49 protein-coding genes and 7 pseudogenes (1 of these 56 running past the window's edge) are annotated in these 55,695 nt (G+C 69.2%); 28 read left to right on the top strand and 28 right to left on the bottom strand.

Features of this window, described 5'->3' with window-relative positions:
* Positions 1-28 carry the 3' portion of a hypothetical protein gene (locus tag AB0I81_RS51565; RefSeq protein WP_360674887.1) on the top strand. 608 nt of this gene lie to the left of the window's left edge, so the window shows 28 of its 636 coding nt (coding positions 609-636); its start codon lies off the left edge, out of view; its stop codon occupies positions 26-28.
* A 249-nt stretch (positions 29-277) separates the two neighbouring features.
* Here the strand turns inward: AB0I81_RS51565 and AB0I81_RS51560 are convergent, their stop codons facing one another.
* On the bottom strand, positions 278-808 hold the full coding sequence (locus tag AB0I81_RS51560) for a helix-turn-helix domain-containing protein (protein WP_360674884.1): 531 nt from the start codon (positions 806-808) through the stop codon (positions 278-280).
* A 56-nt stretch (positions 809-864) separates the two neighbouring features.
* Between AB0I81_RS51560 and AB0I81_RS51555 the strand changes: the two genes are divergently transcribed.
* Positions 865-1,215, top strand: coding sequence for a VOC family protein (locus tag AB0I81_RS51555; RefSeq protein ID WP_360674881.1), 351 nt, complete (start codon positions 865-867; stop codon positions 1,213-1,215).
* Between the two features lie 265 nt (positions 1,216-1,480).
* Here AB0I81_RS51555 and AB0I81_RS51550 read toward each other — a convergent pair whose 3' ends face one another.
* The 3 genes from AB0I81_RS51550 to AB0I81_RS51540 all read right to left on the bottom strand — a co-directional run bounded on the left by AB0I81_RS51550 (position 1,481) and on the right by AB0I81_RS51540 (position 3,220).
* Complete coding sequence (locus AB0I81_RS51550) at positions 1,481-1,738, bottom strand: hypothetical protein (protein ID WP_360674878.1); 258 nt, start codon at positions 1,736-1,738, stop codon at positions 1,481-1,483.
* 304 nt (positions 1,739-2,042) lie between these two features.
* Positions 2,043-2,411, bottom strand: a complete 369-nt coding sequence (locus tag AB0I81_RS51545; protein ID WP_360674875.1) for a VOC family protein — start codon at positions 2,409-2,411, stop codon at positions 2,043-2,045.
* Between the two features lie 35 nt (positions 2,412-2,446).
* On the bottom strand, positions 2,447-3,220 hold the full coding sequence (locus AB0I81_RS51540) for an oxidoreductase (RefSeq protein WP_360674872.1): 774 nt from the start codon (positions 3,218-3,220) through the stop codon (positions 2,447-2,449).
* Positions 3,221-3,302: 82 nt separating this feature from the next.
* Between AB0I81_RS51540 and AB0I81_RS51535 the strand changes: the two genes are divergently transcribed.
* A complete protein-coding gene (locus AB0I81_RS51535; protein ID WP_360674869.1) occupies positions 3,303-3,875 on the top strand; it encodes a TetR/AcrR family transcriptional regulator in 573 nt (190 codons plus the stop codon).
* A 181-nt stretch (positions 3,876-4,056) separates the two neighbouring features.
* Here the strand turns inward: AB0I81_RS51535 and AB0I81_RS51530 are convergent, their stop codons facing one another.
* Both AB0I81_RS51530 and AB0I81_RS51525 read right to left on the bottom strand, forming a co-directional pair.
* Positions 4,057-5,418, bottom strand: coding sequence for a hypothetical protein (locus AB0I81_RS51530; protein WP_360674866.1), 1,362 nt, complete (start codon positions 5,416-5,418; stop codon positions 4,057-4,059).
* Between the two features lie 78 nt (positions 5,419-5,496).
* Positions 5,497-6,465, bottom strand: a complete 969-nt coding sequence (locus AB0I81_RS51525; RefSeq protein WP_360674863.1) for a WYL domain-containing protein — start codon at positions 6,463-6,465, stop codon at positions 5,497-5,499.
* A 63-nt stretch (positions 6,466-6,528) separates the two neighbouring features.
* Between AB0I81_RS51525 and AB0I81_RS51520 the strand changes: the two genes are divergently transcribed.
* The gene (locus AB0I81_RS51520) at positions 6,529-7,647 is read left to right on the top strand and encodes an epoxide hydrolase family protein (protein ID WP_360674860.1); all 1,119 of its coding nucleotides are present in this window, start codon (positions 6,529-6,531) and stop codon (positions 7,645-7,647) included.
* A 406-nt stretch (positions 7,648-8,053) separates the two neighbouring features.
* Here AB0I81_RS51520 and AB0I81_RS51515 read toward each other — a convergent pair whose 3' ends face one another.
* On the bottom strand, positions 8,054-8,461 hold the full coding sequence (locus tag AB0I81_RS51515; RefSeq protein ID WP_360674857.1) for an AraC family transcriptional regulator: 408 nt from the start codon (positions 8,459-8,461) through the stop codon (positions 8,054-8,056).
* A gap of 112 nt (positions 8,462-8,573) precedes the next feature.
* Between AB0I81_RS51515 and AB0I81_RS51510 the strand changes: the two genes are divergently transcribed.
* Positions 8,574-8,861, top strand: coding sequence for a hypothetical protein (locus AB0I81_RS51510; RefSeq protein ID WP_360674854.1), 288 nt, complete (start codon positions 8,574-8,576; stop codon positions 8,859-8,861).
* Positions 8,862-8,875: 14 nt separating this feature from the next.
* On the opposite strand, the gene AB0I81_RS51505 is transcribed toward AB0I81_RS51510, so the two are convergent.
* From AB0I81_RS51505 to AB0I81_RS51490, 4 genes and pseudogenes are all read right to left on the bottom strand, one after another.
* On the bottom strand, positions 8,876-9,529 hold the full coding sequence (locus AB0I81_RS51505) for a methyltransferase domain-containing protein (RefSeq protein WP_360674851.1): 654 nt from the start codon (positions 9,527-9,529) through the stop codon (positions 8,876-8,878).
* Between the two features lie 124 nt (positions 9,530-9,653).
* Positions 9,654-9,707, bottom strand: a pseudogene (locus AB0I81_RS51500) (hypothetical protein); the annotation flags it as partial.
* A complete protein-coding gene (locus AB0I81_RS51495; RefSeq protein WP_360674848.1) occupies positions 9,682-9,837 on the bottom strand; it encodes a hypothetical protein in 156 nt (51 codons plus the stop codon). The gene AB0I81_RS51495 and the pseudogene AB0I81_RS51500, both read right to left, overlap by 26 nt.
* A gap of 64 nt (positions 9,838-9,901) precedes the next feature.
* On the bottom strand, positions 9,902-10,342 hold the full coding sequence (locus AB0I81_RS51490; protein WP_360674845.1) for a hypothetical protein: 441 nt from the start codon (positions 10,340-10,342) through the stop codon (positions 9,902-9,904).
* A gap of 243 nt (positions 10,343-10,585) precedes the next feature.
* Between AB0I81_RS51490 and AB0I81_RS51485 the strand changes: the two genes are divergently transcribed.
* Positions 10,586-11,275 (top strand): TetR/AcrR family transcriptional regulator, encoded by a 690-nt coding sequence (locus AB0I81_RS51485; protein WP_360674842.1) that lies wholly within the window; start codon positions 10,586-10,588, stop codon positions 11,273-11,275.
* 360 nt (positions 11,276-11,635) lie between these two features.
* On the opposite strand, the gene AB0I81_RS51480 is transcribed toward AB0I81_RS51485, so the two are convergent.
* Together AB0I81_RS51480 and AB0I81_RS51475 are read right to left on the bottom strand one after the other, a co-directional pair.
* Positions 11,636-12,004: a hypothetical protein gene (locus AB0I81_RS51480; RefSeq protein ID WP_360674839.1), complete on the bottom strand. Its 369-nt coding sequence runs from the start codon at positions 12,002-12,004 to the stop codon at positions 11,636-11,638.
* Positions 12,005-12,080: 76 nt separating this feature from the next.
* Positions 12,081-12,296 (bottom strand): hypothetical protein, encoded by a 216-nt coding sequence (locus AB0I81_RS51475; protein ID WP_360674836.1) that lies wholly within the window; start codon positions 12,294-12,296, stop codon positions 12,081-12,083.
* A gap of 507 nt (positions 12,297-12,803) precedes the next feature.
* Here AB0I81_RS51475 and AB0I81_RS51470 point away from each other — a divergent pair.
* Positions 12,804-12,965, top strand: coding sequence for a hypothetical protein (locus tag AB0I81_RS51470; RefSeq protein WP_360674833.1), 162 nt, complete (start codon positions 12,804-12,806; stop codon positions 12,963-12,965).
* A gap of 223 nt (positions 12,966-13,188) precedes the next feature.
* Here the strand turns inward: AB0I81_RS51470 and AB0I81_RS51465 are convergent, their stop codons facing one another.
* The 3 genes from AB0I81_RS51465 to AB0I81_RS51455 all read right to left on the bottom strand — a co-directional run bounded on the left by AB0I81_RS51465 (position 13,189) and on the right by AB0I81_RS51455 (position 21,328).
* Positions 13,189-19,446: an RHS repeat-associated core domain-containing protein gene (locus tag AB0I81_RS51465; RefSeq protein WP_360674830.1), complete on the bottom strand. Its 6,258-nt coding sequence runs from the start codon at positions 19,444-19,446 to the stop codon at positions 13,189-13,191.
* 141 nt (positions 19,447-19,587) lie between these two features.
* Positions 19,588-19,848 carry a hypothetical protein gene (locus AB0I81_RS51460; protein ID WP_360674827.1) on the bottom strand — a complete coding sequence of 87 codons (261 nt, stop codon included), beginning with the start codon at positions 19,846-19,848 and terminating at the stop codon, positions 19,588-19,590.
* A gap of 232 nt (positions 19,849-20,080) precedes the next feature.
* The gene (locus AB0I81_RS51455) at positions 20,081-21,328 is read right to left on the bottom strand and encodes a serine hydrolase domain-containing protein (RefSeq protein ID WP_360675005.1); all 1,248 of its coding nucleotides are present in this window, start codon (positions 21,326-21,328) and stop codon (positions 20,081-20,083) included.
* Positions 21,329-21,493: 165 nt separating this feature from the next.
* On the opposite strand from AB0I81_RS51455, the gene AB0I81_RS51450 reads away from it, so the two are divergent.
* From AB0I81_RS51450 to AB0I81_RS51425, 6 genes and pseudogenes are all read left to right on the top strand, one after another.
* A complete protein-coding gene (locus tag AB0I81_RS51450) occupies positions 21,494-21,778 on the top strand; it encodes a hypothetical protein (protein ID WP_360674824.1) in 285 nt (94 codons plus the stop codon).
* Positions 21,778-22,272, top strand: a complete 495-nt coding sequence (locus AB0I81_RS51445; RefSeq protein WP_360674821.1) for a hypothetical protein — start codon at positions 21,778-21,780, stop codon at positions 22,270-22,272. The genes AB0I81_RS51450 and AB0I81_RS51445 overlap by 1 nt, the downstream gene beginning before the upstream one ends.
* Before the next feature lie 183 nt (positions 22,273-22,455).
* Positions 22,456-22,929, top strand: a pseudogene (locus tag AB0I81_RS51440) (Tn3 family transposase); the annotation flags it as partial.
* Positions 22,930-23,395: 466 nt separating this feature from the next.
* Positions 23,396-23,482, top strand: a pseudogene (locus AB0I81_RS51435) (IS5/IS1182 family transposase); the annotation flags it as partial.
* A gap of 416 nt (positions 23,483-23,898) precedes the next feature.
* A complete protein-coding gene (locus AB0I81_RS51430; RefSeq protein ID WP_360674818.1) occupies positions 23,899-24,339 on the top strand; it encodes a nuclear transport factor 2 family protein in 441 nt (146 codons plus the stop codon).
* Between the two features lie 175 nt (positions 24,340-24,514).
* Positions 24,515-24,775: pseudogene (locus AB0I81_RS51425) on the top strand (transposase); the annotation flags it as partial.
* Positions 24,776-24,992: 217 nt separating this feature from the next.
* Here AB0I81_RS51425 and AB0I81_RS51420 read toward each other — a convergent pair.
* On the bottom strand, positions 24,993-27,041 hold the full coding sequence (locus AB0I81_RS51420; RefSeq protein WP_360674815.1) for a recombinase family protein: 2,049 nt from the start codon (positions 27,039-27,041) through the stop codon (positions 24,993-24,995).
* Positions 27,042-27,238: 197 nt separating this feature from the next.
* On the opposite strand from AB0I81_RS51420, the pseudogene AB0I81_RS51415 reads away from it, so the two are divergent.
* A pseudogene (locus AB0I81_RS51415) lies at positions 27,239-30,358 on the top strand (Tn3 family transposase); the annotation flags it as partial.
* Positions 30,359-30,611: 253 nt separating this feature from the next.
* On the opposite strand, the gene AB0I81_RS51410 reads toward AB0I81_RS51415, so the two are convergent.
* The 4 genes and pseudogenes from AB0I81_RS51410 to AB0I81_RS51395 form a co-directional block, all read right to left on the bottom strand.
* Positions 30,612-31,361, bottom strand: coding sequence for an SDR family oxidoreductase (locus AB0I81_RS51410; RefSeq protein WP_360674812.1), 750 nt, complete (start codon positions 31,359-31,361; stop codon positions 30,612-30,614).
* Between the two features lie 17 nt (positions 31,362-31,378).
* Positions 31,379-31,896, bottom strand: a pseudogene (locus AB0I81_RS51405) (NAD(P)H-dependent oxidoreductase).
* Positions 31,897-31,954: 58 nt separating this feature from the next.
* A complete protein-coding gene (locus tag AB0I81_RS51400; protein ID WP_360674809.1) occupies positions 31,955-32,587 on the bottom strand; it encodes a DsbA family protein in 633 nt (210 codons plus the stop codon).
* Positions 32,588-32,599: 12 nt separating this feature from the next.
* Entirely contained in the window at positions 32,600-34,093 is a 1,494-nt protein-coding gene (locus AB0I81_RS51395; protein WP_360674806.1) for an MDR family MFS transporter, read from the bottom strand.
* A gap of 86 nt (positions 34,094-34,179) precedes the next feature.
* On the opposite strand from AB0I81_RS51395, the gene AB0I81_RS51390 reads away from it, so the two are divergent.
* The 7 genes from AB0I81_RS51390 to AB0I81_RS51360 all read left to right on the top strand — a co-directional run bounded on the left by AB0I81_RS51390 (position 34,180) and on the right by AB0I81_RS51360 (position 40,495).
* Complete coding sequence (locus tag AB0I81_RS51390; protein ID WP_360674803.1) at positions 34,180-34,923, top strand: TetR/AcrR family transcriptional regulator; 744 nt, start codon at positions 34,180-34,182, stop codon at positions 34,921-34,923.
* A gap of 404 nt (positions 34,924-35,327) precedes the next feature.
* The gene (locus AB0I81_RS51385; RefSeq protein WP_360674800.1) at positions 35,328-36,263 is read left to right on the top strand and encodes a site-specific integrase; all 936 of its coding nucleotides are present in this window, start codon (positions 35,328-35,330) and stop codon (positions 36,261-36,263) included.
* A gap of 32 nt (positions 36,264-36,295) precedes the next feature.
* Positions 36,296-36,778 carry a hypothetical protein gene (locus AB0I81_RS51380; RefSeq protein ID WP_360674797.1) on the top strand — a complete coding sequence of 161 codons (483 nt, stop codon included), beginning with the start codon at positions 36,296-36,298 and terminating at the stop codon, positions 36,776-36,778.
* Positions 36,779-36,790: 12 nt separating this feature from the next.
* Positions 36,791-37,246 (top strand): hypothetical protein, encoded by a 456-nt coding sequence (locus AB0I81_RS51375; RefSeq protein ID WP_360674794.1) that lies wholly within the window; start codon positions 36,791-36,793, stop codon positions 37,244-37,246.
* 287 nt (positions 37,247-37,533) lie between these two features.
* Positions 37,534-38,658 carry a site-specific integrase gene (locus AB0I81_RS51370; protein WP_360674791.1) on the top strand — a complete coding sequence of 375 codons (1,125 nt, stop codon included), beginning with the start codon at positions 37,534-37,536 and terminating at the stop codon, positions 38,656-38,658.
* Positions 38,655-38,990 carry a helix-turn-helix transcriptional regulator gene (locus AB0I81_RS51365; RefSeq protein ID WP_360674788.1) on the top strand — a complete coding sequence of 112 codons (336 nt, stop codon included), beginning with the start codon at positions 38,655-38,657 and terminating at the stop codon, positions 38,988-38,990. Before AB0I81_RS51370 ends, AB0I81_RS51365 begins: the two co-directional genes overlap by 4 nt.
* Positions 38,987-40,495 carry a hypothetical protein gene (locus tag AB0I81_RS51360; RefSeq protein WP_360674785.1) on the top strand — a complete coding sequence of 503 codons (1,509 nt, stop codon included), beginning with the start codon at positions 38,987-38,989 and terminating at the stop codon, positions 40,493-40,495. Before AB0I81_RS51365 ends, AB0I81_RS51360 begins: the two co-directional genes overlap by 4 nt.
* A 71-nt stretch (positions 40,496-40,566) precedes the next feature.
* Here AB0I81_RS51360 and AB0I81_RS51355 read toward each other — a convergent pair whose 3' ends face one another.
* On the bottom strand, positions 40,567-41,310 hold the full coding sequence (locus AB0I81_RS51355; RefSeq protein ID WP_360674782.1) for a DUF6461 domain-containing protein: 744 nt from the start codon (positions 41,308-41,310) through the stop codon (positions 40,567-40,569).
* A 606-nt stretch (positions 41,311-41,916) separates the two neighbouring features.
* On the opposite strand from AB0I81_RS51355, the gene AB0I81_RS51350 reads away from it, so the two are divergent.
* On the top strand, positions 41,917-42,084 hold the full coding sequence (locus AB0I81_RS51350; RefSeq protein ID WP_360675013.1) for a hypothetical protein: 168 nt from the start codon (positions 41,917-41,919) through the stop codon (positions 42,082-42,084).
* A gap of 303 nt (positions 42,085-42,387) precedes the next feature.
* Here AB0I81_RS51350 and AB0I81_RS51345 read toward each other — a convergent pair whose 3' ends face one another.
* Positions 42,388-43,608, bottom strand: coding sequence for a hypothetical protein (locus AB0I81_RS51345; RefSeq protein WP_360674779.1), 1,221 nt, complete (start codon positions 43,606-43,608; stop codon positions 42,388-42,390).
* A 76-nt stretch (positions 43,609-43,684) separates the two neighbouring features.
* Between AB0I81_RS51345 and AB0I81_RS51340 the strand changes: the two genes are divergently transcribed.
* From AB0I81_RS51340 to AB0I81_RS51330, 3 genes are all read left to right on the top strand, one after another.
* On the top strand, positions 43,685-44,728 hold the full coding sequence (locus AB0I81_RS51340; RefSeq protein ID WP_360674776.1) for a tyrosine-type recombinase/integrase: 1,044 nt from the start codon (positions 43,685-43,687) through the stop codon (positions 44,726-44,728).
* Between the two features lie 121 nt (positions 44,729-44,849).
* Positions 44,850-45,383 carry a helix-turn-helix domain-containing protein gene (locus tag AB0I81_RS51335; RefSeq protein WP_360674773.1) on the top strand — a complete coding sequence of 178 codons (534 nt, stop codon included), beginning with the start codon at positions 44,850-44,852 and terminating at the stop codon, positions 45,381-45,383.
* On the top strand, positions 45,380-46,624 hold the full coding sequence (locus AB0I81_RS51330; RefSeq protein WP_360674770.1) for a retropepsin-like aspartic protease: 1,245 nt from the start codon (positions 45,380-45,382) through the stop codon (positions 46,622-46,624). The genes AB0I81_RS51335 and AB0I81_RS51330 overlap by 4 nt, the downstream gene beginning before the upstream one ends.
* On the opposite strand, the pseudogene AB0I81_RS51325 reads toward AB0I81_RS51330, so the two are convergent.
* The 3 genes and pseudogenes from AB0I81_RS51325 to AB0I81_RS51315 form a co-directional block, all read right to left on the bottom strand.
* A pseudogene (locus AB0I81_RS51325) lies at positions 46,546-46,815 on the bottom strand (helix-turn-helix transcriptional regulator); the annotation flags it as partial. The gene AB0I81_RS51330 and the pseudogene AB0I81_RS51325 sit on opposite strands and share 79 nt — an antisense overlap.
* Before the next feature lie 63 nt (positions 46,816-46,878).
* The gene (locus AB0I81_RS51320) at positions 46,879-48,225 is read right to left on the bottom strand and encodes an MFS transporter (protein WP_360674767.1); all 1,347 of its coding nucleotides are present in this window, start codon (positions 48,223-48,225) and stop codon (positions 46,879-46,881) included.
* A 238-nt stretch (positions 48,226-48,463) separates the two neighbouring features.
* Positions 48,464-48,859, bottom strand: coding sequence for a MerR family transcriptional regulator (locus AB0I81_RS51315; protein ID WP_360674764.1), 396 nt, complete (start codon positions 48,857-48,859; stop codon positions 48,464-48,466).
* A 495-nt stretch (positions 48,860-49,354) separates the two neighbouring features.
* Between AB0I81_RS51315 and AB0I81_RS51310 the strand changes: the two genes are divergently transcribed.
* Together AB0I81_RS51310 and AB0I81_RS51305 are read left to right on the top strand one after the other, a co-directional pair.
* Positions 49,355-50,821, top strand: coding sequence for a SulP family inorganic anion transporter (locus tag AB0I81_RS51310; protein WP_360675003.1), 1,467 nt, complete (start codon positions 49,355-49,357; stop codon positions 50,819-50,821).
* 41 nt (positions 50,822-50,862) lie between these two features.
* A complete protein-coding gene (locus AB0I81_RS51305; RefSeq protein WP_360674762.1) occupies positions 50,863-51,567 on the top strand; it encodes a GNAT family N-acetyltransferase in 705 nt (234 codons plus the stop codon).
* A gap of 47 nt (positions 51,568-51,614) precedes the next feature.
* Here the strand turns inward: AB0I81_RS51305 and AB0I81_RS51300 are convergent, their stop codons facing one another.
* Positions 51,615-52,787: an NAD(P)/FAD-dependent oxidoreductase gene (locus tag AB0I81_RS51300; RefSeq protein ID WP_360674759.1), complete on the bottom strand. Its 1,173-nt coding sequence runs from the start codon at positions 52,785-52,787 to the stop codon at positions 51,615-51,617.
* Positions 52,788-52,840: 53 nt separating this feature from the next.
* Between AB0I81_RS51300 and AB0I81_RS51295 the strand changes: the two genes are divergently transcribed.
* Positions 52,841-53,533, top strand: coding sequence for a TetR/AcrR family transcriptional regulator C-terminal domain-containing protein (locus AB0I81_RS51295; protein WP_360674756.1), 693 nt, complete (start codon positions 52,841-52,843; stop codon positions 53,531-53,533).
* A 407-nt stretch (positions 53,534-53,940) separates the two neighbouring features.
* Here AB0I81_RS51295 and AB0I81_RS51290 read toward each other — a convergent pair whose 3' ends face one another.
* Positions 53,941-54,846 (bottom strand): NADP-dependent oxidoreductase, encoded by a 906-nt coding sequence (locus AB0I81_RS51290; RefSeq protein WP_360674753.1) that lies wholly within the window; start codon positions 54,844-54,846, stop codon positions 53,941-53,943.
* Between the last annotated feature and the right edge of the window lie 849 nt (positions 54,847-55,695).

The raw sequence follows: 55,695 nt of genomic DNA, 5'->3' as shown, positions 1-55,695 counted from the left end.
CGCCGACTTGCGGCAGCTGTTTCCGTAAGGCGACCACTGGGACGGGCGGCTTCGCCGTACAGGACTGATCAGACTGGCTCCAGCCGTAGTGGAATGTTTCCCGGCCCCATGCGTCAGGGCGCGGGGCGCTTTTGCGGCTCACGCCATTTAAGTGGTGTGTTGCCCTCACGCGTGGCTGCTGGCCGCGGACGCAGATGAGACGCGGTCGGCCCATCATGGCTGATCGATTGCGAGGTGCATGCTCGTTTCGGGCGGGTCGGAGATGATGGGCGGGGCCTCATGCGTTGTCGCGTGTGTGCAGTCTGAGGGCTGCGAGGGCGGCGCGGGCTTGCTCGGGCTGCGTACCCTCGGCGATCACCGTCAGTGCCGCACGCCAGGCTGCCGCGAGCACGCGGCCGAGCGCCGGCGCCGGCGGGGCGGTGCTGTGGCTGAGCAGGTCGGCCAGCCGGTCCTGTCCTGCGTCCGGGGGAGGGTCCGCCAGGATGCGGAGAAAGTTCTCGCCGACGGCGAAGTCCAGCCCGACCAGCATCGCGGACGTCACGGCCGCCGAGCGGTCCGATGTCGTTCCTGCGGCCGCCATCGCGCCTTCCATCCGATCCAGCAGGCGTCGTTCGACGTCGTGCCGCACGAAGGCGTACAGCCCGAGCTTGCTGCCGAAGTGGTGGTAGATCGCGCCCGTGGTGACCTCCGCCGCGGCCGCCAGTTCGGTGACCGTGACCTCGTCGAACGGGCGCGCCCCGAACTCTTTGACCGCGGCGAGCACGAGTCTGCCCTTGGGGGAGGTGGAAACCGGGATCCATTCGCGCATCCGAACATAATGCCGTTATGCTGTGGGAAAATCCAGTTACGATCAGGAGGAAGCGCATGAAGCTCGAGTTCCTGTTCATCCCCACTGCTGATTTGAAGGCATCCCTCGCCCTCTACCGCGACAGCCTCGGCTTCTCCGAGCAGTGGCGCGAAGGCGACACGACCGTCGCGCTGGCCCTGCCGGGCACCGAGACGCAGATCATGCTCGACACCCATGACCCCGGCGCCCCGGTCGCGCCCGTGTTCGTCGTCGACAGCGTCGAGGCCTTCCACGCCGGCCGCCCGCAGACGCTCGCCGTGGTCGAAGCGCCTGCGGAGATCCCCGGTGGCTTCCAGGCCACCTACAAGGACCCGGGCGGGGCGACCATTCTCGTCATGGACCAGTCCACAGAGCAGGACGCCCCGTAGAAGAGATCGGGCGGCCGGCCCGTCACCACGCCGGGCCGGCTGACCGAGCCGGAATCCAGCAACCGGCGGATAGGGGTGCATCCCTCGGACGCGCCGGTCCCCGGCAGGGCATCCTGGCCAACTCGACCGGTCCGCAACCAGCCGGGGTTGTAGGTACCCCGGGTGTCCCTTCCCAGGGGCTGGGGGTTTCGGGGCTCTGGTCTTGCTTCCGCGATGTCGCGGGCGACAGCTTGTGCGCCGCGAGTTACATGACCGGTGCTCTAGATCATTCTGACAACGTCGCGAGACCTATCATGCCGCCAGTGGTATAGGTCCTGGTCGTCGAAGGTCCAGGAGGAAGCAGCAGCGACGCCGCCCGGCTGACCGCCTGGCCGTGGACGTGCACGCTGACGTGGCACGGCCGGTCCGCCGGGATCTCGAACGACACCGTCCCCCAGTAGACGATGTATTGCCGGCCGTCAATCGAGACGATCGGTGGAACGTTCGCCGTGATCAGCCCGCCCGTACTCAAATGCATCGTCAAGATGCGTTTCTGCCCGACGTGGTAGTCAACGTATGGGACAGCGTGCGGCGGCCCAGCGGGTGCTCCGCCAAATGATTGCGCCATGTGAGGTTCTCCCACTGCTCATGCGTGATCTCTTATGTTCCAGGCCCACTTCCGTAACAGCAAATTTGCCGGCTCCGTCGAGGATGATCTCGGCCGCGCCGGCCGCCGCCGCACCACCTTAAGGGCCGCGTACCGGCCGATGGTGTCCTGATCCGGCGTGACCGCTGATGTCCCGAACCTCGTCGAGCGGTCCAGTCGTCGGCGATGCTCGGTTTCGGGGTCAGGTCGGGCGGAGGCAGAAGGGGTGTCCGGCCGGGCTGGCGTACACCCGGGAGCCCGGCTGAGTGGAGGCGGCGACGTCGTCAGTCGGTCGTAGCCGTCGGCCGCCGGCGTCGAGCACCCGCTGGTCAGCGGTCGCCGCGTCGTCCGTGGCGAGGTCGAAGTGCATCTGCTGGGAGGCGCCGTCGGGCCACTGCGGCGGCACGTGCCCCGGAGCGTGCTGGATCACGATCACGGGGAAGCCGTCGATCTGCAGAAAGTGGTGCGTCGCCGTCCTCGTGATCGAGCCGCCGAGCAGCCGGTGCCAGAACGAGCTCTCGCTCTCCAGGTCGGCGGCGTTCACGATCAGTGACGTCAGGCTGAAGGTCATGGTGTTTCTCCTCGAATCGTGTACGGGGGTGCGGCTCAGACCACGGGGATGATGCCGCCGTCGACCCGGAACTGAGCACCGGTGAGCCATTTGGCGCGGCCGGAAGCGAGGAACGCGATCATTTCTGCGACGTCCTCGGGTTCGCCGGGGCGCCCCATCGGCACCTTCAGGTGGTCCACGATCTGCTGCTTGACATCGTCGATGCCCACGCCCTGGCTGTCGGCCATCTGCTGAAGATGGCCGACCGCTCCCTCGGTGACGACGAAGCCCGGCAGAACGCACACCACGCGTACGCCGTGCCCGCCCACCGCCGTCGCCAACTCGCGGCTGTAGGCGTTGAGCGCCGCCTTCGATGCCGCGTACGACGCCTCGGCAGGCTGGGGGAGGTGGCTGGCGATGGAGGAGACGTGCACCACGACGCCGGAGCCACGCTCGATCATCCCGGGAACCAGGGCCCGGTCGAGCCGGGCCGCGCTGAGCAGGTTCATCTCCAGGTCGGCGAGCCAGGACGCGTCCGACCGCTGCAGGGTCGGCATCGGTCCGGTTGCGGCTCCGGCGTTGTTGACCAGGACGTCGATGCCTCCGACGCGGTCCACTACGCGTCGGCCGAGTTCGGCTGCCCCCTGCTCGGTTCGCAGGTCGGCGGGAATGAAGGTGGCGGGCAGGTCTTCCGGGGGCGCGGTTCGTGAGGCCGTCAGCACGGTGGCGCCGGCTGCGGCGAAGCGGCGGGCCGTCGCCTCCCCGAGCCCTCGGCTACCGCCGGTCACCAGCACTCGCAGGCCGGCGAGCCCTTCGTGCTCGATCGTCATGAGCGTACTTCCTTCAGTAAGGTGAACCCGACTCCGGAAACTGTACACGTAACCGGAATCGGACTCACCTTATGGAGGACCATTGCCGTCATCACGTCCGCTGCGCGCCGATGCCCGCCGCAACCGCGAAGCGCTCCTCGCCGCGGCGCGTGAGGCGTTCCTCGCCGACGACGACGCCCATGTGGAGGAGATCGCCCGCCGAGCCGGTGTCGCCGTCGGCACGTTGTACCGCCACTTCGAAACGCGCGAGGCGCTCGTCGCGGAGGTGTACCGCCAGGAAGTCGCCGAGCTCTGCGCGACCCCCGCCCGGCTGCTCGCGCAACACGCCCCGGACGAAGCCCTGCGCACCTTCCTGCTGCTGCTCGTGGAGCACGCGGCGGTGGGCAGAGGGATGGGCGAGGCGCTGGAAAGCATCATGGCAACCGATTCGCCGGTCTTCGACGACGCGCGCGACGAGATGGCCCGCGCCCTCGACGAACTCCTCGCCGCAGGCGTTGCGGCCGGCCTCGTCCGCAGTGGCATCAACGGACGCATCGTCCTGCGCGCACTCGGCGGCATCTGCGGGATGCGCGCCAAAGGCTGGAAGGACGATGCGCTACGCATCGCCGCGATCCTGTATGACGGGTTGCGCTACGGCGCAGCGAACCACGGCTAGATCGACCACAACACACCCGGGCAAAGCCATCAGATCGCCAGAGGTTCAAAACGTTTCGTTAGATGAACGCCTGGAAGCGGCCCGTCGTCATGACCGCGATCGGCCGCTGCGCGCCGACGGGTGAATCAACGATCACGCTGTTCCGCCCTGCGTGCGGCGAGCCCCGATGAGGGTGCTGACCTCAGGGGATGCGCCGTACGGTGTCGGTGACCTTGCCGTCCTTCATCTCGGCGGAGAGCTTGAACGAGCGGGACTTCACCTCGGCGGAGAACCAGCGGACGCCGCCTGGATCGCCCGCCGCACCGAGCGGGAGTTCCGCCGAGGTGCCGTCCGAGTAGCTGATGCGCACCTTGCGTACTCCGGTCCCCGCGAAGCCGATGAGCACGTTGTCGCTGGGCAGGTCGAGCTTCAGCACGTCATGCGTGATCGTCAGCGGAGCCCGGCCGTACTCCGGATTCCAGCCGGAGGTCCCGCCGCCGCCATCCACGATCTTGGCTCGGCGCGAGAGCACACGGAACGCGGAGGTGAAGGTTCCGTCCTGCAGTCCGGCGCTCATGGCCCAGGCCCGTTCGGCGTTCCTGCCGTGCGTGACGACGCGCAATGGACGGTTCTCATCGTCGACGGGCGGGAACAGCAGGTCGGGAGGGTACTCCAGGATCTGGTTGCGCGCCCGCTCGACGGCTTCGGGGCCGGCCGGGCGCAGATCTCGTACGAATGCGTCCACCACCTCGTCGGTCAGCCCCAGCGCGGACACCTTGATGATCATGCCGTTCTCCCGCCAGAGCCGGACCTTGGGCGTCATGAGGGCCATATCCTTGTGCACCCAGTCCAGGCTGAGCGATCCGCCGGACAGCAGGTCGCCACCCGCCAGGCCGGTGGTGCCGCGGATCGCCCGAGGCTCTCCTTTGACCGTGGCACCGGCGAGAACCGCCATGCCGGCGTCGCCGGGCAGCTGGCTGACGGAGACTCTGGCGCGCGCCTGCCGGTTGGTCCAGACCTGCTCCGTTCCGCCGAGTTCCGCCTGCCAGCTGCTCATCGGCAGCGAACCGTTCTTGACGAGGTCCAGCCCCTGCGGCAGATGTGCGGCATCGATCCGGGGCCGCCGCAGATCCTCTGCCACGCCGTTGGCCGCCCTGATCAGCTCGGCCTCCGACACCTTGTGGCCCAGCACCGCGAACGACTCGAAGTCCTGGCTTGTCTTGGCCGGCCAGCTGATCCAGCGGTGCTGTCCCGATCCGCCCATGGTCGCCTCGTGCTTGTCCAGCTTGATGGGCTTTCCCGTGTACGGTGGCTCCCAGTCGTACGGCTGCTCCCAGTCCTCCGACTCCGTCACCAGGACGGCCAGCGTCCTGGCACCGAGTGCGTCACCTTCCGCGTACGCCGTGATCGGATTCTGCCCGGCCTCTGATGTGGCGATCTGCTCCAGATGGAGATCTCCTGGCCGCTCAGGCAGAAGCAGCGCCGCAGAGGCCGCCACGTCGCCGCCGCACCCGGCGCCCAGGACGATGAGGGCAGCCGCCAGGAACACGCGAAAGGATCTCATGGAGGCTTTGACGCGATTTTCCATGTGCGAGTTCCCCGTGCCGCGAAGGAGCCCCTGACCACCGCGCCTCTTGCCCGGTCATGGCGACGGGTGTGCCGGCGCTGCCGCGTCCGTGAGACGGACGGCGAGGGCGCGCATGCGTTCGGCCAGCTCTGGTGGATCGTGCGCCGTGAACGGTGCCCCAATCAGCGCCACCCACAGGGCCAACTCGTCGAGCGAGTTGGAGCCGCAGACCAGCGTGCACGTCCGCTCATCGATGGGCTCGATCGTGCCGTTCGTGGGGGAGATTCGTTCGGCCACAGTCGCCGCGGAGGCGTGGACGGTGAAGCGGCCCTGATAGCGATAGGGGGCGCTGGAGATCGTGTGTGACGCGTATCCGGCGAGGTCGTCGGCAGGTGGCTCGCGGGGAACGAAGCGCGGGCCGTTGGGCGTGCGCAGGCTGAGCCGGTCGAGGCGGAACGTCCGCCAGTCCGCGCGTTCGGTGTCGTAGGCGATCAGGTACCAGCGCCGGCCGGTGGCCACCAGGCGGTACGGCTCCGCCTGGCGCCTGCTGTGGACGCCGTCATGAGTGCGGTAGTCGAATCGCAGGGTTTCGTGGTCACGGCAGGCGGCGGCGATGGCCGTCAACGTATCGGGGTCGACGGCGGGACCGCCGGCGATCATCGGGACCGTCATCGACTGCAGCGCGTGGACGCGGTGCCGCAGCCGGGACGGCAGTACCTGCTCCAGTTTGGCGAGTGCCCGCACCGAGCTCTCCTCGATCCCGGTCACGGTCCCGCCCGCGGCGGTGCGCAGCCCTACGGCGACTGCCACCGCTTCCTCCTCATCCAGCAGCAACGGCGGCAGGTCGGATCCGGAGCCCAGCCGGTATCCGGACGCCCCCGCGACGGCGTGCACGCTGTAGCCGAGTTCGCGCAAGCGGTCCACATCCCGGCGGATCGTACGGGAGCTCACGCCGAGCCGGCCCGCCAGTTCCGTGCCCGACCACTGGCGATGGGTCTGTAGCAGCGTCAGCAACCTGAGCAGGCGAGCCGCGGTTTCCATCATGTCTGCCATTGTCCCGCGCACCTAGGACTCATCCTGTCCTAGGCGTCTCATAGCGTTTGAGCCATGAGCAACGACTTCGAGATTCGCCCATTCCGCATCGAGATTCCCCAGGTCGAACTGGACGACCTGCACGACCGGATCAGCCGTACCCGCTGGCCGAGCGAGATCGGCGGCGAGGGGTGGAGCCGCGGGGTTCCGGTGGGGTATCTCAAGGAACTGGCCGCCTACTGGGCCGACGGCTACGACTGGCGGGCATGGGAGGCAAGACTGAACGCCCACCCGCAGTTCACCACCGAGATCGACGGGCAGAACATCCACTTTCTGCACGTCCGCTCCGACAGCCCCGACGCCCTGCCGCTGATCCTCACCCACGGCTGGCCCGGCTCGATCGTGGAATTCCTCGACCTCATCGAGCCGCTGTCCCCCGACTTCCACCTGGTGATCCCATCGATCCCGGGCTTCGGCTTCTCCGGCCCGACGTACGAAGCCGGCTGGACGACCCAGCGGATCGCAGTGGCCTGGGCGGAGCTCATGCGCAGGCTCGGCTACGACCGATACGGTGCGCAGGGCGGCGACTTCGGCGGGGGCATCTCCCGTGCGCTGGCCTTGGCCGCTCCGGAGAACGTCGTCGCCGTGCACGTCAACGGCGGCACAACCTACCCCAGCGCCGAAGAGGACGACCCCACGCTCACTGAGCGCGAGCGGGCCAGGGTGCGGCGGATGCACGAGTTCATGAACGAAGCGGGCGGCTACATCGCCATCCAGTCCACCAGACCGCAGACCCTGGCCTACGGTCTGACCGACTCACCCGTCGGTCAGCTCGCCTGGATCATCGACAAGATCAGGGACATGACCGACCTGGCCAAAGAGCTCCCGGACGAGGCCATCGACCGGGATCTGCTGCTCACCGATGTGACGATCTACTGGCTGACCGGCACGGCGGGCTCCTCCGCCGCGCTCTACTACGAGGACGGACAGGCATGGGGTGAACAGGAGACCTGCGCCGCGCCGATGGCCGTGGCACTGTTCACCGTTCAGGACATCGCGCTGCGCCGGGACGAAGAGAAGGTCAACAACGTCGTGCGCTGGTCCGAATTCGACCGCGGCGGCCACTTCGCCGCGATGGAGGCCCCCGATCTGCTGCTCGGAGACATCCGGGACTTCTTCGCCACCTACAGGTGATCCACCGGCCGGCTCGACCTGGGAACCGATCGTTGTCCAGGGTCGTCGGATCCGCGATGACATCCACGAAGCCGTCATGACCCTCGCCGCCGCGATCATCTGCCGGCGGCGCCTCGTCCGATGAGTTCCATGGTCAGGACCTCTTAGGGGCGACGCGCGGCCACGGGGTTCGACAGTCTGCCGATGCCGCGTGGACCTCCGAACACACCCAGATCGGCGCATCCGGCCGCTGACGCCTGGAATTGGTCCGCTCTCGGTCAAGGGCGGCAGGGACCCGATGCCGGGCCCGGCCGCCCCCGGGCGGTCGTGAGTATCGCCAGGCCGTGCCCCTTGCCATGGGCGGTGGGTGACACCAGGACCATGCCGGGGCGTATCGAGCCATGCGTCGTCCTGGGCGGAAGATTGATCATTCTGGCAGGTCGGTCGCCGGTGAGCGGGCCAGGTCGCTGGGCGGTACTCCGCGTACCCGCTTGAAGGCGTTGCTGAAGGCGAAACCGTCGGCGTACCCGACCTTGCGCGCCACCGACGCCACCGTCGCCCCCGGCCTGCGGAGCAGGTCGGCGGCCAGAGTCATCCGCCACTCGGTGAGGTAGACCAAGGGCGGCTGCCCGACCAGGTCGGCGAAGCGGCGCGCGAAGGTCGCCCTCGACATCCCCGCCTCCGCCCCCAGCGACGCGACGGTCCATGAGTGGGCGGGGCGGTCGTGCATCAGGCGCAGGGCGCGCCCGATGCGCGGGTCGGCGAGCGCGCGGTAACCGGGCGCAGGCCGGATCGGCTCGGGCCGGTGGGACAGCGGTCGGGCCACGGTCTCCATCCGCCGATGCGACTACGAGGTTCTGGCCGACCTGCATCCCTCTGGAGACCGCTATCTGACCACGCCGATCGAGGACGACAAGCTCACCGTGCGGCGGTTCCCGGATGGGGCGGTGCAGGCCGTCCGCCGCGGCGAGGAGGTCTTCGACGGCGACGCCGGATTCGACCTGGCAGGGGGATTCCTGGATACCGAGCGGGTCATCGCCAAAGAATTCGAGGGCCAGACCTTCCTGTTCACGGCCGACATCCTGGATATGGTCGATGTCATCGACTACCCCTCCGATGCGGTCACCGACGAACCGCTCCCAGACGGCAGAGGAGTGTGGAGCACCTTTGACTTCCGCACTGGTCGATTGCAGGTCTGGAAAGATCCATTCGCGCCGGGGCCGCTCACCATCTGATTCCAGCACCGCGGTCATGTCGGCATCTCGGTTGGATTGTCGGCGATCACGCAGGCGACGGGCGGGTCGAGTTCAAGAGTCTCGACCCGGAGGTGGGTGAAGCCGGCCTGGGCGAGCAGGTCCTGGAGTTCTTGGGTGGCTCGGGCCGTGGTGTCCCGGGTGGCGCCGGGGCAGCGCGGCTGGCTGACGATCGCGATGCGTCCTGCGGGGCGAAGCAGGCGGCGCAGGTCGCGAAGCCGTTGCACCGGGTCGGGCCAGAACCCCACGGAGTTGACGGCGAGGATGACATCGAGGGGATCGCCGAAGCTCGGCAACTGCTCCACGGAGGCGCACGTGAGGTGCACACGGCCGGCGCGGACGGCGGCGGCGCTGCGACGGGCGGCCTGCCGGACCATGGCCTGAGAGTGATCGACGCCGAAGACATGGCCCCGGGTGGCGCGGGCGGCGAACTCGGCGATCGCGATGCCGGGACCGAACCCGACTTCGAGCACCCGGTCGGTGGGCTGTACGTCCAGCAACGACACCGCCCAAACGTTGCGCTGCCGGTTGGAGGGCCGATGAGCGAACATCCGGCCCACCGCCCACCCGACGATGCCCTGGGGATGGTGCGCCTGGCGCACCAAATATCTGATCGCGCGTTGCCTGAGAGATGTACGCGTTGACTGCATGATCGAAGCCAACGGGTTCAAGTACGCTTGAAGTCAAGTGGGGCAGTCGACGATCGGTGAACTGGCGATCCGTACTGCTTACGGAGTTGAAGCTCTCCAGCACGTTCAGGCCCTCGCCAATCTCCCTTCTGAGCTCCTCGGCCGCGAGGTAGTCACAGATGAAGGTCGTCCTGACCACACGGCTGGCGCATCGACCCATTGCCCGCCAGCCTGGAGGTGCTGCCGCTGATGTCCTCGCCCAGCACCTGCCCCTCGTGTCCGAGGTCGTGCCAGACCGCGACCTGCCAGTGCAGCCCCGGGTGCCTCAATTCCGTACCCGCCGCCTCGCCGGCATGCTCGCCCGCGAGGGCCTTTTGGGCGCCGGAGGTTGTGTCAGCCGGCCGAGTTGGCGGGCTGTCCGCTTGTCTTTTCGCGGGTGCGGGTTCGCCAGCTTGACCAGCCGCGGCACAGCACGTACGCCACCAAAGTCGTCACGGTGACGGTGAGGTCGATGAAGGCGGTGCTCGGCGCGTCGGGCATGTCCCACATCGCGAAGGAGTACAGGGTGATGGCGCCCTTCTGGAAGAGCAGGAGCTCCCACAGGCCCCATTGGCTGCGCGGCGCGACGGCGAGTATCGCCCACAGCCCTGCGAAGACGAGATAGGCGAAGGTCCGCCAGGCCTCGGTGATGACGCGATCGTCGGCGACGCTGTTCATGATGAAGAACCCGTTCACGAACGGAACGAGGGTCGCGACCGCGTTGAGGGCCATCAGCCCGCGCCCGATCCGGTCTGCCCAGGGGGCGGGGTGGCTGATGGCGGGGGAGAAGGTCATGGAGATTCCTTGAGTGAGGGGGTGTCGCCTTTGGGCGAGTGCCACGGGTAAGTCAGGACCGGACGACAGTCACGCTGGGGTGGGGCCCGAGTTCCGAGATCTGCCGGTTGACCACCGTGTCGCCGTCGCGGATCTGGGCTCGCCGGTGGACGGCGAGCTCATGCGCAACGAACAGTCGCTCTTGTTACGATCCTTAACGGTAGCGTCTGATCGTAGCGTTCGCAATGGAACTACACTCTGGACATGTCCAGCGCCAGCACCGATCACCCGACTCGCCGCGAACGGCTCCGGCAGCAGACCATCGACGAGATCAAGCAACGGGCCTTCGAACTCGTTGACGCCGACGGAGCGCACGAGTTGTCGATCGCGTCGGTCGGCAAGGCCATGGGTATGAGTCCACCGGCGCTCTACCGCTATTTCCCCTCTCGTGAGGCACTGCTGGAAGCGCTCGTCGTCGATGCCTACGCCGATCTCGGATCCACCGTCGCGTCGGCCGCGCAGAAAGGGTCGGACCAGGAGGCCCCGGCCCGGGTCGCCCTCATCGCCCAAGCCTGGCGGCGCTGGGCCCTGACCCACCCCCGCCGCTACGGGATGCTCTTCTCCGACCGCTCGCCTGCCGCGCAGGACCCCCCTGAAGGTGTCGTCGCGGTCAACCAGGGCATGCTTCCTCTGCTCGCCGCCCTGCGGGAGATCGCGCCACCCTCCTCCGGGACGGGCGGCCCGTTCGAGGAGTCGTTGCTGCGGTGGGGGAAGGCGATCGGCGCCCCCGCGGACATCATGCCGAGGGCGCTGCGACTCGGTGTGCTCTGCTGGTCGCGGGTTCACGGGCTGGTCTCACTTGAGATCGCCGGGGCCTTCGACAGCATGGGGCTGGACGGCGAACTCCTGCTGGCGGCGGAGATCGAGACCGTGGTCGGCCAGGCCGGCGCTTGAGCCCGTGAGGTGGGTCCGGGCGGCATTGAGGAAGAGGGTTGTCATCGTCTGTACGAGCGGCGAGGGCGACCTGGCTCGGCGTCACCCCCGCCAACGGGACACACGTCGGAAGGGAGGGCCTCCGCACGAAGGACGACCCGTTCGAGCGGAACGCGCTGTCGGCTCCACGGATGGTCAGAGCCAGGGACTCGCGTCGATGCGGCAGGCGATCAGGCCCGTGCGGGGCTCCCGACACGCTGGACCGGCGCTTGGCGGTGGCCCGCTCAGCAGGGCGCGCAGCCGGTGGAGGAGGCTTCCTCGGTGCGGACGCGCCAGCCGTCCCCAGCGCCGGCGCATCACTGATCGCGCTTGTGGCGCTGCTCAGCCCATCCGGGTGGCCGGCTCGAGCCGTTCGTGCCCGGTCGGTGGGGTGACGTCCGGGCAGTCGAAGGCGACCTCGTGGTCGTGCCTGTGAAGGGGGAACAGGCCCTTGGCGGAATAGTCATCGCAGCCGCGGAGTCCGCGGCGTGATCGACACCTCGATCGTGCGGGCGCCGGGGCCCCCGCGTCCTGCTGGACGAGCACGCCGGGCTCGACCTGCACCAGCTGCGCCACGATGTGCCGGCCGCGCCGTTCAGCGGAGTTGCGGGCAGCGATGTCGTGCGCTGTTCGGGCGTGAGATCTTGCGGTGGCCACGAGCGGCGAGTACGCGTCACCGGCGGGGCGCGCGTCGAGCGGGCGAGTGATCACCGAACCCCTGCCGCAGGAGCAACCGTCCACGCGCAGGCGGTCGCGGCATAGGTTCGTGCGAGCGCAGCTCAGCCCGCTACAGGCACTTGTGCACCCCGTCCCATCGCCATGCCTTTCCCCAGTTGTACTTCTTGGTCTTGCCACGTGGAACCTCAATGCAGTGACTGTCGGGGATCACGGCGATTTCGACCACGTAGCCCACCCGGCGGGAGCACGTGTTCTTGATGTACACGGTCTGGGTAACCCACCCGGAGTTGTGCCAGATGTCCACGCAGGCCGGAAGGGAACCCATGGACGCGCTTACGTTCGTGGTGGCGTTCGCCGGGCTGGCCGGCATAGCGCCAGACCCCACGAGAGCGGCAGCGGCGAGCGCGACGATACTGCGTTTTGTGAGCATTGATGTCTCCTGTCATCGAGCTGGGCCGAGTGGTGACAGACCGACGCCCGACCTTCTGTGAACAGAAGATCATTTCGACAGGAAGCTGCGTTTCGGACTGTTCTGCGCATCTCGGTGTCGAACGGGCGTCGGTCGGCGCACCCCCATGCTCGGACCGGCCGAGCACCGCCGCCACCCTTCTGAGCTGCGCATCAATGGCGCAACAACCGCAATAATTCCACGGGAGGTGGTGGGTATGGTCACAAACGGCGCGGGAGAAAGGGTCAGCCTCTTAACGGAATTCCGGACAGGTCGCGCAATTCTGGCCGACCTGCGCCAGTTGCTGTGCGGAGGCACGCGCCTCCGCGCTGCTCACCGAAGTGCTCGCGGCCTACCGGAAGGGGGCGAACCTACGAGGCGAGTTTGTCCACCTTGGACGAGCTGAGCCAGTTGCACCTCCAGCGCGGGAACGCCGCCGACGCGCTGGAGGTGGCGAGGCGGGTACACGAGATGGCGATCGAGGTCCACGACAGGAAGGCCACGGCACAGACCGCACGTGGCTGCGGTCCATCGTTCGTCGGTTGAACATCGTCGTCGGACGAGGCGGCCGAGCCAGGCTGTTCAGCACTGTCTTGGCGGGTTCAGCAAGGCTTGCGCCACTGCGGCGGCGGTGACGGCCTCTTCGCGCTGCTGTTGTTCGGCGGCCGGCGCTTGGCGTAGCCGCTCGGCCCGCCCGGCCGCGGGGGACGCCACCGGCGCGAAGCCTCGAAGGCCCCGCGCCGGTGATCGTTCATCGAGAGAAGCAGGATCAGCCCATGCCGCCCAGTCCGCGAAGGACCGCGTCGAGGAAGTCGGCGACGTCGTCGCCGAGCTTCCCGCCGCGCATCCCCAGATGAGCGACCGCTCCCCGCCTCGTGTTCACCTCCATGCTGATCTCGTCCGGCTTGAAGAGCCGCTTCTCGCCCTGGCCGCTACCGCCGCGCCCGAGGTTCGACGGCGGCCTGCCCTGCGGGTACATGCGCCCGTTGCCGTAGACGGTGTAGGACTGCGTCGGCTGGGCGCTGCCGTCGTTCCGGTAGACCTGGCTCGGCCGTGGCCGGGCCGGCTGCCTGGTCGCCCTGGACGGCGCCGGCCGCTGCGCCGCTCGGCGGCTGGTCGGCCGGCGGGCCGGCTGCGAGCGCGCGTGCCGGATCCCGGCGGGGAGCCGGCCCTGACGGTGGTTGCGCGCCCGGGCGTTGAGCGCCTTGCGCCGCAGGTGCGCCGCCTCACGGGCCTTCTTGGCCGCCTCCCGCTTGGCGCGCGCCGCGGCCCGCCGCTTGGCCACGGCCTCACGGGCCTTCCTGGCGGCCTCTCTCGCCTTCTTCCTGGCCGCCGCCAGGGCCTTCTTCTTGGCCTCCTGCTGGGCCCGCTTCTTCGCGGCCTCCCTGGCGCGCTTCTTGGCCTCCTCTCGTGCGCGTTTCTTGGCCTCTTCCAGAGCCCTCTTCCTGGCCGCCTCCCTGGCCCGGCGGATGGCCTCCTGCCGCAGCCTGCGCTGCAAAGCCTTCTTGGCGAAGTAGCGGGCGCCGACGATGACGACCGGCACCCAGACCCACTGCCCGTCGGGGTCACTCATGGTGACGGGGCTGTTGTTGGCGTAGGAGTAGCCGTTGAGCTGCTGCGGATCGGTGTCGTCGATGAGCGGGTCCACCGACAGGAACCGGCCGTGCACGGGGTCGTACTCGCGGGCGCCGAGGTGCACGAGCCCGATCGAGTCGTCCTTGGTGCCGCCGACGAATCCCCGCTGGCCGGGCCACCACGGTGGTGGCGCGCCCCGGTCCTGGCCGAACGGGGTCTGCCGCCGTACGGCCAGCTCGCCGTTGCCGCCGTTGACCACCGCCTGCGCGGTGCCCTGGTGGTCGGAGGCCATGAAGTAGACCTGGTCGTCCGGCGTGCGCACCGCGACGGGCTGGTCGTTGATGGTGTAGTAGCGGGTCTGCTCGACGGCGTCCTTGGCGAAGTCGAAGCGCAGCTCCATGTCGTCGATGTAGAGCGTCGCGTCGGTCGGCGTCTTGCGGATCAGCCGCTCGCCGTCGGCGTCGTACACGAACGAGGTGGTCTTGCCCGCCGCCGTCACCGACTCCAGGTTGCCCTCGGAGTTCCAGACCAGGCTCTGGTCGGCGGTGCCGACCTTGCGCCTGATGGTGTTGCCGGCCTCGTCGTAGGCGAAGACGTCCGCGCCCGCGCTCGTCAGCGCGTGCGGCTGCTTGCCGCCCGGCGCGGGGTAGGTGTAGTCGCGGACGGTCTCGCCGGTGCCGCCCCAGGCGTGCTTGGTCTCCTTGGTCCGGTTGCCGACGGAGTCGTAGGCGTAGCTGACCGCGTACGGGGCCACGCCGCCGATCTTGCCGGACTCCGGCTTGCCGCCGGCGCAGTCGTCGGTGGCCGTCCACGCCGAGGCCAGCCGGCGCAGGCCGTCATAGGCGAAACACTGCGTGTCCTGGCCGCTCGCCTTGTCGGCGACCTTGGTGACGTTGCCGGCCGCGTCGTAGGTGTAGTTGATGTCCAGATCGGTCTTGGCCGCGCCCTCCCTGTCCAGCCGCATGCTGCTCAGCCGGCGGGTGGACTCGTCGTGGGTGTAGGTGAGCCAGGTCTTCTTGCCCGCCTCGCCCAGCTCGTACTGGAGCGTCTCGCCCAGCTTGGAGTAACGGGCCGCGCCCACGTACGTGGACAGGCCGGTCACCTTGACCGGCTGGCCCAGCTCGTCGTAGCTGTAGACGACCGACTCCTCCGGCAGGCCGCCGCCGGCCGGGAAGCTGACCGACTGCACCTGGTCATCCAGCGTGTAGCGGGTGTTGAGCTGGTAGGTGCCCGCCAGCTTGCCCTCCCGCGCCGGGATGGTGACGCTCTCGCGCAGCGGACGGTAGTCGGCGTCGATCGCGGTGATCTCGGCCTTGTACGCCTGCCCGCCCGCGTACCGGATGGCCGCGTTCAGGTGCCCCTTGGCCAGCGCGTCGTACTTCCACTCGGCCAGCAGCGGCCCGCTCGCGGAGCCTTCCCGCAGCTCGGTCGTGCGGCCCAGCGTGTCGTAGCCGTACCACAGCGTCTTGCCGCGGGCGTCGGTGGTGGTCACGACCTCGTCGGAGTCGTTGTACGTCATCGTCGTGACGCCCTTGTCCGGGTCCTCGGTCTTGACCTCCCGTCCGCGCAGGTCGTAGTGGTGCCGCCACACGTTGCCGGCCACGTCGGTCACCGTGGCCAGGCGTCCGGCGTGGTCGTAGGTGTACTTGGTGGACTCGTACGCGCCGGTCGGGGTCGAGCCCTTGTACTGGCGCAGCTCGATCAGGCGGTCCTCGGCGTCGCCGATCCGGGTGGTCGCGACACCGCCCGGCGGCGGCGTCGTGTGGACCCGGTCGCCCTCCTGCTTGATGGTGACCCGGTACTTCTCCGTGCCCTTCGCCTTGAGGATCTGGGCGTCGACGTCCCCGGTGCCGTCGAAGGTGGACACGACCTGGGTGGGCACGTCGGTGTCGGCGACGGCGAGCAGGTCGGTGGCGGGGGTGCCGGTGGCGAAGTAGCCGGTGTTGGCCTTGTACGGCTCGCCGTGGGAGTTGTAGAAGGTGTCGGTGATCGTGCGGCCGTCGCGCAGGGCGGGATCCGCGGTCTGGTCGTCCCTGGGCGCCGGCTCCTGGGTCTGGCGCTCGCGCATCAGGCCGTCGTACAGCTCGTGGCTGACGGCGTAGCCGCCGTCGCCGCGCAGCGTCTTCGTGGTGACGACGCTCGGGCCGTCCGCGCGGATCAGGTACGAGAACTCGGTGCTGGGGGACTGGTCGGCGTCCTTGCTGCGGTCGGGCTGCCACACCTTGACGAGGCGGCCGAGCGCGTCGTACTCCATGTCGGTGCGCCGGTCGTTGGTGTCGATCTCGGTGACGGGCTCGCCCCAGGCCGGCTCGACCTTCGTGCGCTCGACGTGGCCGAGGTGGTTCGTCTCGGTCAGCTCGGTGGGCAGGGCGCCCGTGGCCGGGGCGTAGGTGGTCGTGGCCTTGACGCCGTCCGAGCCGGTCTCGCTGGTCTCGCGGCCGTAGGCGTCGTAGGTGTGCGTCCTCTCCGTGATCGTCGTGCCGTCCTCGGAGACGAGCTGCTGGACGGCGGTCACGTCGCCCTTGCTCGGCGCCTGGCCGTGCGCCTTGCCGTCGTACTGGACCCGCTCGTCGGAGATGGTCTCGCCGGCGGCGAGCGTGGAGACGGCGGTGCCGCAGCCGGCGGCGACCTTCTGGATGCGGCTGGTGTAGTCGAGCATCCAGGTCGTGTCGTTGCGGGCGTAGGTGTAGCGGACGCACTCGTCGTCGGCGGACGTGGCCAGGTCGCCCTTCTCGTCGACCTGGGTGAGCAGGCCCTTGGCGTCGTACGAGCGCTCCTCGCCGGTACGCCGCCACTTGCCGCCCGCGATGGCGGTGCGGGTGACCATGGACTGGGCCTCGACGATGTGCGCTGCCTTGGTGATGCCGCCCTGGGTGGACTCGGCGGTCTTCACCGACCACGGCTGCTCAAGGACCGCCTTGAGCACGGCGCCGCCGTCGCCGTCGTACATGATCTCCTCACGCTCGAAGCCCGAGTACTGGTCGAGGTCGTCCAGCTTGACGCCCTCGGAGTCCTCGACCTGCGCCGTGCGCTTGGAGCCGTCGGCCTGCTTGTCGCCGTGCATGCCGCGGAAGTAGCGGAACTCCGTCAGCGTGCGCTTGGTGTCCTGGCCGTCGCCCTCGCGGACGCGGACCCGGCCGAAGCCGCGGAAGTCCGACCACGTGCGGTGCTCGGCCTTGACCAGGTTGTTCTCCGCGTAGCGCCAGGCGGCGCCGTCCAGGTACTCGTAGTTGGTGGTCACGCCGGCCGAGGCGGCGACGCGGTCGGTCTCCACCGTCTGGGCCACGACGTACTTGTGGAACCAGTCGGTGACCTCCGTCTCGTTGGGCGGTGACCAGCGCTGCGGGAAGCAGCGCTTGGTGTTCTTGTCGGCGGCGGGCAGTGCGCCGGGCTTGCACTCGGCGGGGGCGTACTCGACCCGCAGCTCGCCGCCGGTCCCGTTGTCCACCGCCTGGACGCGCCACTTGACCAGCGGGGCGCGGCCCTCGGTCGCGTCCACCCGGTTGGGCAGTTGCACGCCCTTGAACGTGGTCTTCGGCAGCGTGATCGTGCCGCCCACGTGGCCGGTCTGCTGCACCGAGGCCAGCCACAGCGACGGGCTCAGGCCGTCACCCGTGGCCGGGAACTGGTGCGTCAGCGCCCACGAGTCCACCGCGTAGTACTGGCCGGCGGCGTTGCGGACCTGCGTGGTGACCTTCGTCAGCCGCTTGCGGCTGAAGAACGTCGGGGTCGTGCGGTCGGTGCACTTGACGCCGGAGTCGCAGATCCGGTCGAACGGGACGTCCGGCCAGTGGCTCGCGGTCTCCTTCTTGAGCTGGTCGGCGGCGCAGGTCACGGTGCCGCCGGGCAGGCAGCGCTCGGCCACCTCGAACAGCACCCGCGACGCCGGGGCCTTGGTGAACAGCTCGGTCGACAGGTAGCCGTAGTCGACCCGGGCCAGGTAGGCGGCGCGGACGTAGGAGGTGCCCAGTTCGGGCTTGGAGTTGCGGCCGTAGTAGTTCGTCTCGCGCTCGTACCAGTACGTGGTCGCGTTGCCGTGCGGGTCCACCTCGTAGTCGAGGTTCCACCGGTAGGCCTGCTGGCACCAGGCGTTGGCGGCCGTGCTGCTGTGGCAGGGCTCGCCGCTGTTGTTGCCGAACACCGGCACCGTCTGCACCGACTTGGTCTCGGCCTTGCCGCTCGCCCAGCCGGGCAGCCGGTTCAGGCCGAAGGTGTACTGGGTGCCGTCGGCGGTGGTGACCCGCCAGTACTCGCCGTTGTTGTCGCCGTTGGTGGCGCCGGTGAGGTACTCGATCCGGGTGCCGTCGTCGCGCTTGGGCCGCCACTGCTTGGTGGTGGCGTCCTTGATCAGCTCGATCGAGGAGCCGCCCAGGGACAGGGCGGCGTTGTCCTGGTCCCAGCACAGGTCGCCGGTCTTCTTGCCGTCGATCGAGCAGGACTTGTAGCGGCGCTCGATGAAGCCGCCGGGGTCGAGGTCGAAGCCCTCACCGGTCCAGGCCGCCTGGTTGTTGGTGGCGGAGGTGCGGCCGTCCACGCTCTGCGAGGAGTAGCCGAGGGTGAGGTCCGGCTCCTCGCCGCCCAGCGCGGGCGGCGTGCGCATCTCATAGGTCCAGCTGAAGTCGCCGGTCTGGGTGCCGACGCTCCAACTGGATGAGGGGGCCAGCGGCGTGGCCGAGTGGTCGCCCGACGAGCCGGAGGCGGCGGCGGTCAGCGCGTAGACGGCACCGGTCTCCACCTCGGCGGTCACCGTGCCGTTCTTGGCGTTGTTCTCGCTCTTCACCGGCTGCGGTGCGGCGCAGCCGGTGGCGTTGGCGTCGAGGGCGCACTCCTCCAGCTTCACCAGGTGCAGGCGGGAGCCGTAGTCGCCGCCGTAGGCGTACCGGAAGCCGGAGTAGTCGATCTCCACGCGCGTCTTGCGGGGGGTCGCCCGGGCCGTGGCGGCGACGCCCTGGCCGGGCGACACCCGCAGCGCCAGGCCCAGCCGGTCGGTGTCGAGCAGCTCGACGCTCACCGGCTCCGCCGCGGCGGCCGTCCTGGCCTCATTCGCCGCCGGGGCGAGCCGCACGGGGAAGCCCGCCGCCATGGTCCTGGCCGTGGCGCCGCCCAGCTCGGCCTTCTGCGGCCGGGGCCAGCTGACGCCCGGCGGCGCCTTCCACACCTGCTTCTGTACGGGGTCGGCCGACGGTGGCTGGACCGGCACGCCCGTGCCGTTGACCGGTGTCTCCTTCTGGGTGGCCGGCGCGGGGCGGAGCGCCGCCGATGCGGGCATGGCCTGGACGAGGGGAACGACCAGCAGGAACGAGAGGGTGAACGCGATCCTGCGGGGCCAGGGGGACTCGGGTCTGGGTTGCCAGGAACGATTCCACGAAGTGTCGGGAATGTCGGGTTCGATGGGGGGTGGGGCCTGATTCCAGCGGGATTCGGGCAGCTCTAATTCGTCCGGCAGATCCATGAAACCTCTCCGAGAGGGGTGCGGTACGGAGCGTCTTACCGGGGCGGCGGGCTGAGCGAGGTTCTCCGCGCTCGGCCCGCCGCCACAAGCACGGACGTCGTCCACCGTCCCGGCCAGAGGCCGGTGAAGACGCCCGCGGTCTCAGGTCCGGCCCAGGCGTAGGGGGCCGGTGGCGTGCCACGCGGTCACGTGGTCGCTGATGAGGTGGACCGGCGAGAGGGTCCGCTCCGGCGCACCGAGAAGGGCGCGGGCGGAGGGCGGGGTCCCCGGGGACCAGGGCCTCGATCGGCCGGCCGGGCTCGCCCTGCTGTGTCTTCTCCGCCGGCGGGCGGGTTCAAGGGTGGAGACGCCGATCGGCGTCTGGCCGGCGGCCACCGGGTGCGGGGCCGCCGAAGTGGTCATCGCCAACCTCGTCGCGAACAGTCCATGCACTACCCGCATTACGCGCCTCGCCCATGCCGAGCGGGGTGACGCTCGGACCAGGGACGTCCGGCGCCTCCTCGATCATCGTTTGATGATCGGATTGTCGCCGTCGCCTACCGCGAATTTCTCGTTCTGATCATTTAGCGCAGAAAACGTTTCAGGACCGGCGCCGCCGCGCCGCCAAGACGACGGGCGCGGGCGGCGCCGGGCGTCAGAAGTACCTCGAGGTCAGGTCCGTCGTGGGCCAGGAGGACACCTTGACCTTGTTCATGTCGTCGTCGATCGTGTCGTAGTCGAGCGAGCCCGTCTCCTCGCGCCGGTTGAACAGCACCGCGTAGCTGAACCCGTTCTGCAGCCGGGCGAGATACGTGAACGTGCCCGGCATCGAACCGTTGTGCCAGGTGTTGACGTGGCCGGTGACCTGGCGGACCCACCAGCCGCCGCCGTACCAGGAGCCGTACTCGTTGATGCCGATCTCCGGCTTGGCGATCAGCTTGGCGATGGAGGCGCTGCTCAGCACCGTGCCGGGCTTGTCGAGGGCGAGGGTCCAGCGGACCAGGTCCACGCCGGAGGCGAGCCAGCCGCCGTTGGCGTCCTGGTTGGGCATGTTGAAGCCGCCGTACGGGTACGGGACGGTGGTACCGGAGGTGTCCACCACGGACTTGTTCGTGTACTGCGACTCGTAGGCGATCTCGCCCGGAGCGGCCTCGCTCCTGAGGCTCCCGCCGAGCCGCATCCGGGTGATGCCGAGCGGCTGGAGCAGCTTGGTTTTGACGTACGACTCGTACGACATGCCGGAGACCTTCTCGATGATCCGGCCGAGCAGCAGGTAGCCGTAGTTGTTGTAGACCATCTTCGTGCCCGGGTCGAAGTCGAGCTTGCGGGCGGTCGCGTACCGCATGATGTCGGCGTGGCTGATCGGCAGCGGCACGTCGAGCGAGGCCGAGATGGTGTGGTCCAGCCAGAGCAGGTCCTTCGAGACGGTCGAGTCCCAGCCGCCGAGGTGCTGCATGAGGCGCAGGACGGTGACCTGCTCCATGCGGGCGTCGGCCGGGGTGAGTCCCAGCAGCTGGGTGACCTTGGCCGACAGGCTCAGCTTGCCGTCCTGCACCAGGCGCATGATCCCGGCCGAGGTGATGTTCTTGCTCAGGCTGGCGATCCGGAACAGCGACGTCGGCGACACCGTGGGCAGTGCCCGGGAGTAGTCGTTGTAGCGGTAGCCGCGGGCGAGCACGATCTTGCCGTTCTTCATGATGGCGAGCTGCGCGGCGGTGATCTTGCGCGCCTTCACGAAGTTCTTGACCACGGTGTCGAACCCGGCCAGGGAGGCGGGCGCGATGCCCGAGGTCTCCACCGCCGGCAGGGGACGCGCGGCCGCCCGCGCGGGCAGCGCGGTGCCCAGGGCCGCGGCGGGGATCCCCATCGCGCCCGCTCTGAGAAGATTCCTGCGGGAGAGCATCTGCGTCACGTCAAGCTCCCAAGTCACATTCGTTACAGATTAGGTCACGCATCCTACGGGTATTAGGCCCGCCCCTTTACCCCCAGCCACCCGGCGGCGGGCTCGGGGCCGTCGGCGGCCGGGTCTGGTCTGATAGTCGAAGTCGGTCCCCAAGGAATCGATGCCATGACCGTGCGCCTGGAATTGCGGATCGGCGGCGTGGACGTCGGCGTCGAGGCGATCCGCCGCGACGGTGACGGCGACCCCGTCGTCTTCCTGCACGGATTCGGCTCCGCCAAGGAGGGCTACGCCGACGTCGCCTTCCACCCCGCGTTCGCCTTCCACCCGCGTTCGCCGGCCGCCCGGCGACCAGCCGGGCCGTCGCCTCCCGCAGCCGATCGTCGGCCAGGCTGGCCCGCAGGCCGGGACGCTGATCGTCCGGCGGGCCCTGGCCCGCCACACCCTCGGTGATGAACGACGTCTTCAAGCCCCACAGGCTCAGCGCCTCCAAACTCCGGCAGGACCGCATCCTCGACGAGGCCAGGCACACCGCCGACCCCGTCCACCTCATGTGCGTGTTCGGCATCCGCAGCCGCGTCGTCGCCCCGGTGCAGGCCGGCGCGTTGACGGCGTTCCTGGTGACGGGCATGTCGCCCGGCCTGCTTGGCTGGACGTTGTTGTCCAACGTTGCGCCGGATGCCGCCACGCTCAGCAGCCACCCGCCGTTCAGGGCCGACTATCCCGTCCCGGTCTGGGGCAGGGATCTGATTGCCGCCGCGCGCGTTTTCGCCGTCGCCGACGGCCTCGACAGCGATGGACTCCTGCTGAGCCGGGGCATCGGCCCGGCTGGACGGACCTTGGCCGACACCGCTCGGCAATGCGGTCTGCGGCTGGGACCGGGCATGCTCGACCTGCGCCGTCACGGGTGGCATACCCAGGCCGACTATCGGCGAATGGGCCCCTGAGCAGCAACCAATCGGTCAGTGGCGATAGTGGGCCGATGTCAGCGGACCTACCGCCATCCAGCGGCCCAATGTGGGTGGGCAGCAGCATGACGGTGGATTGAGTAAGTGTTCGGCTACTTTCGGTTCGCTGTGGGAGAGCTGGCCATAGTTTGCGGCGTATGCCGGTGGTGGAGTTCCTGACCGATGACGAAGCTGGTCGCCGCGGTCGACGGCATGCGGTTCGTGGTCCCGGTCCCGGCGGCCTTCGCCCGCCCCAACCGCAAGTTCTTCGGCTCCAAGTGCGGCATGACCTGGCTCAACGCGATAAATGATCAAGGAATCGGGCGAGGCGCGAAGATCGTGTCCGGCACGGTCCGCGACTCCCTGCACATGGTCGACGTCATCTTCGGACTTGACGGCGGGGAGCTGCCGGAGATCGTCGTTTCCGACACCGGCTCCTACAGCGACCTGACCTTCGGCCTGCTGGAACTGCTGAACATCTCCTACCGGCCCGCGCTGGCGGACCTGCCCGACCAGAAGGGCTGGCGCATCGACCCCGGCGCCGACTACGGCCCGCTGAACACCTTCGCCCGGGGCAGGATCGACCTGCGCAAGATGCGGCGGATGTGGCCGGATATCCTGCGCGTGGTCGCCTCGATCTACACCGGCACCGTCCGCGCCTACGAGCTCCGGCAGCAGGGAAGAGGAAGCGGTCACGGTCGGATACGCCGGCGGGACCTTTTTCGCCGTCACCGGGCACGCCACGATCCAGGCCGCCGCTGTGGACGGTGTGCGGCTCCTGCGCGCGCGGTTGTCGCCGGAGTTCGACCACTCAGGCGTCTGAGCGGGTTCGCCGGCGGGGAACCCGCTGACACGCCCGCGGCCTGCGAACTGCAACCGTTCAGCGCAGCGTCGTACCCAGCGCGAACAGTGACCCCTGGTTTCTCCATGTCTCCCGTAGCGGAGACGATCAAAACGATTGTTGAACGCGGGACCCCGCAAGTCAGACCTATATGTACGTTGGATTTCCGCCAGTCGGGGACCAGCATCGGAGCGCTGGATGGCGGTAGGTCCGCCGACGTCGATCCGCTACCGCCACTGACCGATTGGTTGCTGCTCAGGGGCCGAAGCCCTGCCCGACCGCTCCGAAGCCATGATCCACATCGCCATGATCGACCTCATGACCCGCCGCCTCACCGGCGAGAACACCCCCACATGGCGCGGCACCTGAACCCGGGACCAGACAGGACTAGGCCGTGTCCGGTGGATCTTGGGTGAGGTCGCGGAGCCAGATCTTGATGGAGGCGACATCGATGGTGCCGTGGTTGACGAAGGCTTTTTGCCGTAGCGGATTGCGACCGCCCGGAACTGCTGAGCTTGCTGATGCAGCGTTCGACAACGTTTCGGTGCTGTGGACTTGGGCGGTCGAACGCGACCGGGCGACCGCCTGCCGCGCCACGGCGCGTGGCCGCGTCGGCCTGCGCGATAGCGACCGGGACGAGGGGGCAGCGCGCCCCAGCGGCGAACACGGGCGGTCGAGGGGCCGATGGCGTTCCAGACGGCTTCTGGCGAGGCATCACACTTCAGAGGGCTACTTCGTCATAGAAGGTGAAAAGCAGAGGCTCCTCACTGATCGAAGGAGTGTTGATGCCCGCACAGCACGAGGTCGACGAAGCCAAGATCCGGCAGCAGGTCGATAAGCTCGTCGAAGGGATCCGGGGCAAGGATCTGAAGGCCCTGGAGCAGGTCTACGCAGCGGACGTCGTGTCCTTCGACATCGAGCCGCCGCTGCAGCACGTGGGGATCGCGGCGAAGCTGAAGAACTGGACGCACGCCTTCACGCTCTTCCGAGAGCCGTCTTACGAGGTCCGCGACCTGACGCTCACCGTGGGCGCCGATGTCGCCTACGGGCACTGTTTCGCCCGGTTCAGCGGCACGCTGGCCGACGGAACGGCGACGAGCGGCATGTGGGTCCGGGCCACCTACGGCTTTCGCAAAATCGACGATGCCTGGCTGATCGCACACGACCAGGTCTCCGTACCGATTGACATGCCGAGCGGCAAGGGCGTGGCCGACCTGGAACCCTGACGCGGCACTGGCCGGAGCGTCCAGGGCCCAACCGCCCGCCGAGCTACTGACCCTGGTCTCACAGGTCAGTGGCTCGGCGGTGCCGCCTTCAGTGACGTCCTGCTTGGTACCGGCCGGGTCCCGCAGCCGGCGAGAACGCGGCCGCCGCTAGGGCGTGTCCGATAGATCTTGATCTATCGGTTCGGTAGTTGGTTGGTCGGTGACGCGGCGGTTCGAGCTGACTGATGCGGAGTGGGAGCGGCTTGCGCCGCTGTTGCCGTCTTCTGGTGGTCGTGGTGGTCAGTGGGCCGATCACCGGCGGGTGGTGTCGGGCATCTTGTGCCGGGTTCGGACAGGGGTGCCGTGGCGGGATCTGCCGGAGCGGTTCGGGCCGTGGAAAACCTGCTACGAGCGACATCGCCGCTGGTCAGCGGACGGAACCTGGCGCCGGATCCTGGACGAGCTACGGGCCATCCGCGCCCATCTGCGTCGCCGGGGCATCAAGGCGGTCATCCCGGAGAAGACCGACCAGCAGAAATGGCGTAAGCGCCGTGGCGCGGCAGGCGGCCGCCCGGTCGCGTTCGACTCCCACGCCTACAAGGACCGCAACGTCGTCGAGATCTGTCAAGCACAATGCACCGATAACTACAGGGCGGCGGCGTAGGGCGACGGCCTCAACTGGCGGTGGGTGGCCGGTTGGAGGGATGAGATGGATCCTGTTGCTGCCAGCGTCTGCGGCTGTGGTGGCCGTGAGGCAGGGCGCGAAGAGCGCGTAACCGGTCGACCTCGGCGGCATCTGCTGTGACGATCCAGAGTCTGGTGCCGGGTTCTTGGTGAGCGGTCACCCAGCCGCGGCGGATCCAGTTGTAGAGGGTGACCGGGGGCATAGCCAGCTCGCGGGCGAGTTCGGCCGACCACCAGGCATGGCGTCCGGGTGCGCGGCGCCTGGGCCAGGTGCGGCCCGGCTGGTCGGTGGTGGTGCGCAGGCGGCGGACCAGGTCGCGAATGGCCTGGGCGCCGAAGACGGCGAATCGTTTGGGAGGGCGCAGGCCTTCGGCGTTGAGCCGGTCGGCGATCTGGGCGCTGGTCAGGCCGGCGTCGTCGAGCTGCAGGACCAGCTCAGCCAGACGTGGATAGTACGAGAGTTGCTCCAGCCGGGCGACCGGGCGGACGAAGTCTGCGGTGGTGGTGTGTCCGCCCGCCCAGGTGATCTGGGCGGTGACCTGCTCGGATTCGCCGTGGACAGTCACGGTGACGGCTTCGATGATGGTGCGCAGGAGTTGCTTGCGATCGGCATTGGAGGTGGTGTCGGCATGCCACAGCGCTGGAAGGTCGGCGGCCAGTTCGCGGATCTGCTCACGCTCGGCGGCCGACAGCAGCAGTGGCCGGCTGGCCAGGAACCGGTCGTGATCCTCACGCAGGCTCTCCAGTTCGGCCAGCGCCTGCTCCCACTGGCGTTCCAACTGCCGCACGACCAGGCGGTTCTCCGGTTCGGCCAGATGGTATTGGCGCCGAGCCCGGTCGGCGGCGTATGCGGCGCGTTCCAGCCGCTGGCGCCAGAGCTTCTCCAACCGGGCGCGGTCGGCCTCGATCTGTTCGGCGGCGTGCAGCGACACCTCCAACGCCGCCGGGGCGATCATGTCCAGCAACTGGCCGGCGACATGTGCATCCACGCACGGGCCCGCCAGTTGCCGGCATCGCGGCCCGCCGCGATCGGCGTACTCACGCACGCACACGTAGTTGTGCAGCGAGTCGTCGCCCCGCCGGTGATACTGGATGATCATCCGGTGGCCGCAGCGACCGCACCGGATCACACCGGACAGCAGGGCGCGGCCGTCCCGGGCCGCGCCCACCGACTCCGAGCGGGCGCGGTTGGCCGCCATCCGCTCCAGGTTGCGTTGATACTGCTCGGGGCTGATGTAGGCGGGCAGCCGTCCCGGCAAGACGACCTCCCACTGCTCCCTCGGCACCGTCACGCGCCCGGTGAAGGGCCGGCCGGGAAGCTTGCGCCGGTGATCGACACCGCTGCGGCCGTAGGCGTAGATGCCGGCGTAGATCGGGTTGTGCAGAATGTTGGTCAGCGTCATCCGGTTCGGGCGACGCCAGGCCAGCTCGCCCTGATCGGGTCCCTCCCGAAGGCGGATCCCGAGCTCGATCCGGTGCTCGACCAGGTAGGCCAGCACCGCGTTGATCGTGCCGTGCTCGTCGAACAGCTCGAAGATGAGCGCGATCACTGCCTGGACCTGCTCGTCGGGATCCTTGACCACCTCCCCAGAAGGGCGCAGCACATAGCCGGTCGGCACCGAGAAGAACAGCTCACCCCGCTGAGCCTTGGCCAGCCGTCCCGCCGCCATCCGCTGTTTGATCAGGTGGAGTTCCGCCTCCGACATGGTGCCCTTCAGCCCGAGCAGCAGCCGGTCGTTGTACTGGGCGGGATCATAGATCCCGTCGCTGTCGCCGAGCAGCGTGCCCGCCAACGCGCACAGCTCCATCAACTGATACCAGTCTCGTCCGGAGCGGGCCAGCCGGGAGACCTCGGCCCCGAGCACGATCCCCACGTGCCCGAGCCCGACCTCGCTCACCAATTCGGCGAACCCCGGCCGTCCCTGTGCGCTGGCGCCCGACATGCCCAGGTCGGCGTCGATCACCTTGACCCGGCCGGCGACCCAGCCCAGCGCCACCGCCCGATCCACCAGCGCGTACTGGACCGGGGTCCTGGTCATATCCGGCCGGGAAGTCCCGCTAAGCCTCCGAGCGTCGGCATACGGGTCATGGGGAGCATCGGGATCATGGCAGGAGAGCGCCGAGCGAGCCCGGCTCGATTTGGGCGTACCGACTGATAGTGATCTAGGATGCGCGTAGTGTGACGGTTTGTGGCACAGGAGTATCTGTCCGCCGCACAGGTTGACGGTATGGCCGGTTCGTGGCGGACCCGACGCCGGAAGAGCTGGAGAAGTTCTTCTTCCTGGACGCCGCCGCGCTGAAGGAAGCGCGGGACAAACGGCGCTTGCACAATCGCCTGGGCTGGTCCATCCAGTGGGGCACGGTGCGCATGCTCGGCACGTTCCTGACCGACTCCGGGCCGGCCGACGTGCCGCAGGTGGTGGTCGAGTACGTGGCCGAACAGCTGGGGATCGCCGACATCTCGGTGGCGAAGTTGTACGGCGACCGCCCGCAGACGCCGTACGAGCATGCCTCGAAGATCCGGACCATGCTGGGTTATCGCGAGTTCTCGGCCGCCGAGGAGGAGGCGGCGACGTTCATCGCCTCGCGAGTGCGTAAGAGCCGGGACTCGCGCCGGGAGCTGTTCGACCGGGCGGTGCTGTGGCTGATCACCAATCGGGTGCTGCTGCCGGGCATCACCACCTTGTCGCGGCTGGTCACCGAGGTGCGCCGGGCCGAGCTGGAGGCGATCAACCACAGCTTGGCCGAGGCCGCGCCGCCGCCGATGCGGGCCGAGCTGGTGGCGACCCTGCGGGTGCCGGAAGGTAAGAGGGTCTCCACTCTGGAGTGGATGCGTACGGCGGTGACCAAGCTGTCGGGCACCGGGATGGAGCAGGCGCTGGATCGCGCTTCGTACGTGCTGGGGCTGGGCACCGGGGCGGTGGACTGCGCCGCGGTGGCGCCGGTGAAGCTGGCCGAGCTGGCCCGCTTCGGGATGACGGCCAAGGCGTTCCGGATCGAACAGTTGGAGAAGGACCGCCGCCTGGCCACCCTGCTGGCCACGGTGCGGCAGTTGGAGGGCAGCGCGGTCGATGACGCGCTGCTGCTGTTCGACCTGCTGATGTCGACGGTGCTGCTGGCCCGGGCCGGCCGGGCGGCCGACAAGGAGAAGCTGCGCAACCTGCCCCGGCTGCGGGTGGCGGCATCCCGGCTGGCAACCGCGTGGACGATCCTGCTCCAGACGCCGCCGTCCGGTCCAGCAGAGGAAGGAAGGCGCGACGGCCTCGATGGCGACCGGCCGAACGGCGAGCAGCACGTGCTCACCGTGCCGGAGGTGCTCGACCACATCGAGCAGGTGATCTCCCGGCAGCAGTTGGCGGCCGCGGTGGAGACGGTGCTGGAGCTGCTGCCGCTGCCCAGCACCGAGGACGACGGCGATCTGGAATGGCGGGTGGAACTCCTCGACCGCTTCGGCACGGTCCGACCGTTCGTCGACATGCTGGCCTCGGTGATCCCGTGGGGGTGCACCTCGGCGGGCTCGCCGATCCTGGCCGCGCTGCGTGCGCTGCCCCGCCTGATGGCCGCGCGCAAGCCGGGCCGCGAGCACATCAAGGGGTTCGAGGACCTGGTGACTGGCTCCTGGCGGCGCCTGGTGTTCGGCAACCCGAAGCTGGACCCGCCCTTGATCGACAGGCCCGCTTACACCTTCTGCATCCTGGAGGCCCTGCACGCGGCCCTGCGACGGCGCGACGTCTACGCGGTCGGCGCCGACAAGTGGGGAAACCCGCGGGCCCGGCTGATCGAGGAACGGCTGTGGGTGCGCGAGCGGACGGCGGTGCTGACCGCGCTCGGGCTGGACGCCGATCCGGCCGTGCACCTGCATGAGCTGGCCGAGCTGCTGGACGGCGCCTATCGGGAGGTGGCCGCCGGGCTGCCGGCGAACGCGGCGGTGTCCATCAAGGGCGGCAAGCTGCACCTGGCCCGGCTGCAGGCGGCCCCGGAGCCGGAAGGGTTCACGACTGTGCACGACAAGGTGGCCGCGATGCTGCCCCGCATCGACTATCCCGAGCTGCTGCTGGAGGTGCACGCCCGCACCGGCATGTTCGACACCTTCACCCACATCACCGGCTCGCACGTGCGCCGCGACGATCTCGACATCACCCTGGCCGCGCTGACGGTGGCCCGCTCGTGCAACGTCGGCCTGATCCCGGTGATCAAGGCCGGGGTTCCCGCGCTGACCGCGGCCCGCCTGATCGGCGCGGAGAAGGGCTACTTCCACGGCGAGGGCATCGCCGCGGCGTCCGGGCGGCTGGTGGAGCAGCAGGCCGAGATCGACATCACCGCCGACTGGGGCGGCGGGCTGGTGGCGTCAGCGGACGGGATGCGGTTCGTCGTCCCGGTCCGGTCGTTAAATGCCCGTCCGTCCCCTCTCTATTTCGGTGTCGGAAAGAGGCCGAGGGGCGCCACCTGGCTGAACGTCGTCTCGGACAAGGTGATGGGCTTGGGCGGGCTGGTGGTTCCCGGCACGCTGCGCGACTCGCTGTACATCCTGGACGCCATCCACCGCCTGGACGCCGCCGAACAGCCCGAAGTGGTGGTGACCGACACGGGCAGCTACAGCGACCTGGTGTACGGCATGTTCGCCATGTGCGGGTATCAGTTCGCGCCCCGGCACGCCGACATCTCCGACACCCAGCTGTGGTGGATCGACACGGCCATGCTGGAGGGTGGCCTGACCACCGGGACGCGCGCCACCAACGGCTGGGGCGACTTCAACAGCCTGGGGCTGCGCCGCGTGTCGATTCCCGCGATCGTCCAGCACTGGGACGATATGGCGCGGGTGGCCGGGTCGTTGTCGACCAACCAGGTCCGCGCCTACGACCTGATCAAGATGATGACCGCCGACGGCCGGCTGACCGGCCTGGGCAACGCCTTCGCCCACTACGGCCGCATCTTCAAGTCGCTCCACCTGCTGCAGGTGCTGCACGTGGAGGACTATCGCAGAATGATCGGGGCGCAGCTGAATGTGGGCGAGTCCCGTCACACGATGGCCCGGCGGGTGTTCTTCGGCAACCTGGGCCGGTTGGTGCGCGGCTATGAACGCGGCATGGAGGACCAGGTAGGAGCTTTGGGGCTGGGGATCAATGCGATCGTCTGGTGGAATTCGCTGTATATCGACGCGGCCGTGAAGCGCCTGGAGGCCGGCGAACTGGGCATCAAGGGCGGCGAGGTCACGCCAGAGATCCGCGCCCGCCTATCACCTCTGCTGTTCGAGCACATCAACTTCCACGGGTTCTACCCGTTCAATCGCCCTGAGCTGAGCGGCGGGCTGCGCGAGCTGCGTGATCCGAACGCCGGCTCCGATGAGGAGGAGTGAGGCCGATGGATGATGAGCCGCCAAATCGCGCCTGAAGTGGGGGTTTCGACAGTGTGCTTCCGGGGGCCGAGTGTCGTGATGGAGGAGCGATCGGAGGCTGCTCGAGCGTGGGATGAACCGTCCGGACCCGGCCACGGTGATCAGTACTCCGGCGTTCAGATGCCGGTTTTCTCAAAGCTCAGCGCGAAAGGCGCTCGTCTGCTTGCCGAGTCGGAGCGAGCAGACGAGCATGGGGCCGCTCGGTGGCGTGGGTCTACATGGTCGTCCCGCCTGAGACGTCGAGCCGGTGTCCGGTGATGTAGCGGCTGTCGTCGGAGGCCAGAAAGGCGACGGTGTCGGCCACGTCGGCGGGCGTGCCGAGCCGGCCGAGGGGTGTCTGTGACGACAGCCAGGCCAGGGCCTCGCCGACCAGGCGTCCTTGGTGCATGTCGGTGTCGATGACGCCGGGGGCGACGAGGTTGACGGTGATGCCGCGCGGCCCGAGCTGCTTGGCCAGGGCGACGGTCATGACGTCGAGTGCGGCCTTGGACATGGCGTAGTCGATCGCCCGGGGCATGGCCGCCCCGCGGGTCAGCATGGTGCCCACGGTGATGATCCGTCCGCCGTCGCGCAGCCGTGGCAGGGCTTGCTGGGTGATGAGGAACGGGGCGGTGGTGTTGACCGCGAACAGGTGCTCAAGGCCCTCCCGGGTGACGCCGTCGATCTCGCTCTGGCCGCCGAGGATGCCCGCGTTGTTGACCAGGATGTCCAGCCCGTCGGCGTGTGCGTCGAAGGCGGTCCACAGGGCTTCGGCGTCGCCGGGCGCGCCCAGCTCGGCCTGGACGGCGAAGGCGCGCCCGCCGGCCGCTTCGATGGCGGCGACGGTGTCCTTGGCGGCGGCGTGGTTGCCGCCGTAGTGCACGGCGACCCGGGCGCCTTCGCGGGCCAGCCGGGTGGCGATCGCGCGGCCGATGCCCCGGCTCGCGCCGGTCACCAGCGCCGTCTTGCCGGTCAATGTCGTCATGATCATGCCTTTCTGCTTCATGCGGTGTAGGGGGTGATGGCCTTGGCGTCACGCAGGATGCGCGCCCACCAGGTCACCTGGTCCAGCAGGGTCTTGGCGGCCGCGGCCGGGCCGACCGGGTCCTTCGGTTGTCCGTCGCCGTCGAAGCACTCCCAAGCGCCGTGGAAGCTGACGGTGTCGCGGGTGGTGACGGCGTGCAGCTCGGAGAAGATGGCACGCAGGTGCTCCACCGCGCGCAGACCTCCGGAGATGCCGCCATAGGAGACGAACGCCACTGGTTTGGCGTGGAACTGCTGGTTGTGCCAGTCGATGACGTTCTTCAGGCCGGCCGGGTAGCTGTGGTTGTACTCGGGCGTCACCACACGAACGCGTCGGCGGCCGTCAGCCGCGGGGTCAGCCCGCCCAGGGCCTCCAGCACCGGCGCGGGCGCGGACATCGACGGGGCCGCCCCGCCGATCGGCACCTCGGCCAGGTCGATCACATCGACGTCGAGGTCCGGGCGGGACGTGGCCAGGTCGGCGAACCAGCCGGCCACGGTCGGGCCGAAACGGCCGTCGCGGACGCTGCCGACAATGACGGCCAGCCTCAGCGGGTCAGTGATCACGGTGTTCTCCCTTCAGGGTGGCGGCCTGTCGCAGGACCGCCAGCAAGGTTGTCTCGGTCTGGGAGCCGGTGAGCGGGGCCAGGTTCTCGATGAGGAAGACCGGTACGCTGGTGATGCCGAGGCGACGTACGCGGGCGAGCCGGGCGCGCAGCTCGGCGGCAGGCACGTGGCCGGTGGTGATGCCGACCTCGGCGGCCAGCCGGGCGAGCGTGGCGGGGTCGCCGATATGCAGCCCATCGGTGAAGTGGGCGCGGAACAGGCGCTCCGCCATGGGCTCGGCCTTGCCCTGGTGCGCGGCGTCGGCGATGAGGCGGTGGGCGTCGAAGGTGCCGGTGGCGATCGCCTTGCCGTACTCCAGCCGCAGGCCCTCATCGGCCGCGCGTTCGGCGAAGGTGAGCACGCCGGCCGCCGCCTGCGGGCCGAAGGTCTGTTCCAGGACCTCCAGCAGCGGACGCTCGTCGGGCGGGGCGCCGGGGGCGAGCTCGAAGGGCAGGAACTCCACCGCCACCGGCAGGCCCTCGGCCCTGAGCCGGTCGGCGGCGCGGGCGAAGCGGGTGTAGCCGAGGTAGGAGTGTACGCAGATGACGTCCATCACGAGCTGGACTTTCACAGGCTGTGGCATGGGTGTCCCCTCTCATGCGGCCGCGGTGGCGGGCTCGGCCGACGGGGCGCCATCGCGCAAGGGGACCTCGCGGATGAACCAGGCCAGCACGAAGGCGAGGGCGCCCAGCGCGGCGGCGCCGAGGGCCATGGCATGGATGCCGTCGGAGACGGCGAGGCGAACCGCCTCCCGCGCAGCGGGCGTGAGCCCGCCGAGCGCCTCGGGCGTCAGGGCGACCCGGGTGGCGGTCTCCGCGCCGAGGCGGTCGATGAGGGTGTCCTGCAGGCGGGCGGTGTACAGGGCGCCCAGAGCGGCCATGCCCAGGGAGGCGCCCATGGTGTGCCAGAGCGTGACCGAACCGCTGGCCGCTCCCATGTCGCGTGGCGCGGCGCTGTTGATGGTGATGATCGTGGTGGACTGCATCAGCAGGCCGACCCCGATGCCGCCGATCAGTGTCAGGGCGGAGGCGAGCGCCAGGTCGACGCCGGGCCGCAGGAGGAGCAGCGCGAGCATGCCGGCCGTCACGGTGGCGCCGCCGAGGATCGGGTAGATCCGGTAGCGGCCGGTGCGGCTGATGAGCCTGCCGGTGCCGATCAGCACGGCGACCATGCCGAGCATGGCGGGCAGGATCAGCAGGCCGCTGGCGATCGGTGAGGCGCCGTGGACCAGCTGCATGTACTGGGGCAGGAAGGTGGCCGCCACCACCATGCCGACGCCGCCGAGGAAGCGGATGACCTGGGCGAGGGTGAAGTTGCGGTCGGCGAACAGGCGTAGCGGGACGATCGGCTCGGCCGCGCGCCTCTCCACGACCAGCAGGACGCCCACCGCCGCCAGCCCGATCAGGACCAAGGCCAGGATCGCAGGCGAACTCCAGGCGTACTGGGTGCCGCCCCAGCCGGCGACCAGGCTCAGCGCGACCAGGACCACCGTCAGCAGCAGCGCCCCGAGATAGTCGATCCGGGCCCTGATCCGGCGCCGCTCCAGCCGCACGGCGGCACCGATGAGCAGCAAGGCGACCGCACCGATCGGCAGGTTGACGAAGAACGCCCACCGCCAGCCCACATCGGCGAACAGGCCACCGAGCAATGGCCCGGCGATGAACGCGATCGGCATCATCACCCCGAACAGCCCCATCAGCCTGCCGCTGTGCCGGGGCGGCACCAGCTCGCCGATCAGCGCCAGAGCACCGGTCATCAGCCCGCCCGCACCCAGTCCCTGGACCATGCGGAAGCCGACGAGCTGGATCATGTCCTGCGCGGCTCCCGACAGCCCGGAGCCCAGCAGGAAGATCGTGATCGCGGCCATGTAGACCACCTTGCGGCCGTACAGGTCGCCGAGCTTCCCCCAGATCGGTGTCGAGGCGGCCATGCAGATCAGATAGGCCGTCGCCACCCAGGAGAAGTACTCCAGGCCGCCAAGATCTTTCACGATCGCCGGCAACGCGGGCCCGAGCATCATGCCGTCCAACGGGGCTGTGATCATGCCCAGCATCACGCCGATCACGCCCACACGAAGAGATCGATCCACACGTCCTCCATTTCGCGTACTTCGTACGTGAAATGGACCATAGTCATTCAGGTACCATGTACGCAAATGGAAGGGGAGGGATGCGCATGGCCGACGAGGAACCCACAAGCATCTGGATGCAGCCCGAGGCGCACGAGCGCTCCGGCCCAGGACGGCGCCCCGGCTACAGCCGTGAGCAGATCACCCGAACGGCCGTCCAGATCGCCGACGCCGAAGGAGTGGAGGCCGCGACCATGCGGCGGATCGCGGGCGAGCTGGGCACCGGCGCCATGTCGCTCTACCGCTACGTACCCCGGCGCGACGACCTGTTCGACCTCATGATCGACCTGGCGATGAGCGAGATCGAGCTCCCCGACGGCCCGTCCGGTGGCTGGCGCGGCGACCTGACGCTGCTGGCCCGGCAGACCCGCGCCGCCGGCCTACGCCACCCCTGGCTGATCGCGCTGCTCACCAGCCGGCCCACGCTGGGCCCCAACCTGCTGCGCGTGCACGAGTTCGCACTCAGTGCCTTCAACGGGACGGGGCTCGACATCGACGACATCACCAGATTCGTCGGCATGCTGAACGACTACGTACACAGCGCGATCCGCCGCGAGATCGGCTGGCTGGAGGAGGCCCGCCGCACCGGCCTGGACCCCGAGCGCTGGAAGCGGGACTACATGGGACCTTATGTCCGCCAGGTCGTCGAATCCGGCGCCTTCCCCCTGTTCAACCGATCCGTTCTCGACTCCCGCACCGCCCACCTCGCCCCCGAGGAACGCTTCCGGCATGGACTCGATCGCATCCTCGACGCCATCGCAGCGCTCATCCCATCGCTCGGTCCTTGTTGAGCAGGAAGTCAGCAACGCTCCTGCGAAGGAGCAGCTCGATCGCCGGGCTCAATTGGCCACCGACAAGAACGAGGCTCGGCAGGAGGATGAGCAAGGCGACGACGACTGAGCGTCCGCCGCGCGCCGTAGCCGTATGCGACAGGGAAGAGCCCATTCCCTGTCACATACAAGATCCTCCACTCATTCCGGCCAGCGGTTCCGCCTCGCGCCTCTAGGGTCGAAGACAACACGTTCCCTGTCACATAGGAGCCCGCCGGTGATCCCCGAGCCCGCGCCAAGCCCCACCCCGACCGACAGCGCGCCGCAGACGCACTCGCCCGGCCGTTAGAGACCGCCGCCGCGGCGATGAACGCGCTCATGGACACCGAGTCCATCCTCCGCAACGCCAAGGACCACCGATCCCCGTGACCACGGCCAAGGTCCTGCCGCTCACCAGCGGCCCGACGCTGGCCGACGCCGCCACCGCGTTCCTGAACCGCCGGGATCTGGACGGCGACACCCTGCGCTCCTATCGCCAGACGCTGACCCGCCTGTGCACCGAGCTCGGAGGAGGCGTTCTCCTGACCGACCTGACGGCCGAGCAGACGGCAGCGGTGTTCGCCACGGCGTGGGGGAACGCGGCCCCCCGTACCTGGAACCGCCACCGCTCCGCGCTGCGCTCCTTCACCACCTGGGCCGCCGCGCGCTGGAGCATGCCCGACCTGGCCGCGCTGGTCGAGCGGCGCCGGGAGAACACCGACACCACGAAGGTCATCGACCGGCACCTCATCGAGGCCCTGCGGCAGCGCCGCGACCTGTCGCTTCGGGATAAGGCCCTGTTCCGCTTGCTGTACGAGAGCGCGGCCCGCTCCGTCGAGGTCCTCGGACTCGACGTCGGCGACCTTGTGCTGGAGGCCAAGCGCGGCCGCGTACGCCGCAAGGGCGGCACCATCGACTGGATCCTGTGGCAGTCCAGCACCGCCCGGCTGCTGCCCCGCCTGCTCGCCGGCCGCACCCGCGGCCCGGTCTTCCTCACCGACCGGCGCCCAGGCCCTGCCCGCACTCCCGCCGCCGCCGACCTGTGCCCGGTCACCGGCCGCGCCCGCCTGTCGTACGAGCGCGCCGAGTACCTGTTCAAGCAGGCCACCATCAGCCTGGACCCGGCCGGCGCCGGCTACACCCTCCACCAACTGCGCCACTCCCGGCTGACCCACCTGGGTGAGGACGGCTGGTCGGCCTCCATGCTCATGACCCTGTCCGGCCACCGGAACCTGCGCACCCTCGGCATCTACGTCCAGCCCAGCACCGAAGCCGTCGCCGCCGCACTGGCCGCGCATGACCCCGGCCGCCGACGACACTGACCACGACCTCACACCGTCAGCAGGATGATCGTATGCCTCGTGACCGAAGCCCCATTCGCGTCCAGCGGGTCTCCCGCCTGCGCTGGTGGTGGACTCGCATCACCACGCCACACGCCTCGCTGCGCTTCGTCTACTACCCGCCCGCACTTCCGGCTGGCCTGCGCGAAATCTACGTCTACGATCCCGGCGACTACGACATCGCCCGGCTGGTCTGGCAGGTCTGCGACGCCTGCCGCTGCGGCAGCATCAACAAGATCTCCATCGATCAGGAATGGCAGCGCCAAGGGCTCGGCCGCCGCCTGATCCACCGCGCCCTGCGCGACGGTCCTGCTTACGCCTGGGTCTCCTCAGGACAGTCTCCGGAAGCCAAGCAGTTCTTCCCGATCATGAGCGCCGAGACGGGAGCGGCGTTCACCGCGCACGGCCGGTCGTGTCCCCACACCAAGCTCGACCGGAAAAGCTTCGCCGCCGAACGCATCCCGCCACCGCGCGCGGTGATCGAACACGACATCTGACAACGCGATGCCATGGACAACGCTGACCATCAGTCCGCCGCTTCCTCCCCAGCCGGGGCCGAGGAGGCCGCGCCTGACTACACCGTTCCTCAACGCCAGGACGGCTGGCCCAACTGGCTCGGCCGTCGCCCGATGCGCAGCTCCGATCGAGCGCGAATCCGTGAAGCGCTTGAGACCGGGCTACCCGACGGACCACTCACCGTTCCCGGCCCCTTTCTGTGCTATCTCACCATTGACGGCCTGGACCGCGTAACCGACCAGCGCAAGCTCATCCGGCTTCGGGGCCGGATCCACGCCGCAGCTCGGGTCGCCGCCGAGGGGTGCCACACCATCTACTACGCCACCGACTCAGCCCTGACCATCGGCATCCAGGGCCCTGACGCCCAAGAACGCGTCAACCAGCTCCGCAATGCACTGTCCAAGCTCATCGCCAAACATGGCTGGACTACCAGGGACGAGCCCCGCTGACCAGCGCCTCAGTGCTTAGCGGGAATTTCCGGCCGGATATGACAACTGCCGCCAATTGCATCTGATGCGAACCCGCGACCCTTTGCGAAGCGGCATCGACGTGCGGGTGAGTAACGGCATCGACCAGCAGCGATAGAGCCCAGCGGCAGGAATGACAATAGCGACGGAAGAGGCCCGGCTGCCAGGCGATTCGGGTCTTCTCTGCGAATGACCTGCAGCTCCCCGGGCTGCTTGCATACGATGCGGCTTTCTCGCATCTAATGCGAGTAGCGGAGGGTGGTGGGTGCGTGGGGACAGACGGGTCGATACCGGGAGTAGCCAGGCTGCATCTCGTCGACGGCATCACGCTGTTGCGGCCGGAAGAGCAGGTCTTCACGGCGATGCTGGCGGGGTTCGCCAACCAGCAGCTGGCGCGGAACCTGGCCCGCTCGACGGTGGAGGGGCGGGAGAACACCGTGAAGGCGTTCGCCGCCTACGTCAACGCCTATCCGTGGCAGTGGACGCCCGCCATGGTGGACGAATGGCTCGGCGACCTGCGCTCGCTACGGGAGCTGAAACGCTCGACGATCCGCTCCTACTCTGAGGCGGTACGCGCGTTCTGCCACTTCGTCACCGACCCGCTTTATGAGTGGGCGACGTCGTGCGAGGAGCGGTTCGGGACTCACCCAATCCAGATTGTGCACGAGTGGAACACCGCGGTGCACGTCCAGGAGCACGAGGCTGACGCGGCCAAGCGCGCGTTCACCAAGGCCGAGCTGCACGCCTTCTTCGCCCACTGTGATGACGAGGTCGCGCGTATCCGGGCCTTCGGCCGCAAGGGCTGGCTTCCCGCCTTCCGCGATGCCGCCCTGTTCAAGACCGCCTACGCCTTCGGGCTGCGCCGCAACGAGACGAGGATGCTGGACGCCGCCGACTTCGGCCGCAACCCGCATGGCACCGAGTTCGGCGAGTACGGCCGCTGTCAGGTCCGGTACGGCAAGGCCAAGAAGGGCTCGCCGCCCAAGCGGCGCACCGTCTTGACCGTGTGGGAGTGGACGCCGGACATCCTCGAGGAGTGGTTCACCGAGATCCGCCCGCTGTTCGGCACCGACAACAACCCCGCGGCCTGGCCCTCGGAGCGCGGCATGAGGATCGGCTGCCAGCGGCTCAACTCCCGCTTCCTCGCCTACCGGCAGGCCCTGGGCCTGGACGAGGGTCTGGACTTCCACTCCTTCCGCAGGTCCTACGTCACCCACCTGATCGAGGACGGCTGGGATCCGCGCTTCGTCCAGGAGCAGGTCGGGCACGAGCACGCGAGCACCACCGCGATCTACACCTGCGTCAGCTCCGACTTCCGCACCCGCACGCTGCGTCGGCACCTGGACGCCACCATCACTGCCGCGCTTCAGGCCCAGACGGGGAACAAATCATGAAACGCAAGGTCGGCTACACCTGGAAACTACGCGAGATCATGGCCGATCGGCGCATCTATACGGCCACCGAACTGGTGCCACTCCTGCGTGAGCGCGGCATCGACCTGTCAGCCTCCCAGGTCCACCGCCTGGTCTCCGGCACCCCCGAACGACTGTCCCTGCAGGTGATGTCCGCGCTCTGCGACATCCTCTCCTGCACCCCGGCCGACCTCGTCACCACTACCGCCGAGAACGCCGGCGTCCGCAAGACCGCCACGGGCGACCTGCCCACGCCGCCCAGCGGAGCCGAGAAGTTCCGGCCTCGCCCGGCCCGCATCCTTCCTGACGCATGACCCGCACCTACGCCACCGATGAGCAATACGAACGGTGGTTCATGGCCGAGTGCTGCCGCTGCGGCCGCCGCCGCCACAAGGCAGGGCATTGGCCGGACGGATACATCTGTCGAACCTGCGCCGACCGCGCAATCCGCGTCCGGGGCACCTGTCCCGGATGCGATCAAGATCGTGCGCTTCCCGGACGCCGCAGCAGCGATGGTGCGGCGATCTGCACCACTTGCGCCGGCTTCTCCCAGACGTTCGCCTGCTCACGCTGCGGGTTCGAAGGCAAGCTCCTGGGCGGGCGACTCTGTGAACGATGCACCCTCAGCGACCGGCTCACCGCAGTGCTGGACGATGGAACCGGCCGCATCCGCCCGGAGTTGAGACCTCTGTTCGACCTGCTCGCGGCGATGGAGCAGCCTGGCAGTGGGCTGGCATGGCTGGCGATGCGCCGCAACCATCCCGGGAACGCGGCGGCGCTGTTGCAGCGGCTCGCTTTTGGACAGATTCCGCTCACTCATGACGCGTTCCACGAACTCCAGCCCTGGAGAACGGCCGCTCACCTCGAAGAACTCCTGATGGCCAGCGGCGCCCTGCCCGCCGTCGACAAATACATCTGCTCCTTCCAGCGCTGGCTCCCTGGTTACCTGGCCAGCGTCGACAACACCGTGCACGTCAAGACGATCCGGCTGTTCGCGACCTGGCACGTCCTTCCCGCTCTCCGGGCCCGCGCTGAACGCAGCAACATCACACCGAGCGTTCGCCGCAACGCGGCCGAGCAGATCACCTACGCGACCACCTTCCTCACCTGGATCGACAAGCGCGGCCGCAGGCTCGGCTCCTGCCGCCAAAGTGACATCGACGCCTGGTATGCCGAGAACACCGAACATGCCCGCACCCGGCTCCGGGCCTTCCTCACCTGGGCCATGCAGAGCCGTCAGTGCCCACGATCACTATCACCGCCCGCGATGAAGATCTCCCGCCGAGCCCCTCTGACCGAGGAGGAGCGACTGGCCGCTCTCCGGCGTCTGCTCATCGATACGCACGTTCCCCAGCGCCTGCGGGTCGCTGGCATCATCGTGCTCCTCTACGCACAACCCCTTACCCGGGTCGTCCAGCTCACCGTCGATGACCTGCTCCGCGACGGAGAAGACGTGTTCCTGCGCCTCGGGGAACCGCCCTCGCCCGTCCCGGGACCGGTCGCGTCCCTGCTGCTGGACTACATAGCGGCTCGCGACAATATGAACACCGCCACCAATCGCGCTTCTCGCTGGCTGTTTCCTGGCCGACGAGCGGGCCAGCCCTGCCGCCCCGACCACCTGTCTGCGCTTCTCAACGAGATCGGCGTCTCAGTGGCTGCCGGCCGCGGCGCCGCCATCCGACAGCAACTCCTGGAGATCCCTGCCCCGGTCGTCGCCGACGCGCTCAACTACCACGACAAGACCACCGCCCGTCTCCTTCGAGAAGGTGGCGGAGGCTGGAACCGCTACGCCGCCGGGGAACACGGAACGTCACCATAAAGCCTTTAGGAAGATCACTCACGACAGCTGAATAGGCGAGCCCACCAGTCAGTACCGCAAGCTCATGGGGGTTAATCGGTGCCATGATCAGACTCAGGGCCGCTTGCCGCTTTCAATTGCTTGAGTAAAACGCCGAGGCTCTTCCCGGGCTGAGACTCTTGTGACAGTGGCAGGTCGGCGATCGCGCCCACCAGGAGTGGTCCGTCCAGCAGGTCGGCGGTGAACGTCACGCCGGTGAGGCGGGCCGCCATCGCGAACATTCGCGCGAGGCCGTGTTCGGACAGGTCGTCGTAGCGTTGGTCCCATTCCTCGTCGGGGCCCTCTTCCAGGGGCAGACCGAACTCGCTCATGAGGCCGGCGAGCCGGTCCGGGTCGTCACCGGAGCGATGCTCGGGAGCGGTCGGGTCGAAAGCCGTGATCACAATGCCGTCGGCGGCGTAGTGGAAATAGTCGCAGGCGTAGTCATGCCGCAGGACGGACACCACGTCGGTGCCGACCGACAGCCGCGCCAGCGTCGGGTCGTCCGTCCCCGACCAGCCGCACGACTCCACCGCTGCGCACCCATCGCCGGTTGCGATCACCCCGACATAACCACCTCCCTCACCGCCACCGGTCACCATCGTGAAGTCGGAGACCGCCAGATCCAGCTCGGCGAAGCTCATCTCCGTGCTCGTACGGGCGCCGAACCGGCGCAGCACCTCGGCCGGGTTGAGCCCGCGCAGCAAGGTAACGCAATAGATCTCGCCGAGCAGGTTGCCCCGATCGCCATACGGCGGTTGCAGCCAGCGGAACGGCGTCAGCGCATCGATTGTCATGGCGCGATCTTGGCAGGCCCTACCGACATAGTCAGGCCCACTTCACCCGTCCGCGCGCACCTGCTGTCCGAGAGCCCGGTCTGTTGCCGCCGACATCACGGAAAGTCACTACCACGGCCCTCGGCATCGAGAACTCGCGATAGTCGAATAGGTGACTCCACCAGTACAGGACCCGGGACCCGGGCCGACTCGGTGTGCTCAAGCATCTGACGGCGGGTCGACTGCCGCACATACACCACCGCCATCCGATCGGTGTGCTCGCGCCTGATCTTCCCCGGCGACCCGGGGGACGCACTCATCGGCCTGCTCATCGACGGCATCCATCAGGCTCGCCGACGGGCGATGCAACCGTCGCTCCACCAGCAGCGCCAGCATCCGAATCGCCGCAATCCGGCTTGTTCCCGGCAAATCGCCCCACTCGACAGGCGGAGAGGTCTCCGGCCGGGTCGTGGAGAGCCCGGCTCACCCTCCGATCGCCGACTGACGGTGATGCCGCACCCCCTTCCCGCGGGGCGCTCTGCTCCTTGAGGCGCTGGACGACAGCCGCCAACTCCAGCAGACCTTCGATGCCAATCATCGCAGCTCCAGGCCCTAACAGCTATATAGGTGCACTGTAGAAAGCTGCTTGAACGCTGCATCAGCAAGCTCAAGCAGTTCCGGGCGGTCGCAACCCGCTACGACAAGAGAGCCTTCACCTACGACGGCACCATCGATGTCGCCTCCATCAAGATCTGGCTCCGCGACCTCACCCAAGATCCACCGGACACGGCCTAAACGCCCACTGAGCGCGCCACCGAGGCCAAGCGCCAGAGACCTCGTCACCTACCAAACGCTGCTCAACGACCCCGAACTTGCATTCGCCTACTTCGTCGCGATCATCCTGGCCGACCTTACAAACACGTGGCGGACTCCTGTCTTGACGGCGTGGATCATCGCACCTCCTCACGGACACGCTGCCCTTGCCCGCATGGTGCCGAGAGACAGCTGATCGTCTCACCGGTGGTGACCGGACAGACCCGACAGCTGCCATCGCATCGCCAAGCAGAATCGAGTATTTCGGCGGCCAGGTGAACGGCCCTACCGGGCCGTACGCGGCTGCTGCCCATCATTCGTTGGCTGGGCATCATGATCGGATCCGGTGGCTGACTCAGGGGGGCCAGGCTGTCCAGGGTTGTCCTGCTTGGTCAGCAAGGCCTGCGCCACCGCAGCGGCGGTAACGGCTTCTTCGCGCTGCCGCTGAGCGCTCTTCAGCGCGCTGGTGAGGCTGGCAAGTTCGCCACGCAGCCGATCGGCCTCACCGGCGGCGTCGGCCCGGGCTTGAACGGCGGCCTCGCGAGCCTGCTCGGCCACGGCGGCCGCAGTGACGGCTTGCTCGCGCCGCTGCTGTTCGGCGGTGAGCGCCTGGCGTAGCCGATCGCCCTCCTGGACGTGGGCTGTGGCGGTGCCGCGAGCCTGGTCACGTTCCTGCTCGGCCTTGCGGGTCTGGGCTTCCTGTTTCGTCAGCCGGCGCCGGAGGTCGGCGAGCTCGTGCTGCTGGTCGTCGGTCTGCTGTTCCAGTTCGGCGATGCGGGCGGTCGCGGTGTCGTGCAGCTCGATGAGTTCCGTGCTTCGCTGGCGGGCGGCGTCCCGGTCGTGCTCGGCTTGGCGCTGCCGGTCGGCGGCGTCGGTGGAGAGTTGCTCGGCCTGGGCGCGTGCGTTCTGATGCTCACCGACCTGGCGCCAGGCGTCCTGCTCGCGTTCCTCGGCACGGTCGCGGGCGGTCTCGGCCTGGGCGCGGGTCTGTTCGGCTGCGGCGATCCGGGTGGCCGCAGTGTTCGCCGCGGTCGTGGCGCGTTGCTCTGCCGCCGCGGCGGCGGCGCGGGCCTCTTCGGCGGCGTGTTCGGCGGCGTCCACCTGGGCCAGCGCGCCACTGCTCAGCTCGGCCATCTGGGCACGCAGCGCCTCCTGAGCGGCCTGCCACTGCTCGCCCGCCGCCAGCAGCGGAGCAAGGAGATCCTGGACGCGGAGCAGCGCGTTGGTCACGGGGGCGGCGTGCACGGTGGTGCGCGCCCGGTAGGCGGCCGCCCGGCAGGCGTCGCTGCAGTACTTGGCGCGGCTGCTGCGCCCGGGCAGAGCCTTCGCACAGCCGGGACCGGCACACCGCAGCTCCTCACTCGCCCCGATTATTCCGCTCTCACCCTTGTCGTCACTTTCGGCCGGTACGTCCGCCACCACAGTTTCCTGATCGTTCGTCACAAGCAGCAGCGTAGCGTTCGTATCGATCGATCGCAGTAGTTTCGTACGTTCGCGAACGCTCATACTGGAGAGTCTGACCCGTGATAACCTTCCTTATCGCGGGTTAGGAATAAGGGGCCAGTGGCGAGGCGGAGACGGCATGGATTATGAGCGGGAGACGCGGCCGGTGCCCGCGGCGGGGGAGCAGCCGCCGATTTACGCGCTGCCAGAAAATAGCGGTCATACCGCCGCGGACTACACGCTCAGCGCGCGCACCCAGGAGCGAATCGCCGACGGCGTGCCAGCCAACACCCGCCGCGCCTACGCCCGGCAGTGGGCTGTCTTCACCGCCTGGTGCGCCGACAGCGGCCGGATCGCGCTGCCCGCCACCGCGCACACCCTGGCCGAATACACCTCACAACTGTGCGAGGCCGGCCAGGCCCCGGCCAGCATCGAGCAGGCCATCGCCGCGGTGCGCACCATGCACCGCCTGGCCGGCCACCCCGACCGGCCCGCCACCGAATCTGCCCGTCTCGCGCTGCGCGCCTACAAGCGGCAGCGCGCCGAAGCCGGCGGCCGCGGCCAGCGCGAGGCCCCGCCCATCACCATCGATGCCCTTCGCGCCATGGTCAGCGCCTGCGACCTCGACACGCCGATCGGGCGGCGGGACCGGCTGCTGCTGGTGCTCGGCCTGGCCCTGATGGGCCGCCGCAGCGAGCTCGTCGCCCTGCAGCGGGAGGACGTACGCGAGGTCGCCGACGGGCTCGAGGTGACCATCCGCACCTCCAAAACCGACAAGGACTCGACCGGCGAGACCATCGCCATCCCGCGCGGCAGCCACCCGCTCACCGACCCCGTCGCCGCCTGGCGCGACTGGCTCACCGTCCTCGACCAGGCCGGACACACCACCGGAAGACTGCTGCGCCGCATCAACCGGCACGGCACCGTCGGCCCCTCACTCGGCGCCGACGCCGTCAACACCATCGTGCGCGACCTCGCCGTCCGCGCCGGCGTGCCCAGCGCGGACACCTTCACCGCGCACAGCCTGCGTGCCGGTGGCGCCACCGTCGCCTACGCGGCCGGCGTCCCGGTCGCCGTCATCGCCAAACACGGCCGCTGGGCCCCCGCCTCACCGGTTGTTCTCCGGTACATCAGGGCCGTGGACCGCTGGCGTGACAATGCGATGCGCAATGTGGGGCTCTGACCAGCCAGTATCCCCAGAACCCGGTCGACGGAAAGGCGTGAGCCGCGTCGCGGCGCTCAGGAGGATGAGGCGCTATAGTTCAGTTATTCCGGAAATACGGAATGACGGAGCAAGGATGCCCATGGGACTACTCGAAGAACGGCTCGCGGAGCTGGAGCGCCGGGTCGCCGTCCTGGAAGAGGCGCCCGCCGACCGCTCACCGCCCGCGGACGCGCCACTCGACCTGCTCGACCTGATCCGCTCCAGGACCGGAGGGGGGACTCGGCCAGGCACGGTCATGTACGGCGGCGCGGTGACCTTCGAGGACCGCGACTACGTGTGGGCGATGGAGCACGCGGCCGGCGAGGTGGCGGACGCGCACTGGGCCGGAGCCGCGGCCGTGCTCGAACGCCTCGGCAGCGGGCCGCGTCTGGCCCTGCTCGCGGCCCTCCTCAAACGGCCACGGACGCGCAGGGAACTGCAGGAGACGCTCGGCGAGGCGTCGACCGGGCACCTGTACCACCACCTCAAGGACCTGCAGCGCGCGGGCCTGCTCATCCAGCCGCGGCGCGGCGAGTACGCGATCGCGCCCCACGCCGTCGTGCCGCTGATGACGATCGTCGCCGTCGCCATGGACCTCGGCGCCGCCGAGTCACCCCAGGAGGAACGCGAATGAGAAGCGCTCTGGGCGGATTACTGGACGCCCCTTCACGGCCGGCGTGGCGGGCCTGGTCGAAGGGCGATGTGGAGGGTTGCGAGCGCCACGCCGAGACCCTGTCAGGACCTTCCCGGGATCACCTGCTCTTCCTGTGCAACTCCGTGAAGCAGTCCTACAAGAAGGCGTTGTCCCACTACGACGCCCTCGCCACGGCCGGACGCGCGCCGAGGGCGCTGGACGAGCCGGTCGTCGAGGCATGGCTGCACCTGGGCCGCCCCGATCGGGCCGTCGAGCACGTACGGCGGCGCCGTGACACTCGGCCGCGAGCCGCCGAGCAGGCGCTGCGCGCGCTCGGCCCGAGGCTGACCCGCCCGCTGGAGGTGCGACTCGACGGCACCACCGTGCTTCCGTTCGCCGACCACGAGCTCGCGCCGTACCTTCCGGCCGTGGCGGCGACCATCGACGGCGTTGACGTACTGGCGCATCTCGACACCGGCGGCACGTTCGTGGTCATGGGACCACGACGCGCCGCGGAGGCAGGTGTGGTGACCACCCCGGGCGGCACCAGCTCGCACGGGCTGCAGCGCGCCGAGCTGAGTCACGGCACCATCGCCGAGCTGCGCCTGGGCGCCGCGTCGCTGACCAACGTGCCGGTCGCGGTGCTTTCCACCCTCGCCGGCCCCCAAGACCTGGTGATCATCGGCACCAACGTCCTGGAACAGTTCCTGTCCACCATCGACCACCCCCGCAACCGCCTCATCCTTTCGCCCAGACGCCACCCCGACGCCGCCACCGAGCACTCCTGCCTCCTCGCGGACAGCCCCGTGGCGGCGGAGTTCGGCTTCTATCTCTGGGCGGATCACTTCATGTTCGCGCGCGGCGGCTTCGGCCCGCGCGACGACCTCACGTTCTTCATCGACTCGGGCCTGGTCTACGTGGACGACGCCGTGGAGCCGCCGCGTCAGGCCTGCCTGCTGACCACGCACCGCCACTACCGCGCCTGGGGCATCCCGCGCCGGCTGACCGGCCGCCCGCACTTCGACAGCCCCCAGCCGGTGTCACTCGGCCCGCTCACCCGGCGGGATCCGCTCGTCGCCGTCACGAGGTCCCGGACGACGCCGTGGCAGTCCTTCGGTGGCGTACGCGTCGACGGCCTGCTGTCGCACGGCTTTCTCAAGGCTTATGCATGGACGCTGGATTTCGACAGGGGACGGTACGTGTTCCGATCGGCGCCCGGCGCGGACGAACAGCACAACTGACACCGCAGATCACCTGAGATCGGGCATGCCCCGAGTTGGCTGCGCGAGGTGATGCCGAGCTTGCGGAAGATGTTGCGCAGGTGAGTCTCCACCGTGCGCGGGCTGAGGAACAGGCGCGCGGCCACCTCCTTCGACGTCGCGCCGGCCGCCACCTCACGCACGATGTGCAGGTCCTGCATGGTCAGGCGGTCGTAGGTGTGCTCGGAGCGGCTGCGGGCCACCTCCCCGGCTGGGGCGGGGGTGCCGCCATGTCGTCACGGTGGACCGGTGCCCGCCGCGGCTTCCCGCTGTTGCTTGATCGACGACTCCACGGACTCCAGCCGGATCTTCCTGCTGTCCGGCAGCCCCCACGCGGCGACGATCCCGATGACCGCCGTCCCCATGATCACGAACGCCGGCGACAGCGGCAGGCCGGCCTGCGTGGTGAGCACGTTGACGACGAGCGGCGGCAGGCCGGAGAAGACGAAGGTGCCGAGGGTCCACGCGATGCCGCCCGCCGTGGCACGTACCTCGGTCGGGTAGAACTCCATCGCCACCGCGTGGATCGCGCCCAGGCACAGCGGGACGCTCACCAGGATGAGCATGCCGCCCAGCACGGCCGCGGTGAAGCCGCCGCCGCGGGCGACCAGGAAGCCGGGCAGGACGAAGAGCATCGACGCCAGCCCGCCCAGCATGAGCGGCAGCCGCCGGCCGAACCGGTCACCGAGCAGCCCGACCAGCGGGTTGAACACCACGAGCATCGAGATGAGGATCAGCGGCACCGCGCGGGCTTGGGCGGCCGACAGGTCGCTCTCACGTACGAGGTAGGTCGGGTAGTAGACGAACATGATGTAGAAGGTGGTGCCGAGCGCGCCGACGCAGCTCACGCGTACGATCATGCGCCAGCTCCGCCGCAGGGCCGTCCCGATCGAGGCGTTCTTCACCTCGGCGCGCGCGGCCTCGTACGCCGGCGGCTCCGCCAGCCGGTAACGGAAGTAGAGGCCCACGAGCGCCAGCGGCGCGGCGAGCAGGAACGCCACCCGCCACCCCCAGGCGTCGAACGTGCTCGCGTCCACGACCAGGCCGATGATCACGCCCGTGGCGGCGGCGGCCAGCGTGCCCAGGTTCCCCGCGGCGGAGATGAACGACGTCACGAACCCGCGCCGCCTCCGGGAGGCGTACTCGCCGAGAAACACCGGGGCGACCGTGGTCTCACCGCCCGAGCCGAACCCTTGGAGAAGTCTGCAGAGGACGAGCAGGATCGGGGAGAGCAACGCCGCCGTCTCGTACGTGGGAATGAGGCCGATAGCGGCGGTCGACATTCCGACGAGGAGGATCGAGGTCATCATCGCGTTACGCCGGCCCACCCGATCGGCCATCACCCCGAAGAACAGGCTGCCCGCCGACCTCGACAGGAAGGAGACGCCGAAGACCGCGAAGGTCGCGATCAGGGCGGCGTCCGCGTTGCCGGCGGGGAAGAAGGCCGTCGAGATGGGGGCCACGAAAAGCCCGTAGAGGGCCATGTCGTAAACCTCGATGAAATGGCCGAGTACCACTGCCCCAACCGTTCTGCGGCGCGCGGAATCGGCATGGGTGTCGCGCTCGTCGGATGGTGTCGGCATGCCGGCTCTCCTGGTCATCCAACTGGCAGAGGCGTGTGCGGCCTTTGGAGTTGACGATGATGCTGTCTGAGAGCGTGCGCAACCCACGGGGGCGGTCCTCTGTGTACGGGTGGTGGCGCAGGGCGAGTCGCTGCTGTCTCCCTCGGTCACCCGGCGCGCACCCACCATGCATCAGAGAGACGCGACCGGAGAAACCGGCCCGATCCTCAAGCCCCGGATGGGTGAGACCTGTCGTGGCTCAGGTAGGGTCGCCGGTCAGTTGGCCGACGCGTCGGTGCAGGTCGGAGGCGAGTTCCTCGGCCCGGCTCAGCTGGGTGCGCAGCGCCTCGCAGCGCTCCAGGGCGGCTTGCTCGAAGCGGCCCAGCCGGGCCAGCAACTGCTCCCGCTCGACCGCCTCCAAGGCGCCGGCGCGGTCGAGACGGTCGGTGATGGCCAGCAGTTCGCCCATCTCCTCCAGGGTGAAGCCGAGCGGTTTCATCCGGCGGATCACCATCAGCCGGGCCACATCGGCCTCGGTGTACAGGCGGAAGCCGCCCTGGCTGCGTGCCGAAGGCCGCACCAGCCCGACCTCGTCGTAGTGCCGGATGGTCCGCAGCGACAGTTCGGTACGCGCCGCCACCTGCCCTATATGCATGTGATCGCCTTTGGGATCTCCGCCTGCGGCGACGGGGAGACCGGCATCGGGGGCAGGAAGGGCCGGTCCGTCCATGATTCGCACGACCTCGCTACTCATCTGGTGACGGCCGGCCAGACCTGACCCCGCCGAATCTCTACTCTAACGTTAGGGTAGAGTTGCCGATGGCCGGACCAAGAGGCACTCTCCGGCGCACACCCCCTGACAGGGACACACATCGGCGCCGCACAAGCGCCGCCCCCACCGGACACGGCAAGGAACATTGACGCGCGCATGCCTTTGATCACCACCGCCTGCTGCCCGCCGTGACCCGCCCGCGGTAGCGCCTCAGACGTCGTCGCCGCCTTCTCCTTCGCATCCGGGCACTCCCACGGGCGTGCCGCTTCTTCTCTGCCGCCGCCTGCCCCGGACCGGTGGCACATCGCCCGCCGCCCCCATGAGGGCTGTTCCCTCCCCGAAGGACGCCTGTTGTCTAGCTCATCTGCGCCCGCGCCCCTGCGGCCGCACCGCCCCGAGTGGCTGAAGCCCTCGGTGGCCCGTACCGAGATCCTGTCCGGCCTGGTCGTCGCCCTCGCCCTGATTCCCGAGGCGATCTCGTTCTCCATCATCGCCGGTGTCGACCCCAGCATCGGCTTGTTCGCCTCCTTCACCATGGCCGTGGTCATCGCCATCGCCGGCGGCCGTCCCGCCATGATCTCCGCCGCCACCGGCGCCATCGCCCTGGTCGTCGCCCCGCTGGCCCGCGAGCACGGCCTCGGCTACCTGATCGCCACCGTCATCCTCGGCGGCCTCATCCAGATCGCGCTCGGCGCGCTCGGCGTGGCCAAGCTGATGCGGTTCGTGCCGCGCAGCGTCATGGTCGGCTTCGTCAACGCCCTGGCCATCCTCATCTTCATGGCCCAGGTGCCGGAGCTCATCGACGTACCGTGGATCGTCTACCCGCTGGTCGGCGGCGCGCTGGCACTGATGGTGTTCCTGCCCCGGCTGACCAGGGCGGTCCCGGCGCCGCTGATCTCCATTGTCGCGCTCACCGCGCTGACGATCGGCGCCCACCTGGCCGTGCCCACCGTCGGCGACCGCGGCGTCCTGCCCTCCTCGCTCCCGGTGCCCGGCCTGCCGGACGTGCCCTTCACGCTGGACACCCTCACCCTCATCGCCCCGTACGCGCTCGGCTTCGCCCTGGTCGGGCTCATGGAGTCGCTGATGACCGCCAAGCTGGTCGACGACATCACCGACACCCACTCCTCCAAGACCCGCGAGTCCATCGGCCAGGGCATCGCCAACATCGTCACCGGCTTCTTCGGCGGCATGGGCGGCTGCGCCATGATCGGCCAGACCATGATCAACGTAAAGAACGGCGCCCGTACCCGGCTGTCCACCTTCACCGCCGGCGTGCTGCTGATGGTGTTGTGCATCGTCTTCGGCCCGCTGGTCTCCCAGATCCCGATGGCCGCCCTGGTCGCCGTCATGATCCTGGTCTCGGTCGGCACCTTCGACTGGCACTCCATCGCCCCGGCCACCCTCAAGCGCATGCCCGCCGGCGAGATCACCGTCATGGTCGTCACCGTCGCCGTCGTGGTCGCCACCCACAACCTGGCCATCGGCGTCGTCGTCGGCTCGCTGACCGGCCTGGTCATCTTCGCCCGCCGCGTCGCCCACCTCGCCCGGGTGACCGCCTGCCTCGACCCCGACGGCGACCAGGTCGTCTACGCCGTCACCGGCGAACTGTTCTTCGCCTCCAGCAACGACCTGGTCTCCCAGTTCAACTACGCGACCGATCCCGACGACGTGGTCATCGACCTGACCGACGCCCACATCTGGGACGCCTCCTCCGTGGCCGCCCTGGACGCCGTCGATGCCAAGTACGCCGCCCGCGGCAAGACCGTGCGGATCGTCGGGCTCAACCAGCCCAGCGCCCGCATGCACGCCACCCTGTCCGGCGAACTGTCCGGCAGCCACTGACCCCCGCAGCCGACCCCGTACGACACGAAAGGCCCGACACCATGGTGAACCGCGACGCCACCGCACTCGACGACCCGGTGGGCGAATCACTGCGCGGTCACCACACACACCTCGCCCGCCGGCTCGGCGGGGCGGCCACCTACCAGCCGGGAGTCGCGACCTTCTCCACGGTCACCACCGACCCTGACCTGCGGGAATGGGCCGACCTTGCCGATCTGCTCGGTCCTGGCGAGCTCGCCGACATGTTCAGCAGCGCAGCGACACCGCCGCCGGACTGGGAGGCGGTCTTCGCCCTCGAAGGCCGCCAGCTGATCTGGTACGGCGACGGCCGACCCGATCACGCACCCGCCGGGCCCCGCGACGGTGTCGTCGAACTGGGCGCGGACAGCGTGCCCGAGATGCTCGACCTCGTCGCGCGGGCCCAGCCGGGACCGTTCTGGCCGCGTACCCACGAACTCGGCACCTATCTCGGCATCCGCGACAACGGCACGCTGGTCGCGATGGCGGGCGAGCGCCTGCGGCCACCGGGATGGACCGAGATCAGCGCCGTGTGCACCGCCCCCGAGGCACGCGGGCGAGGCCACGCCGCCCGCCTGGTCAGCGCGCTCGTGGCGGGTATCACGGCGCGCGGCGAACGTCCCTTCCTGCACGCGGCCGAGGCGAACACCGGCGCGATCGCCCTCTACGAACGGCTCGGCTTCGCCACCCGCAAGCACGTGACCTTCCGAGGGTTCCGCACGCCGTGACGGCCCCGCCCCGAGACGGATCCGCAGCGGGCGGGCGCCTTCCGCGGTCAGGACGGCTGGAGTTCGTCGAAGAGGGCGAGGGCTTCGGCGGGGTCCGGGCTCACCAGGCGCTCCAGACCGGCCGTCGTGATCTTCGCCCACTTGCCGGCCCGTACCCACATCTGTTCCTCGAACGCGCGGACGGCCTTGTCCAGCTCGTCAGGACCGGAAGCGGCGGCGACTGACTCGGCGAGTTCGGCGCCTTCCAGCATCGCGAGGTTCGCGCCCGCCCCCAGCGGGGGCATCAGGTGCGCGGCGTCGCCCAGCAGCGTCACCCCGGGCACGTGGGTCCAGGTGTGGGGTACGGGCAGGACGTGGAGGGGGCGGTGGGCGAAAACGGCGCCATGGCGGAGGAGGTCGAGCAGGGGAGCGGCCCAGCCGTCGAACAGAGCCAGCAGGCTTGACCGCACGGCCTCGGCGTCGGCCAGGTCCACGCCCGGGTTCGGGTCCGCGTGCCGGTTCAGGCCCAGATGCCGGTCCGGGTCCGTGTGCCAGTCCAGCGGCGCGCGGAACTGGGCGTACACCTTGACGTGGCCGCCGCTGTTGCGCTGGGCGACGACGGCCCGATTCACGCCGTACGCGGCCATGGAGCCGTCGCCGACCAGCCGGGCGAGGTCGGGATGGCGGGTGTCGACGTCATCCAGGGACGTCTCGATCAAGATGACGCCGGTGTAGTGCGGCGTCGCGGACGAGAGCGCCGGCCGAACCCGGGACCAGGCGCCATCCGCGCCCACCAAGAGGTCGAACGTCTCCTGCCGCCCATCCTCGAAACGCACCAGCACGCCATCCCCGCCGCCCGGCACCACCTCGGCCACGCCCCGCCCCCACTGAACGTCGAGGGAGTCGAGCAGCAGGTCGCGGAGTTGCCCCCGGTCGATCTCGGGATGGGCCTTGTCATCCGGGTCGGCTTGCCAGTCGCGCAACACGGTGCCGTCCGGGGCCAGGATGCGCATGGCCTGCCCCTCCGGGCGAGCCAGCGCCCGGAACTCCGCCAGCAGCCCCGCCTTGTCCATCGCGCGCTGCCCCATCCCTTCGTGCAGGTCGAGCGTGCCGCCCGGGGGACGGGCGTCGGGGGAGGGATCGCGTTCGAGGACGGTGACGGAGTGACCGTGGCGGTGCAGTACGCGGGCGAAGGTCAGACCGGCGGGACCGCCTCCGACCGCGGCAATACGATGTCTCATGGCGATACACTGTATTTGCCGAATGCAGTGTATCGCAACCGTACGATGTACCCATGACTGTGTGGGACAGGCCGGAGCCGCCGACTCGCCCCGTGCCGCTCGACCGGGAGCGAATCGTGACCGCCGCCATCGAACTGGCCGACGAGGGCGGGCTGGAGGCGGTGTCGTTGCGCAAGGTCGCCGCCCGGCTGGACGCCGGCCCGATGCGGCTGTATGGATATATCTCCACCAAAGAGGAGTTGTTCGACCTCATGGTGGACGAGGTCCACGCCGAGATGCTCCCCGAGGAGCGCCCCGGCGACTGGCGGGAGGCGCTGCGCGTGCGTGCCCACCGCACCAGGCAGGCCACCCTCCGCCACCAATGGCTGGCCGACCTGCTCGGCGGCCGTCCGACCCTGGGCCCGAACGCCCTCGCCGTGACCGAGGCCACGCTGGCCGCCCTCGACGGCCTCGCCGACCTCGACACCGTCATGCGTGCCGTGGAGACCGTCAACGCCTACTGCACCGGCGCGATCAGGCGCGAGATCGCGAACCTGCGGGCCGAGCGCGCCACCGGCCTGTCCAAGCGCGACTGGCAGCGCGCCTCCGGCCCGCATGTGACGCGGATGCTGGCCACGGGCCGCTTCCCCACACTGGCCAAGGCCGTGCACGACGGTACGGAGGTGGACGCCGAGGAGTCCTTCGCGACCGGCCTGGAATGGGTCCTCGACGCCGTGGCCGCCAAACTCACCCGACCGCCGGGGTGACGCGCAGGAGTTCCAGGCGACATCCGTGACACCGCACGAAGCCAACCTGTCGGCTTTTGGTGTTGCGGGTGCATCTGGGGCTGCTCTGGGCGCGACATGCCGGTAAGAAGCAACAACTTCCAGAACAACAAACGATCAGACACGGCCTCCAGAGCGCGGCCCTCAGAGCGCGGCCCCGACCCGCCCCGGCGCAGCGCAAGGCCCGCCAGGGGTATGGGACCCACAAGTGGCACATACCAGACGTCCAGCACCGAGCGGCCGGCGACCACCGGATGGGGACCCGAACGGATGGGGACCCGAAAAGATCGCGGCCGCATGGGGTCAGCGCCCGCCGCCGGAATCGTCCCTCCCGTGGTGGGCTGGCGCATCCGGGCCATGCTCCACCTCATCCGAGCCATGCCTTCACCTCAGATGCAGATCACGATCTTTCCGCGCGTACGTCCGCGCTCGGCGTGCGCGTGAGCGTCGGCGATCGCCTTCAGGGGGTAGCTCTGTTCGATGCGGGGCGTGTAGCGGCCTTGCCGGCCCAGTTCCGCGGCCGCGGACAGGAGGGCGGGGTCGTTCTCCGCGTTGACCACATGCGTACCCAGGCGGTGCCCGCGTGCGTGGTCGGCAACCGTCGAGACGCGCGCCGGGTCGCCCGTGATCGCGACGAGGTCGTCCAGCGAGCCGGAGGCTGCGGTGTCGAGCACGAGGTCGACACCGTGCGGAGCGAGCGCGGTGAGGCGGCGTGCGAGGCCGGGGCCGTAGGTCGTGGGGACGGCGCCGAGGGAGGCAAGGAACTCGTGGTTGCGCTCGCCGGCTGTACCGATCACGGTGGCGCCTTGCGCCGCAGCGATCTCGACTGCCGCGCTGCCCACGCCTCCGGCAGCGCCCTCGATAAGGAGAGTACGCCCCGCGAGAGGGCCGAGCGCGTTCAGTCCACGCATCGCGGTCACAGACGCGAGCCCGGCACCCGCGGCCTGCTCATCGTTCCAGCGGGCGGGGGCGTGGGCCCAGGCCGAGAGGACGACCAGCTCCGCGGTCGCACCGGTGACACCGCCCAGCCCAAAGACGCGGTCGCCGATCCTCACCCCCTCCACCCCGTCACCGACCTCGTCAACCACGCCGACGGCGTCGCGCCCGGGGATGGCGGGCAACTCCAGGGGAAGCAACTGGTGCAGGGCGCCGGTGCGCAGCTTCCAGTCGATGGCATTGACGCTGGCCGCCGCGACGCGGACACGGATCTCACCAGGCCCGGGGCGGGGGTCGGGGACCTGCTCGATCACCAGACTCTCCACTCCGCCGTACTCGTGGAAACGGGCTGCACGCATAATGTCCTGCCTTACCTAATGGATTGAAATGACCTTCCGTTCGTCGGCCGTCACCCTAAAACCTGACACTGATGTGAGAGGCAAATCGGCAGCTAAACCAGCCGCCGCTGCCGTTGCACCTACCGCGGACGGAGCGGCCTCAGCATCCAGAAGCCGGTACCGAACGGGCCGGCACTGGCCAGCCACGGCGCTGAGACGGCGAGGATCACAGGCAACGACACCACCGCCGGTTCATCCAGCCGCACCAGCCATTTCGGCGGACGCGGTGGCAGCTCACCCCGGCCCCAGCACCCGCCGAGGGGCGGCGCGCCCGCATCTTCCAAATCTGCAGTGCGACAGCGGCGGCAGTCGGCGCACCCGCTGCCCGAGCGCGTCGCAGGCGTCCTGCGCCGAACGGAGCCGCAGGTGTCCCATGCGGTACGAGTCGCGGGCGTCCCGTGCGGAACGGAGCCGCAGGTGTCCCGTGCGGAACGTAAGAGGCTGACCTTAGGCGTGCCCGCGACGATGGGTCCGGACGACAGGGCAACAGGACAACAACACGACGACAGGTCGGCGGACGTCGTCGGCAATTGCGTACAGCGCGGTCCGCCACTGCGGCGTCTTGCCGTGGGGCTGCGGGCCGCCGCCACGGCGAGCATTTCCCAGGCGGTCTCCGCGGTCACGGGGTGGGGGGTGCGCCGGGCGTGGCCGTGCAACGGTCACTGCGGCGTCTTGCCGTGGGGCTGCGGGCCGCCGCCACGGCGAGCGTTTTCCAGGCGGTCTCCGCGGTCACGGGGTGGGGGGTGCGCCGGGCGTGGCCGTGCAACGGTCACTGCGGCGTCTTGCCGTGGGGCTGCGGGCCGCCGCCAC

The organism is Nonomuraea sp. NPDC050404, from assembly GCF_040655495.1.
GTDB lineage: Bacteria > Actinomycetota > Actinomycetes > Streptosporangiales > Streptosporangiaceae > Nonomuraea.
The sequence above is the reverse complement of the archived record's forward strand: the minus strand, read 5'-3'. Positions and strand labels throughout refer to the sequence as shown.

Bases quoted from the DNA above. Each gene is read 5' to 3' on its own strand.
- AB0I81_RS51465 (WP_360674830.1), bottom strand. From the start codon at position 19,446: ATGGATCTGCCGGACGAATTAGAGCTGCCCGAATCCCGCTGGAATCAG.
- AB0I81_RS51380 (WP_360674797.1), top strand. From the start codon at position 36,296: ATGCCTCGTGACCGAAGCCCCATTCGCGTCCAGCGGGTCTCCCGCCTG.
- AB0I81_RS51455 (WP_360675005.1), bottom strand. From the start codon at position 21,328: ATGCTCTCCCGCAGGAATCTTCTCAGAGCGGGCGCGATGGGGATCCCC.
- AB0I81_RS51555 (WP_360674881.1), top strand. From the start codon at position 865: ATGAAGCTCGAGTTCCTGTTCATCCCCACTGCTGATTTGAAGGCATCC.
- AB0I81_RS51320 (WP_360674767.1), bottom strand. From the start codon at position 48,225: ATGCCGACACCATCCGACGAGCGCGACACCCATGCCGATTCCGCGCGC.
- AB0I81_RS51445 (WP_360674821.1), top strand. From the start codon at position 21,778: ATGAACGACGTCTTCAAGCCCCACAGGCTCAGCGCCTCCAAACTCCGG.
- AB0I81_RS51540 (WP_360674872.1), bottom strand. From the start codon at position 3,220: ATGACGATCGAGCACGAAGGGCTCGCCGGCCTGCGAGTGCTGGTGACC.
- AB0I81_RS51520 (WP_360674860.1), top strand. From the start codon at position 6,529: ATGAGCAACGACTTCGAGATTCGCCCATTCCGCATCGAGATTCCCCAG.
- AB0I81_RS51515 (WP_360674857.1), bottom strand. From the start codon at position 8,461: ATGGAGACCGTGGCCCGACCGCTGTCCCACCGGCCCGAGCCGATCCGG.
- AB0I81_RS51460 (WP_360674827.1), bottom strand. From the start codon at position 19,848: ATGACCACTTCGGCGGCCCCGCACCCGGTGGCCGCCGGCCAGACGCCG.
- AB0I81_RS51490 (WP_360674845.1), bottom strand. From the start codon at position 10,342: ATGACCTTCTCCCCCGCCATCAGCCACCCCGCCCCCTGGGCAGACCGG.
- AB0I81_RS51525 (WP_360674863.1), bottom strand. From the start codon at position 6,465: ATGATGGAAACCGCGGCTCGCCTGCTCAGGTTGCTGACGCTGCTACAG.
- AB0I81_RS51315 (WP_360674764.1), bottom strand. From the start codon at position 48,859: ATGCATATAGGGCAGGTGGCGGCGCGTACCGAACTGTCGCTGCGGACC.
- AB0I81_RS51295 (WP_360674756.1), top strand. From the start codon at position 52,841: ATGACTGTGTGGGACAGGCCGGAGCCGCCGACTCGCCCCGTGCCGCTC.
- AB0I81_RS51485 (WP_360674842.1), top strand. From the start codon at position 10,586: ATGTCCAGCGCCAGCACCGATCACCCGACTCGCCGCGAACGGCTCCGG.
- AB0I81_RS51305 (WP_360674762.1), top strand. From the start codon at position 50,863: ATGGTGAACCGCGACGCCACCGCACTCGACGACCCGGTGGGCGAATCA.
- AB0I81_RS51390 (WP_360674803.1), top strand. From the start codon at position 34,180: ATGGCCGACGAGGAACCCACAAGCATCTGGATGCAGCCCGAGGCGCAC.
- AB0I81_RS51505 (WP_360674851.1), bottom strand. From the start codon at position 9,529: ATGCAGTCAACGCGTACATCTCTCAGGCAACGCGCGATCAGATATTTG.
- AB0I81_RS51360 (WP_360674785.1), top strand. From the start codon at position 38,987: ATGACCCGCACCTACGCCACCGATGAGCAATACGAACGGTGGTTCATG.
- AB0I81_RS51365 (WP_360674788.1), top strand. From the start codon at position 38,655: ATGAAACGCAAGGTCGGCTACACCTGGAAACTACGCGAGATCATGGCC.
- AB0I81_RS51330 (WP_360674770.1), top strand. From the start codon at position 45,380: ATGAGAAGCGCTCTGGGCGGATTACTGGACGCCCCTTCACGGCCGGCG.
- AB0I81_RS51530 (WP_360674866.1), bottom strand. From the start codon at position 5,418: ATGAGATCCTTTCGCGTGTTCCTGGCGGCTGCCCTCATCGTCCTGGGC.
- AB0I81_RS51450 (WP_360674824.1), top strand. From the start codon at position 21,494: ATGACCGTGCGCCTGGAATTGCGGATCGGCGGCGTGGACGTCGGCGTC.
- AB0I81_RS51560 (WP_360674884.1), bottom strand. From the start codon at position 808: ATGCGCGAATGGATCCCGGTTTCCACCTCCCCCAAGGGCAGACTCGTG.
- AB0I81_RS51290 (WP_360674753.1), bottom strand. From the start codon at position 54,846: ATGCGTGCAGCCCGTTTCCACGAGTACGGCGGAGTGGAGAGTCTGGTG.
- AB0I81_RS51375 (WP_360674794.1), top strand. From the start codon at position 36,791: ATGGACAACGCTGACCATCAGTCCGCCGCTTCCTCCCCAGCCGGGGCC.
- AB0I81_RS51545 (WP_360674875.1), bottom strand. From the start codon at position 2,411: ATGACCTTCAGCCTGACGTCACTGATCGTGAACGCCGCCGACCTGGAG.
- AB0I81_RS51430 (WP_360674818.1), top strand. From the start codon at position 23,899: ATGCCCGCACAGCACGAGGTCGACGAAGCCAAGATCCGGCAGCAGGTC.
- AB0I81_RS51345 (WP_360674779.1), bottom strand. From the start codon at position 43,608: ATGAGCGTTCGCGAACGTACGAAACTACTGCGATCGATCGATACGAAC.
- AB0I81_RS51355 (WP_360674782.1), bottom strand. From the start codon at position 41,310: ATGACAATCGATGCGCTGACGCCGTTCCGCTGGCTGCAACCGCCGTAT.
- AB0I81_RS51400 (WP_360674809.1), bottom strand. From the start codon at position 32,587: ATGCCACAGCCTGTGAAAGTCCAGCTCGTGATGGACGTCATCTGCGTA.
- AB0I81_RS51410 (WP_360674812.1), bottom strand. From the start codon at position 31,361: ATGACGACATTGACCGGCAAGACGGCGCTGGTGACCGGCGCGAGCCGG.
- AB0I81_RS51420 (WP_360674815.1), bottom strand. From the start codon at position 27,041: ATGACCAGGACCCCGGTCCAGTACGCGCTGGTGGATCGGGCGGTGGCG.
- AB0I81_RS51300 (WP_360674759.1), bottom strand. From the start codon at position 52,787: ATGAGACATCGTATTGCCGCGGTCGGAGGCGGTCCCGCCGGTCTGACC.
- AB0I81_RS51340 (WP_360674776.1), top strand. From the start codon at position 43,685: ATGGATTATGAGCGGGAGACGCGGCCGGTGCCCGCGGCGGGGGAGCAG.
- AB0I81_RS51335 (WP_360674773.1), top strand. From the start codon at position 44,850: ATGGGACTACTCGAAGAACGGCTCGCGGAGCTGGAGCGCCGGGTCGCC.
- AB0I81_RS51475 (WP_360674836.1), bottom strand. From the start codon at position 12,296: ATGGGTTCCCTTCCGGCCTGCGTGGACATCTGGCACAACTCCGGGTGG.